Source organism: Cellulomonas sp. SG140, assembly GCF_025770785.1.
In the GTDB taxonomy this organism is placed as follows: Bacteria; Actinomycetota; Actinomycetes; order Actinomycetales; family Cellulomonadaceae; genus Cellulomonas.
Map to the genome: position 1 here is coordinate 230686 of NZ_JANZLA010000006.1, position 45423 is coordinate 276108.

General features: G+C 74.2%; 41 protein-coding genes, 2 tRNA genes, 1 pseudogene and 1 riboswitch (1 of these 45 only partly in view). Of the genes and pseudogenes, 18 read left to right on the forward strand and 26 right to left on the reverse strand.

The genetic code is table 11. The features are described from left to right. Nucleotides 1-625 carry the beginning of a bifunctional UDP-N-acetylglucosamine diphosphorylase/glucosamine-1-phosphate N-acetyltransferase GlmU gene (glmU, locus tag N0B34_RS12910; protein ID WP_263731802.1) on the reverse strand. 896 nt of this gene lie to the left of the window's left edge, so 625 of the gene's 1521 nt are visible here — the first part of the coding sequence; its start codon is at nucleotides 623-625; its stop codon lies beyond the left edge, outside the window. Nucleotides 626-783: 158 nt separating this feature from the next. Next, on the reverse strand, nucleotides 784-2166 hold the full coding sequence (locus tag N0B34_RS12915) for a PQQ-like beta-propeller repeat protein (protein WP_263731803.1): 1383 nt from the start codon (nucleotides 2164-2166) through the stop codon (nucleotides 784-786). Between the two features lie 74 nt (nucleotides 2167-2240). Here N0B34_RS12915 and N0B34_RS12920 point away from each other — a divergent pair, with 74 nt between their 5' ends. Next, complete coding sequence (locus N0B34_RS12920; RefSeq protein ID WP_263731804.1) at nucleotides 2241-3122, forward strand: PIG-L family deacetylase; 882 nt, start codon at nucleotides 2241-2243, stop codon at nucleotides 3120-3122. Here N0B34_RS12920 and N0B34_RS12925 read toward each other — a convergent pair. Next, a complete protein-coding gene (locus N0B34_RS12925; RefSeq protein ID WP_263731805.1) occupies nucleotides 3097-4440 on the reverse strand; it encodes a glycosyltransferase in 1344 nt (447 codons plus the stop codon). The genes N0B34_RS12920 and N0B34_RS12925 overlap by 26 nt on opposite strands. Before the next feature lie 224 nt (nucleotides 4441-4664). Further along, a riboswitch (TPP riboswitch) is annotated at nucleotides 4665-4773 on the forward strand. Here N0B34_RS12925 and N0B34_RS12930 point away from each other — a divergent pair. After that, complete coding sequence (locus N0B34_RS12930) at nucleotides 4766-6070, forward strand: MFS transporter (protein WP_263731806.1); 1305 nt, start codon at nucleotides 4766-4768, stop codon at nucleotides 6068-6070. (Overlaps the previous riboswitch by 8 nt.) Nucleotides 6071-6083: 13 nt before the next feature. On the opposite strand, the gene N0B34_RS12935 is transcribed toward N0B34_RS12930, so the two are convergent. Continuing rightward, nucleotides 6084-7274 (reverse strand): glycine C-acetyltransferase, encoded by a 1191-nt coding sequence (locus N0B34_RS12935; RefSeq protein ID WP_263731807.1) that lies wholly within the window; start codon nucleotides 7272-7274, stop codon nucleotides 6084-6086. Nucleotides 7275-7277: 3 nt separating this feature from the next. Then, nucleotides 7278-8309: an L-threonine 3-dehydrogenase gene (gene tdh, locus N0B34_RS12940; protein ID WP_263731808.1), complete on the reverse strand. Its 1032-nt coding sequence runs from the start codon at nucleotides 8307-8309 to the stop codon at nucleotides 7278-7280. A gap of 243 nt (nucleotides 8310-8552) precedes the next feature. Between tdh and N0B34_RS12945 the strand changes: the two genes are divergently transcribed. Further along, nucleotides 8553-9389, forward strand: coding sequence for a hypothetical protein (locus N0B34_RS12945; protein WP_263731809.1), 837 nt, complete (start codon nucleotides 8553-8555; stop codon nucleotides 9387-9389). 3 nt (nucleotides 9390-9392) lie between these two features. Here N0B34_RS12945 and N0B34_RS12950 read toward each other — a convergent pair. Continuing rightward, nucleotides 9393-9464 (reverse strand) — tRNA-Gln (locus N0B34_RS12950). A 131-nt stretch (nucleotides 9465-9595) separates the two neighbouring features. On the opposite strand from N0B34_RS12950, the gene N0B34_RS12955 reads away from it, so the two are divergent. Both N0B34_RS12955 and N0B34_RS12960 read left to right on the forward strand, forming a co-directional pair. Beyond that, the gene (locus N0B34_RS12955; protein ID WP_412175746.1) at nucleotides 9596-10279 is read left to right on the forward strand and encodes a TetR/AcrR family transcriptional regulator; all 684 of its coding nucleotides are present in this window, start codon (nucleotides 9596-9598) and stop codon (nucleotides 10277-10279) included. A gap of 84 nt (nucleotides 10280-10363) precedes the next feature. Then, nucleotides 10364-10843, forward strand: coding sequence for a MarR family winged helix-turn-helix transcriptional regulator (locus tag N0B34_RS12960; RefSeq protein WP_263731856.1), 480 nt, complete (start codon nucleotides 10364-10366; stop codon nucleotides 10841-10843). Between the two features lie 49 nt (nucleotides 10844-10892). Here N0B34_RS12960 and N0B34_RS12965 read toward each other — a convergent pair whose 3' ends face one another. The 3 genes from N0B34_RS12965 to N0B34_RS12975 all read right to left on the reverse strand — a co-directional run bounded on the left by N0B34_RS12965 (nucleotide 10893) and on the right by N0B34_RS12975 (nucleotide 15112). Beyond that, nucleotides 10893-12701 (reverse strand): ABC-F family ATP-binding cassette domain-containing protein, encoded by a 1809-nt coding sequence (locus tag N0B34_RS12965; protein WP_263731810.1) that lies wholly within the window; start codon nucleotides 12699-12701, stop codon nucleotides 10893-10895. A gap of 81 nt (nucleotides 12702-12782) precedes the next feature. Further along, nucleotides 12783-13475, reverse strand: coding sequence for a response regulator (locus N0B34_RS12970; protein WP_263731811.1), 693 nt, complete (start codon nucleotides 13473-13475; stop codon nucleotides 12783-12785). Next, on the reverse strand, nucleotides 13472-15112 hold the full coding sequence (locus tag N0B34_RS12975; RefSeq protein ID WP_263731812.1) for a sensor histidine kinase: 1641 nt from the start codon (nucleotides 15110-15112) through the stop codon (nucleotides 13472-13474). Before N0B34_RS12975 ends, N0B34_RS12970 begins: the two co-directional genes overlap by 4 nt. Before the next feature lie 117 nt (nucleotides 15113-15229). Here N0B34_RS12975 and N0B34_RS12980 point away from each other — a divergent pair, with 117 nt between their 5' ends. Beyond that, nucleotides 15230-16663 carry a cation:dicarboxylate symporter family transporter gene (locus N0B34_RS12980; protein ID WP_263731813.1) on the forward strand — a complete coding sequence of 478 codons (1434 nt, stop codon included), beginning with the start codon at nucleotides 15230-15232 and terminating at the stop codon, nucleotides 16661-16663. A 72-nt stretch (nucleotides 16664-16735) separates the two neighbouring features. Here the strand turns inward: N0B34_RS12980 and N0B34_RS12985 are convergent, their stop codons facing one another. The 9 genes from N0B34_RS12985 to N0B34_RS13025 form a co-directional block, all read right to left on the reverse strand. Then, nucleotides 16736-17674: a 4-(cytidine 5'-diphospho)-2-C-methyl-D-erythritol kinase gene (locus tag N0B34_RS12985; RefSeq protein ID WP_263731814.1), complete on the reverse strand. Its 939-nt coding sequence runs from the start codon at nucleotides 17672-17674 to the stop codon at nucleotides 16736-16738. Beyond that, the gene (locus tag N0B34_RS12990; RefSeq protein ID WP_263731815.1) at nucleotides 17671-18660 is read right to left on the reverse strand and encodes a ribosomal RNA small subunit methyltransferase A; all 990 of its coding nucleotides are present in this window, start codon (nucleotides 18658-18660) and stop codon (nucleotides 17671-17673) included. The genes N0B34_RS12985 and N0B34_RS12990 overlap by 4 nt, the downstream gene beginning before the upstream one ends. Nucleotides 18661-18742: 82 nt before the next feature. Beyond that, nucleotides 18743-19993, reverse strand: coding sequence for a resuscitation-promoting factor (locus N0B34_RS12995; protein ID WP_263731816.1), 1251 nt, complete (start codon nucleotides 19991-19993; stop codon nucleotides 18743-18745). A 349-nt stretch (nucleotides 19994-20342) separates the two neighbouring features. Further along, the gene (locus N0B34_RS13000; RefSeq protein WP_263731817.1) at nucleotides 20343-21536 is read right to left on the reverse strand and encodes a ubiquitin-like domain-containing protein; all 1194 of its coding nucleotides are present in this window, start codon (nucleotides 21534-21536) and stop codon (nucleotides 20343-20345) included. 172 nt (nucleotides 21537-21708) lie between these two features. Beyond that, the gene (locus N0B34_RS13005) at nucleotides 21709-22728 is read right to left on the reverse strand and encodes a TatD family hydrolase (protein WP_263731818.1); all 1020 of its coding nucleotides are present in this window, start codon (nucleotides 22726-22728) and stop codon (nucleotides 21709-21711) included. Next, entirely contained in the window at nucleotides 22728-24524 is a 1797-nt protein-coding gene (metG, locus tag N0B34_RS13010) for a methionine--tRNA ligase (RefSeq protein WP_263731819.1), read from the reverse strand. Before metG ends, N0B34_RS13005 begins: the two co-directional genes overlap by 1 nt. 101 nt (nucleotides 24525-24625) lie before the next feature. Next, nucleotides 24626-25213: a TM2 domain-containing protein gene (locus N0B34_RS13015; RefSeq protein WP_263731820.1), complete on the reverse strand. Its 588-nt coding sequence runs from the start codon at nucleotides 25211-25213 to the stop codon at nucleotides 24626-24628. Between the two features lie 108 nt (nucleotides 25214-25321). Further along, nucleotides 25322-26500: an MFS transporter gene (locus N0B34_RS13020; RefSeq protein ID WP_263731821.1), complete on the reverse strand. Its 1179-nt coding sequence runs from the start codon at nucleotides 26498-26500 to the stop codon at nucleotides 25322-25324. A gap of 30 nt (nucleotides 26501-26530) precedes the next feature. Next, nucleotides 26531-28504, reverse strand: coding sequence for an alpha-amylase family protein (locus N0B34_RS13025; protein ID WP_263731822.1), 1974 nt, complete (start codon nucleotides 28502-28504; stop codon nucleotides 26531-26533). A 146-nt stretch (nucleotides 28505-28650) separates the two neighbouring features. On the opposite strand from N0B34_RS13025, the gene N0B34_RS13030 reads away from it, so the two are divergent. Further along, the gene (locus N0B34_RS13030; RefSeq protein ID WP_263731823.1) at nucleotides 28651-29247 is read left to right on the forward strand and encodes an isochorismatase family protein; all 597 of its coding nucleotides are present in this window, start codon (nucleotides 28651-28653) and stop codon (nucleotides 29245-29247) included. Between the two features lie 10 nt (nucleotides 29248-29257). Here N0B34_RS13030 and rsmI read toward each other — a convergent pair whose 3' ends face one another. Beyond that, nucleotides 29258-30133: a 16S rRNA (cytidine(1402)-2'-O)-methyltransferase gene (gene rsmI, locus N0B34_RS13035; protein ID WP_263731824.1), complete on the reverse strand. Its 876-nt coding sequence runs from the start codon at nucleotides 30131-30133 to the stop codon at nucleotides 29258-29260. A 44-nt stretch (nucleotides 30134-30177) separates the two neighbouring features. Between rsmI and N0B34_RS13040 the strand changes: the two genes are divergently transcribed. Beyond that, the gene (locus N0B34_RS13040; protein WP_263731825.1) at nucleotides 30178-32016 is read left to right on the forward strand and encodes a dolichyl-phosphate-mannose--protein mannosyltransferase; all 1839 of its coding nucleotides are present in this window, start codon (nucleotides 30178-30180) and stop codon (nucleotides 32014-32016) included. 63 nt (nucleotides 32017-32079) lie between these two features. On the opposite strand, the gene N0B34_RS13045 is transcribed toward N0B34_RS13040, so the two are convergent. Then, nucleotides 32080-33603, reverse strand: coding sequence for a beta-N-acetylhexosaminidase (locus N0B34_RS13045; protein WP_263731826.1), 1524 nt, complete (start codon nucleotides 33601-33603; stop codon nucleotides 32080-32082). 218 nt (nucleotides 33604-33821) lie between these two features. On the opposite strand from N0B34_RS13045, the gene N0B34_RS13050 reads away from it, so the two are divergent. Then, a complete protein-coding gene (locus N0B34_RS13050; protein WP_263731827.1) occupies nucleotides 33822-34208 on the forward strand; it encodes a DUF1304 domain-containing protein in 387 nt (128 codons plus the stop codon). A gap of 107 nt (nucleotides 34209-34315) precedes the next feature. Beyond that, nucleotides 34316-34972, forward strand: a complete 657-nt coding sequence (locus tag N0B34_RS13055; protein WP_263731828.1) for a DsbA family protein — start codon at nucleotides 34316-34318, stop codon at nucleotides 34970-34972. A gap of 303 nt (nucleotides 34973-35275) precedes the next feature. Here the strand turns inward: N0B34_RS13055 and N0B34_RS13060 are convergent, their stop codons facing one another. After that, a complete protein-coding gene (locus N0B34_RS13060) occupies nucleotides 35276-36763 on the reverse strand; it encodes an HNH endonuclease signature motif containing protein (RefSeq protein WP_263731829.1) in 1488 nt (495 codons plus the stop codon). A 393-nt stretch (nucleotides 36764-37156) separates the two neighbouring features. Between N0B34_RS13060 and N0B34_RS13065 the strand changes: the two genes are divergently transcribed. The 3 genes from N0B34_RS13065 (at nucleotide 37157) to N0B34_RS13075 (ending at nucleotide 38460) form a co-directional block, all read left to right on the forward strand. Beyond that, on the forward strand, nucleotides 37157-37426 hold the full coding sequence (locus N0B34_RS13065) for a GlsB/YeaQ/YmgE family stress response membrane protein (protein WP_263731830.1): 270 nt from the start codon (nucleotides 37157-37159) through the stop codon (nucleotides 37424-37426). Between the two features lie 226 nt (nucleotides 37427-37652). Then, the gene (locus N0B34_RS13070; RefSeq protein ID WP_263731831.1) at nucleotides 37653-37847 is read left to right on the forward strand and encodes a hypothetical protein; all 195 of its coding nucleotides are present in this window, start codon (nucleotides 37653-37655) and stop codon (nucleotides 37845-37847) included. 130 nt (nucleotides 37848-37977) lie between these two features. After that, nucleotides 37978-38460, forward strand: coding sequence for a hypothetical protein (locus N0B34_RS13075; RefSeq protein WP_263731832.1), 483 nt, complete (start codon nucleotides 37978-37980; stop codon nucleotides 38458-38460). 91 nt (nucleotides 38461-38551) lie between these two features. On the opposite strand, the gene N0B34_RS13080 is transcribed toward N0B34_RS13075, so the two are convergent. Next, nucleotides 38552-40210 (reverse strand): alkaline phosphatase family protein, encoded by a 1659-nt coding sequence (locus N0B34_RS13080; protein ID WP_263731833.1) that lies wholly within the window; start codon nucleotides 40208-40210, stop codon nucleotides 38552-38554. 121 nt (nucleotides 40211-40331) lie between these two features. Then, the gene (locus N0B34_RS13085; protein ID WP_263731834.1) at nucleotides 40332-40538 is read right to left on the reverse strand and encodes a PLDc N-terminal domain-containing protein; all 207 of its coding nucleotides are present in this window, start codon (nucleotides 40536-40538) and stop codon (nucleotides 40332-40334) included. A 139-nt stretch (nucleotides 40539-40677) separates the two neighbouring features. Between N0B34_RS13085 and N0B34_RS13090 the strand changes: the two genes are divergently transcribed. Both N0B34_RS13090 and N0B34_RS13095 read left to right on the forward strand, forming a co-directional pair. Further along, complete coding sequence (locus N0B34_RS13090) at nucleotides 40678-41559, forward strand: oxidoreductase (RefSeq protein WP_263731835.1); 882 nt, start codon at nucleotides 40678-40680, stop codon at nucleotides 41557-41559. Nucleotides 41560-41604: 45 nt separating this feature from the next. After that, nucleotides 41605-41979 (forward strand): cupin domain-containing protein, encoded by a 375-nt coding sequence (locus N0B34_RS13095; protein WP_263731836.1) that lies wholly within the window; start codon nucleotides 41605-41607, stop codon nucleotides 41977-41979. A 33-nt stretch (nucleotides 41980-42012) separates the two neighbouring features. On the opposite strand, the gene N0B34_RS13100 is transcribed toward N0B34_RS13095, so the two are convergent. Further along, the gene (locus N0B34_RS13100; protein WP_263731837.1) at nucleotides 42013-42681 is read right to left on the reverse strand and encodes a trimeric intracellular cation channel family protein; all 669 of its coding nucleotides are present in this window, start codon (nucleotides 42679-42681) and stop codon (nucleotides 42013-42015) included. 43 nt (nucleotides 42682-42724) lie between these two features. Here N0B34_RS13100 and N0B34_RS13105 point away from each other — a divergent pair, with 43 nt between their 5' ends. The 3 genes from N0B34_RS13105 (at nucleotide 42725) to N0B34_RS13115 (ending at nucleotide 44673) form a co-directional block, all read left to right on the forward strand. Next, entirely contained in the window at nucleotides 42725-42958 is a 234-nt protein-coding gene (locus N0B34_RS13105; protein ID WP_263731838.1) for a hypothetical protein, read from the forward strand. A 119-nt stretch (nucleotides 42959-43077) separates the two neighbouring features. Then, nucleotides 43078-44016, forward strand: coding sequence for a MerR family transcriptional regulator (locus tag N0B34_RS13110; protein ID WP_263731839.1), 939 nt, complete (start codon nucleotides 43078-43080; stop codon nucleotides 44014-44016). Nucleotides 44017-44106: 90 nt separating this feature from the next. Continuing rightward, nucleotides 44107-44673 carry a GNAT family N-acetyltransferase gene (locus tag N0B34_RS13115; RefSeq protein WP_263731840.1) on the forward strand — a complete coding sequence of 189 codons (567 nt, stop codon included), beginning with the start codon at nucleotides 44107-44109 and terminating at the stop codon, nucleotides 44671-44673. A gap of 61 nt (nucleotides 44674-44734) precedes the next feature. Here the strand turns inward: N0B34_RS13115 and N0B34_RS13120 are convergent. Continuing rightward, a tRNA-Ala gene (locus tag N0B34_RS13120) sits at nucleotides 44735-44807 on the reverse strand. A 93-nt stretch (nucleotides 44808-44900) separates the two neighbouring features. Further along, nucleotides 44901-45423, reverse strand: a pseudogene (locus N0B34_RS13125) (hypothetical protein); the annotation flags it as partial.

Sequence of the window (45423 nt, forward strand, 5' to 3'; positions counted from 1 at the left end):
GGTACACCTCGCCGGCCGCGTTGTCCCGGCCGAGCCGGGTCAGCGCCGAGCGCAGCACCGCCGCGTCGAACACGTAGGTGGAGGTGTTGATCTCGCGGATCTCGCGCTGCTGGTCGTCGGCGTCCTTCTCCTCGACGACGCCCGCGACGTCACCGGTGCCCGGCTCGCGCAGCACGCGCCCGTAGCCCGTCGGGTCCGCCACCTCGGTGGTGAGCACCGTCACCGCGTCGGCGTCCTCGTGGTGCGCCAGCAGCAGCTGCTGCAGCGTGCCGGTGTCCAGCAACGGCACGTCGCCCGCCATCACCACGATCGAGCCGTCCACCTGCCGGGCCGCGTCGAGCGCCGCGAGCGCCACCTGGACCGCGCGGCCCGTGCCGGGGATCTCGTCCTGGTCGGCCACCAGCGCCTCGGGGTCGATCTGGGCGAGGTGCTCGACGACCGCCTCCCGCCCGTGCCGGACGACCACCACGACGCGCTCCGGCTCCAGCGCACGGGCGGTGGTCACCGCGTGACCGAGCATGGAGCGGCCGGCCAACGTGTGCAGCACCTTGGGGACGGCCGAGCGCATCCGGGTGCCCTCCCCCGCTGCGAGGACGACGACGGCTGCGGGGCGGGGGATCGTCACCTTCAGGGTGCTCCTCGCGGGCTTCTGCGGGATTCTGCCGGGCACGACGCGCGCCGGGCGGGCGGACCGTGCACCCGAGTCTACCGCCGCGGCACCGGCCGACCGGCCGTCTCGGACGGGTGCGGACCTCGTCGGACGCTCACCCCAGGGGCGACCGATCAGCCGATGACCACGATGTCCGAGCCGTCCTGGGCCAGCGCGAGGAGCAGCCCGTCGAACCCGAGGAGCCGCTGGTGGCCGGCCGGCAGGGGCGCACGCCACAGCACGGCACCCGTCCGCAGGTCGAGCGCCGCCACGTCCGTGCCGAGCGCGACGACCAGCACCCGGCCGTCCGTGACCGGCGGCAGCTGCTGGACCGGAAGGGCGGCCTGCCAGCGCACCGTCCCCGTCGACCCGTCGACCGCCGTCACACCCCCGTCCCGGGTGACGTACACGACGCCGCCCAGCACCAGGACGCCCGCCGGGGAGGCTCCCGGCAGCTGCCACAGCTGCCGGCCGGTCGAGCCGAAGGCCCGCAGCACGCCGCTCCGCAGGAGCGTGAGGCCGGGCAGGCTGCCGTCGTCGGACGCGATGCCCACCGGCTCGCCGTCGAGGCGCAGGTCGCGGTCGGGACCGACGACGAGCGTGCCCGCCGCGTCGGGCAGCACCAGCCGGCCGTCCGCCAGGGGCTGCGCACCCGCGTAGCCGCGCAGGTCGACGGAGCGGCGGACCTTCCCGTCGGCCCCGAGCAGGTCCAGGGCCGTGTCACCGGCGACCGCCACCAGGTCCCCGACCCGCACCACGCCGTGGCCGGTGCCGTCCTGCAGGACCGACGGCGCCGTGCGCCACCGCTCGGCGCCCGAGCTCGCGTCCACGCCCACCACCTGGTGCCGCGCGGAGGACACCAGGACCGCCAGCCCGCCGTGCAGGACGACACCGAGGTGCGAGAGGTCGGCGGCGACCGCATGGCTGGCCCGGACGGAGCCGTCGCGCGGGTCGACCACGACCAGATGGGCCTGCGTCGCCTGCGAGGTGCTGACCGAGGGCCCCGAGCTCATCACGACGGCGTCGGTGAGCAGGCACACGATGCGGGACGCGTCGTCCGGGACACGCTCGCAGGACCCCGTCGGCCGGAGCGCACCCCCCTTGGCGGTCCGGGCGGTGTCCGGTCCGATCACCGACCTGGTCCAGCGCGCGTGGCCGTCACGGCCGTCGAGCTCGACGACCCCGATGGAGCCGTCCGTCGCGAGGACGGGGCCGACGACCGTCCCGCGCCAGGCGACGCCCTGGCTGACCGACACGAACCGCGACGCGTCGAGCGACCAACGGACCGTCAGCGAACGGTCGACCGGCGCCACCACCTGCGTGCGGTCGGAGAGGCGGTCCCAGCCGGCTCGCGCCCAGGCGTCCGCGGCCCACTGGCCGGCGACCAGTGCGAGGACGACCGCGGCGGCGCCTGCGAGCAGCCAGAGCCGGGTGCGGCCCGAGGGCGGCCGGTGCCGCGGACCTGGCGTCGGCGCAGGCTCGTCGTCGAGCTCGATGGGCACCATCGCGGAGGGCACCAGCCGACGGTAACCAGCGGGATGCGCCACCGGGTGCCGATCGACGTGCGCGGGGTCCGTGGAGACGCACTGGCATGATCGGCGCCGTGGCGGCGAACGGCGGGCTGGTGGTCGTCTCGCCGCACCTGGACGACGCCGTCCTGTCCCTGGGCGCGCACCTCGCGGCGCGGGTCGCCGCCGGGGAGCACGTGGAGGTCTGGACGGCGTTCACGCAGGCCCCGGCGGCCGGTCAGGTGCCCCGTGGGCTGCGGCGGTTCGCCGACTACACCGCCCGGCTGGCGGAGGACGACCACGCGCTGGGTGTGCTCGGAGCGGGAGGTCGGCGGTTCGACCTGCCGGAGCGGGTGTGGCGGATGCCGCGGGCGCGCGGTCTGCGCGCCGCCTTCCGGACACCTGCCGACTCCTCCGGGTTCGAGCAGCTGGGCCACCTGGAGGACCTGGTCGCCGAGGCGCTCGCCCGTCCGGGGGTGCGCGTGCTGGCGCCGCTCGGGATCGGCCACCACGTCGACCACGTCGAGGTCGCGGTGGCGGCCCTCACCGCCGCCCTGCGCCTGCAGGCGACCGACCGGGTCGGCTTCTACGAGGACTTCTACGCGCTGGGCAACGGCGCGCGTCACCGGCACCCGGTCACCCGCGCGCACGCCGGTTCGCCGTGGCGCCGGCTGCGCGAGGCACCCGGGTGGGCGGGTCCGGCGGAGGGCGTGGTGCTCGCCGGGACCGCCGCGATCGGCGTCGGCCCGTCGCTCGACGTGTACGTGCGGGGGTGGACGTCGCTGGACTGGCAGTGCACGGTGCACCCGGTGGACCGCTGGTCGCAGGACCGCCAGCTGGCAGCGGTGGCGGAGTACCGCAGCCAGACGCCGGCCCTGGGCGGGATGCGCCAGCTGGGGCCGATGCTGCGCCGCGCGCACCGGCTGCGCGGCGGTGACGTCATCTGGTCGGTACGGCCTCGCTGACGGCGTCGACCGGAGGCCGCGCGGCCGCCGGGACGGTGCCGTCCCAGAGGTCCGCCGCCCCGAGGGTCACCGCGCCGTCCCAGCCGTCCGACGCGTCGGCGGGGCCTCGGGCGGCGCGGCGGATCACGTCGGCCAGCCGAGCGCACTGCTGACCCTCCCCGAGCTGCCGCGCACGCAGCTGCGCCGCGGCACCCAGGCGCTCGCGCAGCGCCCGGTCCCCCAACGTGCCCAGAGCCTGCGCGTAGGACGCCGGGTCGGGCGGCACGACGAGGGCCGACACACCGTCCTCGACGACGCCGTTCGCGGTGTCGGACACCAGCAGCGCCAGCCGCTCGTGGGCGGCCTCGTTGAGCACGTACGCCTGCGTGTCCACCACCGAGGGGAAGGCGAACACGTCGGCGTCGGCGTAGACACCCCCGAGCTCGCCGCGCGGGTACGGACCGATCACCGTGACCCGGTCGGCGATGCCGAGCCGCGCGGCCTCCACGGCCAGCCGCTCGCGCAGCGGCCCTCCGCCGACGAGCGCGAGGTGCACGTCGACGCCCTGGTCGACCGCTCGCCGCACGGCGTGCAGCAGCACCGGCAGGTTCTTCTCCGGGGCGAACCGCCCGACGTACAGCATCCGCAGGGCACCGGGACGCCAGACGAGCTCGGCGGGCACGGGGGCGGCGGGCAGCCGGTCGATCCCCGTCGGCAGGACCGTGACGCGGGCGTCGGGGCAGAGCGCCCCGTAGGTGGGCAGTCCCTTGCGGGACAGCAGCACCACCTCCCGCGCATCGGCGTGCAGCGCGGCGGTCGTGCGGTCCACCAGCCGGCCGGCCCGACGGTCGGGCTGGTCACCCGTCGCCGTCGGACGCCGCAGGAACGCCCGGCGGGCACGTGCGGACACGGTCAGCAGCAGCAGCGGCTTGACGCCTCCGGACCAGACCGCGCGCAGGGGGTTGTAGTAGGCCGTCGCGCCGGTGGTGTCCGTGGACACGACCATCACCAGGGGGATCGAGTAGAACGCCGCCAGGATGATCCCCAGCACGCCGACCCGGCCGAGGGTCGAGACCACGACGACGTCCGGACGGTCCTTGCGCGCCCGGAGCAGCTCGCCGAGCACCGAGTACCGCGCGTGGTGGTCGCCGGGGTACCCGACGTCGTGCAGGGAGCGGAAGATCACCTGCTCGTCGTCGCGCCGGTGACCCCCGATGCCGCCCGCCGGGGCGAACGTCCGGGGCTCGAGCCCCAGCAGCCGCAGCTCGCGCTGCCAGGACTCCACCATGTACGACGGACCGGCCGCCTGCCCGAGCGGCAGGTCGGCGAAGACCCACACCCTGACCACGTCCGTGAACCGCCCCTCGTGCCCTCGATGGTGTCGCACCGGCCATGCCACTCGGAACCGGGACGAGTATCGGGCACGGGGCTGGGTCCTGGTGCCGAACGCCATGCCGACATCGTGGCGGTGCCGGTGTGCGGAGGACCATCGGGTTCTCCCCCCATCGGACCCTGAGGTTCACCCGCAGGAACGGGGGCTCACCCCGGGCACCGCTACGCTTCCGCACGACACACGGGAGCCCCGGCAGGGGCTGAGAGGTAGCCGACGCCGCTACGACCGTCGAACCTGATCCCGGGTCATGCCGGCGGAGGAAGTGGGACTGATGGCATCTGCCCGTCCAGCCGTGGACAGCGACGCACGTCTCGAGTGGTCGGCCCCGGCCGACGGCGGCCGGCGTGCGGTGCGCGGGGGCGCGCTCGGCAACTACGTCGACCAGTTCGACATCATGCTGCCGGTCGTCACCATGACGCCGGTCGCGGACCAGGTGTTCGGTGCGCAGCACGTGGTCGCGGCGACCGGGTGGGTGTTCGTCGCGACGCTGCTCGGCCGGCCGCTCGGCGCCGTGGTGCTCGGCCCGCTCGCCGACCGCCTCGGCCGCACGGCGACCACCCAGGTGGCGCTCGCCGGCATCGCGCTGACCACGGCGCTGGTCGCCGTCGTGCCGGACCACCGCGTGCTCGGCGCGGGCACGATCGCCCTGGTCGTGCTGCTGCGGTTCCTCGGCGGCGTGTTCGTCGGGGGCGAGTACTCGGCGGCGATCCCGCTGGCGATGGAGTGGAGCGCACCGCGCCGCCGGGGTGCCCTGAGCGGGCTGGTGATGGCGATGTCGCCGTGGGCCAACGCCACCATCTCGGCGGTGGTGCTGCTGCTCACCTCGGTGCTGCCCCACGGGGCGTACGCCGCCTGGGGCTGGCGCGTGCCCTTCGTCGTCGGCGCCGTGCTGGCCGGCGCGCTCTGCCTCTACTACCGGTCACTGGTGCCCGAGTCCGACTCCTGGCGGGCGGCGGCGCCCCGCACCCGGCCGCTGCGCGAGGTCCTGGTGGGCAGCCACCGTCGCGCGCTGTGGCAGGTGTTCGTGCTGATGAGCGGGCTGTGGCTGCTGACCCAGATGGCGGTGCCGACCCTGACCGCCCAGCTGCGGGCCGGCGGGCACCTCGACGCGCGCCAGCTGTCGTTCACCCTGCTGGTGGCGACGGCGGGTTCGGCCGTCGCGATGCACCTCGCGGGCGACGCCTCGACGCGGCTGGGGCGCCGACGCTTCTTCCTCGGCTTCGCCGCCGTCGTGGTGGTCGCCGCGCCGCTGACCTGGGCCGGCGTGCTCGCCGCCCGGGGGCTGGTGGCCGTCGCCGTGCTGGGCCTGGTGCTGCAGGTGGTGACCGTGACCGGGTACGCCCCGGTCGGCGCCTACCTCGCCGAGCGGTTCCCCGCCGGCGTGCGGGCCAGCGGGTACGGCGTGGGGTACAGCCTCTCGCTGGTGGTGCCGGCCCTCTACCCGCTGTGGTTGCCCGTGCTGCAACGCACGGTCGGGGGCGCCGCCGTGCCCGCCGTTCTGGTGCTCGGCGGGCTGCTGCTGGGCGCCGCCGCGTGGTGGGGCCCGGAGCCGGACGTCGACGCGCCGCTGGCCTGAACGTCCGGCGGGGCTACCGCCGGGTCGACCGGACGGCGTCCCGCGCCTCCACGAACGCCTGCACGCACGTGGCGATGTCCTCCGGCGAGTGCGCGGCGGAGATCTGCACGCGGATCCGGGACCTGCCCATCGGCACCACCGGGTAGGAGAACGGGATCACGTACACGCCTCGCTCCAGGAGCGCGTCCGCGATGGCGACCGCCTCGTGGGCGTCCGGGAACATCACCGGGATGATGGCGTGCTCGCCCGGCAGCAGGTCGAACCCGGCGGCCTCCATCCGGTTCCGGAAGTCCGCCGCGTTGGCCCACAGCCGCGCGCGCTGGTCCGCACCGTCCGCCACCAGGTCCAGCGCGACCAGCGACGCGGCGACCACCGACGGCGGCACCGCGTTGGAGAACAGGTACGGCCGCGCCCGCTGCCGCAGCAGCTCCACGATCTCGGCGCGCGCGCTGATGTACCCGCCGGAGGCGCCGCCGAGCGCCTTGCCGAGCGTGCCTGAGACGATGTCGACCCGGTCCTGCACGCCGAACAGCTCCGGGGTGCCCGCGCCGGAGGGGCCGACGAAGCCGACGGCGTGCGAGTCGTCGACCATGACCAGCGCGTCGTACCGCTCGGCGAGGTCGCAGATGGCGTCGAGGGGCGCGAGGTAGCCGTCCATGGAGAACACGCCGTCCGTGACGACGAGGCGCCGGCGCGCGCCGCTCGCGGCCTGCAGCTGCGCCTCGAGGTCGGCCATGTCGCGGTTGCGGTACCGCAGGCGCTGCGCCTTGCACAGCCGGATGCCGTCGATGATCGACGCGTGGTTGAGCTCGTCGGAGATCACCGCGTCCTGCTCGCCGAGCAGCACCTCGAACACCCCGCCGTTGGCGTCGAAGCACGACGGGAAGAGGATCGTCGCCTCGGTGCTCAGGAAGTCGGAGATCTTCTGCTCCAGCGCGACGTGCTGGGTCTGCGTGCCGCAGATGAAGCGCACGCTCGCCATCCCGAAGCCCCACTCGTCGAGCGCGGCCTTCGCGGCATCGACCAGGCGGGGGTGGTCCGCGAACCCGAGGTAGTTGTTCGCGCAGAAGTTCAGGACGTCGCTGCCGGCCGAGCGCACGTGCGCCGCCTGCGGTGAGGCGAGCTGGCGCTCCGTCTTGTAGAGGCCTGCCTCCCTGATCTCCGCCAGGGTGTCCTCGAGCTGGCCGCGAACGCTGGAGTACATGGTCTAGTCCTCGTCCCAGTCGATGATGACCTTGCCGCGGTCGCCGCTGCGCGCGGCGGCGAACGCCTCCTGCCAGCGGGAGGCCGGGAAGCGGTCGGTGATCACGCCCGTGACGTCCAGGCCGGTGCTCACCATCGCGGTCATCGTGTACCAGGTCTCGAACATCTCGCGGCCGTAGATGCCCTTGATGGTGATCATGTGGGACACCACCTTCGCCCAGTCGACGGCGATGGGCCGGCTCGGCAGCCCGAGCAGAGCCACCCGGGCACCGTGGGTCAGGTTGTCCAGCATCTCGGGCAGCGCGTTGGCGTTCCCGCTCATCTCCAGGCCGATGTCGAAGCCCTCCTGCATGTGCAGGCGCTCCTGCGCGGAGGCGATCCGGTCGTGCGCGACGTTGACCGCCAGGTCGACGCCCATCGAGCGGGCCAGCTCGAGACGGGCCTCGTTGACGTCCGTCACCACGATGAACCGGGCGCCGACGTGGCGGGCGACCGCCGCAGCCATCAGGCCGATCGGCCCGGCGCCGGTGATCAGCACGTCCTCGCCGACCAGGGGGAACGACAGGGCGGTGTGCACGGCGTTGCCCAGCGGGTCGAAGATCGCGGCCAGGTCGGGGTCGATGTCGTCCGGGTGGTGCCAGACGTTGCTCTCCGGGACGACGACGTAGTCCGCGAACGCTCCGTCGCGGTTGACGCCGAGGCTCGAGACGCGGATGCACAGGTGCCGTCGACCCGCGCGGCAGTTGCGGCAGTGCCCGCACACGACGTGCCCCTCGGCGGAGACGAGGTCCCCGACCTTGACGGTGTGGACGTCGGCGCCCACCTCGACGACGTGACCGGAGAACTCGTGGCCGGGGACGAGCGGGGCGTCGATCGCCCCCGCGGCCCAGCTGTCCCACTCCTCGATGTGCAGGTCGGTGCCGCAGATGCCGGTGCGTCGCACCCGGATCTTCACGTCGGTGCGTCCGGGGGTCGGTTCGGGCCGTTCGGTCAGGATCAGACCGGGCGCCGCAGCACTCTTGTAGAGGGCTCTCATCGCGCGAACTCCAGCTGTGAGGTGTCCGGCCGTCGTGCCGGCAACGGGGGTGGCCCGTCGTCGCAGCGTACCGACGAGCCCCGACGGGCGGCCGCGCGACGCGACGCCCGGGCCGACGCCGGCGCCCTGCTCAGCGGGCACATCCGGGCATGATCGGATTCATTCGAACGGCCGATCATGTCCGTTCGCGTTGTGCGCCGATGACCACCTCATCGGAACCGCCCACGCCGACGTGGAGGACCCATGGCCCGACTGCCGAGCGCACGCCAGATCGCCCGCATGACGCCCCAGGAGATCGACGAGACCGCGACCCGCCTCGAGGCGCAGGTCGCCGAGCTGTCCTCCGAGCACGGTCGCACCGAGCAGATCTTCGGGCAGACCACGGGCGTCGCCGCCGCGTGGGCGGCTTCTGACTTCCAGATGCAGCTGCTGCAGGGCAGCCCCCGCGAGCAGGCGCGCAAGATCGACGAGGTGCGCGCCTGCATCGGCGAGCTGGACGCCGAGCACGACCGCCGCGGCGGCTGGACCCGCGTCTTCCTGACGGCGGCCGAGGAGCCCGCACTGGCCCATGCCAGCCTCACGTGCCCGGCCGCGGCGGGGCGCGAGCACGTCCGACTGCCCGAATGGTCGGGGCGGCCCGTCGCCGAGATCGCCGAGGCGGCAGGCGTGCGGGCGTGCCCCACCTGCTACCCCGGTGTGCCGTACCACTGGCGGGCCCGCGCGACCCGGATCCTCACGCCGGCCGAACGGGCCCGGTGGCAGGCGACCGGGGTGCGTCCCGTCGCGTCCACCGCATCGGCGACGCCGGCCTTCGCGGACGTGCAGGGCCGGCCCGTGCTGACGCTGGACGGGCAGGTGCTGCGCACCGTGGACGCCGCTGTCGACGAGTACGCCGGGGCCGCGGCCCAGCTCCGCTGGTACCGGGAGAACGGCCGCTCGGTCGCCGGGCTCGAGGTCCAGCAGGCGCTCTGCACCTACCTGCTGGAGGCCATCGCCGTCCATCGCGGCACCGAGATCGAGGTGCAGGAGCACCGGCTCGAGCGCCACGTCGAGGCGCGCCTTCGTCGCGACTGGGGCTGACGGCTCCGCCCCCAGGATTCGAACCTGGACCGCAAGGCTCCAAAGGCCTGCGTGCTGCCGTTACACCAGGGCGGACCGACGCGAACGTCGGTGGGCAAGTCTGCCAGCCGGTGGCCTGCCGCCGGGGCGCCGCCGCGGGTGCCGCCGGAGGGGGTTCGCCCGGCAAGCCCGCCCTCCGTACAGGTACCGGACGGCACAATGGCCCGATGGCCGCCGACAGCAGACGATCCGCGCGCTCGCGCATGACGGGCACGCAGCGGCGCGCGCAGCTGCTGGACGTGTCGCGGCACCTGTTCGCGGAGAAGGGCTTCGAGAACACGAGCGTCGAGGAGATCGCGGCGCGCGCCGAGGTGTCCAAGCCGGTGGTGTACGAGCACTTCGGCGGCAAGGAAGGCATCTACGCCGTCGTCGTCGACCGGGAGATGCAGGCGCTCCTCGCGGCGCTCACGGGTGCGCTGGAGGGCGGTGGGCACCCGCGCGTGCTCGTCGAGCGCACCGCCCTGGCGCTGCTGGGGTACATCGAGGAGTCCGAGGACGGGTTCCGCATCCTGGTCCGCGACTCCCCCGTCGCGCAGGCGACCGGCACGTTCTCGAGCCTGATCGGGGACATCGCCACGCAGGTGGAGCACCTGCTGGCCGACCAGTTCAAGCAGACCGGCCTCGACCCGCGCACGGCGCCGATGTACGCCCAGATGCTGGTCGGCATGGTCGCCCTGACCGGGCAGTGGTGGCTGGACGCGAGGAGCCCCAAGCGCACCGAGGTGGCGGCGCACCTGGTCAACCTCGCATGGAACGGCCTGCAGGGTCTGGAGCGACGGCCGCTGCTGTCCCGCACGCCGGCGCCGGTTCCCACGGCGCGGAGCCGCCGAGACTCTCTCGACGTCGAGTAATCTGCGGGCGTGCCCGACGCCGGCCCCCGCGACAACGCCCTCACGGGCACGGGCGCGGGCGGGACGGGGACCGCGGTCGACGAGGTGGACCGCATCGTCGCCGCCTGGCGTCGCGAGCGGCCCGACCTGGACGTCTCGCCCCTGACGGTCCTGTCCCGGATCAGCCGGCTCGCGCGGCACCTCGACCTCGCTCGGCGCAGCGCGTTCGCCCGGCACGGGCTCGAGACGTGGGCGTTCGACGTGCTGTCCGCCCTCCGCCGGGAGGGTGCACCGTTCCGGCTCTCCCCCGGCGCGCTGCTCACCCAGACGCTCGTCACCTCCGGCACCATGACGAACCGCATCGACCGGCTGGCCGAGCACGGTCTGGTGGAGCGGCTGCCGTCGCCCGACGACCGGCGCGGGGTGCTGGTGCAGCTGACACCGGCCGGCCTGCGGACGGTGGACGACGCGATGGCCGACCTGCTGGCGGTGGAGCGCGAGCTGTTGGGCGACCTGCCGGAACCGGACCGGGAGCGGCTGGCCGAGCTGCTGCGCACGGTGGTGGCACCGTTCGACGCCTCCTGAGCCCGGGGTCCTGAGCCGAGGCGCTCAGGCCGGGGTTCGGCGCGGGTCGTCAGCCGGCGGTCTCGGACGCCTCCAGCCAGGCGTTCTCCAGCTCGTCCTTCTCGTCGGCGAGCGCCCGCAGCTCCGCGTCGAGCGCCAGCACCGCCTGGTGGTCGGTCGCCTGGGCCGCGAGCTTCTCGTGCAGCTCGGTCTCCAGCACGGCGATGCGTGACAGCCGTCGTTCGATGCGGGCGAGCTCCTTGCGGGCCGCACGGATGTCCGCCTGGGACGGCGCGGCCGTGAGCGCGGGCTCGTCGTCCGTCCCGGCTGACGCCGCGGGTGTGGAGACCGCGTCACCGTTCTCGGCCGCCTCGATCGCCGCCCGGCGCAGGTGCAGGTACTCCTCCACCCCACCGGGTAGGTCCCGCACCGTGCCGTCGCCGAGCAGGGCGACCTGCCGGTCGCACACGCGCTCCAGCAGGTAGCGGTCGTGGCTGACGACGACGAGCGTCCCGGGGAAGCCGTCGAGCAGGTCCTCCAGCGCCGCCAGGGTGTCGGTGTCGAGGTCGTTGGTCGGCTCGTCGAGCAGCAGCACGTTCGGCTCGCCGACCAGCAGGCGCAGCAGCTGCAGGCGTCGGCGCTCGCCGCCGGACAGGTCGCGCACCAGCGTGCGGGCACGCTCGCGCGGGAAGCCGAGACGCTCCACCAGCTGGGCGGCGGTCAGCTCCTTGCCGCCGACGACGATCTGGCGGCGCTCGGACTCCACCACCTGCACCGCCGTGAGGTGCCCGATCGTGTCCAGGTCCTCGATGTCCTGGCGCAGCTCGACGGCACGGACGGTCTTCCCCCGGCGGATGCGCCCGCTGTCCGGGGCCACGCGGCCGGACAGCAGGCCAAGCAGCGTCGTCTTGCCCGCACCGTTCACGCCGACCACGCCGTACCGGTCGCCGGGACCCAGCCGCCACGTGACGTCGTCGAGGATGACGCGGTCGCCGAACGCCAGGGACACGTCCTCGACGTCCAGCACGTCCTTGCCGAGGCGGGCGGTCGCGGTGCGGGCCAGCTCGAGGCGGTCGCGGGGCGGCGGCTCGTCGGCGATCAGGACGGCGGCGGCGTCGAGCCGGAACTTCGGCTTGGACGTGCGAGCCGGTGCACCGCGACGCAGCCAGGCGAGCTCCTTGCGGAGCAGGTTGGCGCGCTTGGCCTCGACGGTCGCGGCGTTCTGGGCGCGTTCCGCACGGGCGAGGACGTAGGCGGCGTAGCCGCCGTCGTACGGGTCGACGACGCCGTCGTGCACCTCCCACGTGCGGGTGGTGACGGCGTCGAGGAACCAGCGGTCGTGGGTGACGACGACGAGCGCACCGGCCCCTCGTCCGAACCGCTGCACCAGGTGCTCGGCCAGCCACGCGACGCCCTCGACGTCGAGGTGGTTGGTCGGCTCGTCCAGCAGCAGCACCTCGTCGTCCCGCACCAGGAGGGCCGCGAGCGCCACGCGCCGACGCTGGCCGCCGGAGAGGGTGGCGACGTCCGCGTCGAGCGAGACGTCGGACAGCAGGCCGGCGTGCACCGAGCGGATGCGGGGGTCCGACGCCCAGCTGTGCACGTCGGCACCGCCGTGCACCGCGGCCAGGACCGTGCCGTGCTCCAGGTCGTCGCGCTGGTCGAGCATCGCCACGCGCACCCCGCCGGCACGGGTCACCCGGCCCTCGTCGGGCGTCCGCGTCCCGGCCAGCACGCGCAGCAGGGTGGACTTGCCGGCACCGTTGGGGCCGACGACGCCGATCCGCGCGCCGTCGTCCAGGCCGAGGGACACGCCGTCGAGCACCCGCCGGGTGCCGAGCGCGAGGGCGACGCGGTCGGCGCCGAGCAGATGAGCCACGGGGCGCCACGGTACCCGGGCGTCGCGCCCCGACCGATCCGGCCGATCCGACCCGGACCGGACTGGACCGGCCCGCGGCGCTCAGGCGCCGCCCACCCAGCGGTACTCGACCTCCGGGCGCCCGGCACTGCCGTACCGCGAACGCCGCACCACCAGACCCGTGTCGGCGAGGTGCTCGAGGTAGCGCCGCGCGGTGACGCGGGACGCACCGACCTGTCCGGCGACCTCGGCGGAGGAGCGGGCCTCGGCGGCCGACCGCAGCACCCCGACCACGGCGTCGAGGGACTCGCGGCTCATCCCCTTGGGCAGGCTCGACGGGTCGTGCCCACGCAGGGTGGCGATGATCCCGTCGACCTCGTGCTGCCCGCTCGCGACGTCGCCGACCAGGCGGCCGCGGTACGCCGCGTAGCGCTCGAGCTTGTCCCGCAGCGCCGCGAACGTGAACGGCTTCAGCAGGTACTGCACGACGCCCTGCGACACGGCCGCGCGCACCACCTCCAGGTCCCGGGCCGAGGTGACCGCGATGACGTCCGCGCGATGGCCTGCGCTCCGCATCGCCCGCACCACGTCGAGGCCGTCCAGGCCCGGCGGCAGGTGCAGGTCCAGCAGCACCAGGTCGATAGCGGAGCCGGCGGACGCCAGCAGCCGCAGCGCCGCGGCGCCGTCGTGCGCGAGGCCGCGGACCACGAAGCCGGGCACGCGTTCGACGTAGGTCCGGTGCGCCTCGGCTGCGACGGGCTCGTCCTCCACGATCAGCACGCCGATGTCGGTCATCGCGCCACCTCGACGGCGACGGGCAGCCGGACGGTGAACACGGCACCGGGGTACGGCGGCTCGCCGGTGCCGCGGACCTCGACCGTGCCGTTGTTCCGGCGGGCCGTCTGGCCGACGAGGGCGAGGCCCAGCCCGTGGCCCGCGAGCCGCTGGTCCGTCTTGGTGGACCAGCCGCGGGTGAACGCGCGGGCCGCCGTCTCGTCGCTGAGCCCCGGACCGGTGTCGCCGACCTGCAGCACCACGACGCTCTCGATGCCCCCCTCGGTCCGCGCGTCCTCCACCCAGCCGCTGAACCGCACCCGGCGCGGGCCGGGCGCCGAGGCCGCCGCATCGATCGCGTTGTCCAGCAGGTTGCCGACCACCGTGACCACGTCACGGGCCGGGAGCAGGCCTTCCGGCACCGAGGTCGCGGCGTCCACCTCGAGCTCGACACCGCGCTCGTTGGCCTCGGCCGCCTTGCCGAGCAGCAGGGCGGCCAGGACGGGCTCGCCGACGGCGCCGACGACCAGGTCGGTCAGCCGCTGCGCCGCGGCGAGCTCCACCGTGGCGAAGTCGAGCGCCTGGTCGGTGCGTCCCAGCTCGATCAGGCTGATCACGCTGTGCAGACGGTTCGCCGCCTCGTGCGCCTGCGAGCGCAGCGCCTCCGCCAGCCCCCGTGCCGAGTTCAGCTCGCCGGTCAGCGCCTGCAGGTCGGTGTGGTCGCGCAGGGTGATCACGGCACCGAGCTCACGGCCCTTCCAGCGGGCCGGCGCGCGGTTGACGACGAGGACCCGGTTGGCGGTCAGCTGGATCGCGTCCTCGACGGTGCTGGCACCCGTCAGCGAGGCCGCCATCGGCGCGGGCAGCCCGAGCTCGTCGAGGCGGCGGCCCTCCCAGTCGGGGCCGAGGTCGAGGAGCCGGCGCGCCTCGTCGTTCGCGAGGACGAGGCGGCCGTGCGGGTCGAGCAGGACGAGCCCCTCGCGCACCGCGTGCAGCACGGCGTCGTAGAACTCGTACATCCGACCGAGCTCGGCGGGCCCGAGGCCGTGGGTCTGACGACGGAGCCGGCGCGCCACCAGCACGGCGCCGAACGCCGCGAGGCTCAGCGCCACGGCACCGGCGCCCAGCAGCCGGGGCACCTGCTGCGCGAGGGCCCGCGAGACCGTGCCCCGGCTGACGCCGACGGAGACGAGCCCGACCACGGTGCCGGTGTCCGACCTGACCGGGACGACGGCACGCTCCGAGGGCCCCAGCGTGCCGGTGTAGGTCTCCAGGACGACGCCGCCGGCGAGCGCGGCGTCGATGTGGCCGATGAACGGCTGGCCGATCAGGCTGGGGTTCGGGTGCGAGTAGCGCGTCCGGTCCGTCCCCATCACCACGACGAAGTCCGTCGCGGTGTCGCGCCGGACCTGCTCGGCGAGCGGTTGCAGCACCGTCGACGGGTCGGGGGTCGCCAGCGCAGCCCGCACCTCGGGAGTCGCCGCGACGGCCCGGGCGACGGCGAGCACGCGGCTCCGGGTGGACTCCTGGCTGCTCTGCCGGGCCTGCAGGTAGGCCGCCGCGCCGCCAGCGAGCAGCACAACCGCCACGACCACCAGCTGCAGCGTGAACACCTGCCACGCCAGGCTCCACCGCCGAGGGTCCATGCGCCGTCGCATGCCCAAAGTGTGCGTCACGTGCGCAGCGCCAGCCGTAGACGCAATGAACGCAATCGTGACCCAGGTCACCATCCGTACGAGCCTCGGGGCACCAGACCCCAGCCCCGGAGGTTCATGATGACCAGCTCAGTCGCAGCGTCGCGACCGGCGCCCGACCCGACCAGCTCCGGTTCGCGCCGGCCCCGCGACAAGACGCACGTCCTCTACCTCGCCGTGATCGTCGCGGTGGCGCTCGGCATCGCCGTCGGCTTCGCGTTCCCGGGCAAGGACGGGTTCGCGGTCAAGCTGCAGCCGCTCGGCACCGGTTTCGTCAGCCTGATCAAGATGATGATCACCCCGATCATCTTCGTCACGATCGTCACGGGCATCGGCTCGGTCCGGAAGGCCGCCAGCGTCGGCAAGGTCGGCGGCCTCGCGCTCGGCTACTTCCTGGTGATGTCGACCTTCGCCCTGGCGATCGGGCTCGTCGTGGGCAACCTGGTCAAGCCCGGTGCCGGGCTCAACCTGACGCCCGCGGTCGCCAAGGCGGGACAGGCCCAGGCGGGCGCCGGGGGTGAGAGCACCACCCAGTTCCTGCTCGGCCTGATCCCCAAGACGCTGATCTCGGCGCTGACCGAGGGCCAGGTGCTGCAGACGCTCGTCGTGGCGCTGCTCGTGGGCTTCGCCGTGCAGTCGATGGGCGCGCGGGGCGTGCCGGTGCTGCACGCCTTCAGCAGCATCCAGAAGGTCGTCTTCAAGGTGCTGGCGATGATCATGTGGGTCGCGCCGGTCGGTGCGTTCGGCGCGATCGCCGCCGTTGTCGGTGCCACCGGCGTCAACGCCCTGGTCAGCCTCGGCAAGGTCATGCTCGGCTTCTACGTGACCTGCGCGCTGTTCGTGGTGATCGTGCTCGGCACGATCCTGCGCGTCGTCGCCGGCGTCTCGATCCTGCGGCTGCTGAAGTACCTCGGCCGGGAGTTCCTCATCATCGTCTCCACGTCCTCCTCGGAGAGCGCGCTGCCGCGGCTGATCGGCAAGATGGAGCACCTCGGCGTCTCCCGCCCCGTGGTCGGCGTCGTGGTGCCGACCGGCTACTCCTTCAACCTGGACGGCACGGCGATCTACCTGACGATGGCCTCGCTCTTCGTCGCGGAGGCACTGCACAAGCCGTTCGCCCTGGGCGAGCAGATCTCGCTCCTGGTGTTCATGATCATCGCGTCCAAGGGAGCCGCGGGCGTCTCCGGCGCGGGCCTGGCCACGCTCGCCGGTGGGTTGCAGTCCTACCGGCCGGACCTGGTCGACGGCGTCGGCATGATCGTCGGCATCGACCGGTTCATGAGCGAGGCCCGTGCGGTGACCAACTTCGCCGGCAACGCGGTCGCGACGGTCGTCGTCGGCAGCTGGACGGGTGAGTTCGACAGGGTGCAGGCCGAGCGGGTGCTCAGCGGTCGGGACCCGTTCGACGAGGCCGCGTTCTCCTCCGGCAGCGAGCTGGAGGGTGGCGCCTGGGACGAGCCCACGGCCGAGGCCCATGCCCCGGTGGCGCAGCCGGTGGCGGCCGCCAGCCTCTGACCGAGCGGGTGGCATCGAAGGACCGGCGCCGACCCCCGGCGCCGGTCCTTCGAACCGCCTGCTCGGAGCCGCCTACTCGGAGCCGACCACCCGGGCGCCCGGCACGGGGCCCATCGCCGTCAGCACCCGGTCGGCCACACCGGCGGCCGTGAACGCCGCCGCGATCACCAGCGCGTGCTGCCGGCTGCGGGCCAGCGCCGCCACCGTCGGGCCGGAGCCGGACACCACGACACCCAGCGCACCGGCGTCCTGCGCCACCGCGAGCGGCTCCGCCAGGTCCGGCGCGAGCTCCAGCGCCGCCGGCTCGAGGTCGTTGTGCAGCGCGGCGCCGAGCGCCGAGGGGTCGCCCGCCCGCAGCGCCTGCATCAGCGGCACGTCCGCCGCGGCGTCCGCGGCGTGCGGCACGCCGCGGTTGAGCTCGTCGAACGCCGCGAACACCTCGGGCGTCGACAGGCCGCGGTCGCGGACGGCGAACGCCCAGTGGAACTCCCCGCGGCTCATCGCCGGCGTGAGCAGGTGGCCGCGACCGGAGCCGACGGCGGTGTGGCCGGTCAGCACGAACGGCACGTCGGAGCCGAGCTGGGCCGCGAGGTCCAGCAGCTCGTCGCGACTCAGACCGGTGCCCCACAGGGCGTCGCACGCCACCAGGGCGGCGGCCGCATCGGCCGAGCCGCCCGCCATGCCGCCGGCCACCGGCACGCCCTTGACCAGGTGCAGGTGCACCCCGTCGGTCACGCCGACCCGCTCGGCGAGCAGCCGGGCCGCCTTCGCCGCGAGGTTCGAGCCGTCCGTCGGGACCGCCTCGGCCTGCAGCCCCGACGCCGTGATCACCATGCCGTCCGCCGGGACGGCGACGACCTCCTCGTACACGGAGACCGCCTGGAACACCGTGACGAGCGGGTGGTAGCCGGTGTGGTCCCGTGGTCCGACGCGGAGCGAGAGGTTGACCTTCCCCGGCGCCCGGACCCGGACCTCCCGCGAGGGCAGCGGGTCCACGGGGGTCAAGGTCACGTGCCCACTGTGCCAGGTCCGTCGGGTGCTGCCTCGACGAGCCGGGCGGCGATCCGAGCGAACCCGGCGATGTCGACGTCCTCGCCGCGCGCCGTCGGCGCCACCCCGGCGGCCGTCAGCACCACCTCGGCGGCGGACGACGAGCCCGCGAGGCCGGCGAGGGCGGACCGCAGCATCTTGCGGCGCTGGGCGAAGGCGGCGTCGACCACGGTGAAGACGGCGGAGCGGTCGACGGCGGCCGGCGGGGCGCCACGGCGGTCGAGGCGGACCAGTGCCGAGTCGACGTTGGGCACCGGCCAGAACACGGCGCGGCCGACCGTGGCGGTGCGCCGGGCGGTCGCATACCAGGCGACCTTGGCCGACGGGACGCCGTACGTGCGGCTCCCCGGCGGCGCCGCCAGCCTGTCGGCCACCTCCGCCTGCACCATCACCAGCGCCCGCTGCAGGCTGTCGAACCGTTCCAGGAACGTCAGCAGCACGGGCACCGACACGTTGTACGGCAGGTTGGCGACCAGGGCGGTCGGTGCCGGACCCGGCAGCTGCTCCACCCGCAGGGCGTCCGCGGTGACGACCGTGAGCCGGTCGCGGCCGGCGGCGTCGCGCAGGACGGTGACGGGCGCGTCCCCGTCCGCGGCCGGCCCCCGCTCCGCCACCGGCTCCGGGTCTGGCTCGGGCTCGGGCTCCACGAGGCTCAGCCCCGGCACGTGCCGCGCGACGGTGCTCGGCAGGAGCCGCGCCAGGACGGGGTCAATCTCGACGGCGACCACGTCGGCACCCGCCTCGAGCAGCCCGAGGGTCAGCGAGCCGAGGCCGGGACCCACCTCGACCACCCGCTCACCGGCGACCACGTCGGCCTGGCGCACGATCTTGCGGACGGTGCCGCCGTCGAGGACGAAGTTCTGTCCCAGCGTCTTGGTGGGACGCACACCGGCCTGGTCCGCCAGCTCACGGATCTCCGCTGGTCCGAGCAGGGGGCCGGTGTGCACGGCTGCGAGCCTAACCAGCCGCCGACAGCAGGCACGACGACGCCCGGGGCGCGCGTGGCACCCCGGGCGTCGTGGTCAACCGTCAGCTGAACAGGTTCTTGCCGCAGACGGGCCACTGACCGGCACCGGACCGGTCGTACAGCGCCTGGGCGCGCGCCGTCTGCTCGGCCGCCGACGCCTGGGACGGGAGGCCGGAGCCGCCCATCGCCTGCCACGTCGACACCGAGAACTGGTACAGCCCGTAGTACAGGCCGTTCGACGACACGGCGTCGACGCGACCGCCGGACTCGCACTGCGCCAGCGCGGCCCAGTTCAGCGAGCCGGACGTGGCGCTGGCCGCAGCCGGGGCCGACGCCGGCGCGGCGGGCGCGGGCTTCGGGGCCGCGACGGGCTTCGCCTTGGTGCCGACCGCCACGACCTCGTTCACCGGGGCGGTGGTCACGTCGTTCGAGACGTGCTCCCGCGCCGTCTCCACACCGTCGACGGTGGTCACGCGGTCGACGATCGTCCGCACCCCGACCACGCCGGCCGTGGTGACCGTCCGCTTGCCGGTGTACTGCGTCGGGTCGTCCACCGTGCTCGAGGTGAACGGCTCCTCGCTCGTCGTGGTCACGTCCTGCACGACCACCCGGTGCACCACCACCTGCACGCGACCGGCGTCGGTCCGCTTGACCTCCACCGTGTCGAGCGGGTTCAGGGTGACGCCGAGCTGCGTGAGCGCGTCGCCCACGGAGATCGAGGCGTCCTGCACCGGCCTGGTCGTACCGTCGACCACCACGTCGGCAGGGCCGTGCAGCGTCAGGTCCAGCGGCAGCTCGGGACGGCCGCCCTCCTGCGAGCGCGACGCCACCAGGCTGATCACGGCGCCGCGCGCGCTGAGGTCGGCCAGCGCCTCGTCGGCGGTCAGCGCGGTGGTCCACACCGTCTGCTGGGTGCCGTTCTCCGAGACGGTGATCTGGTGCGCGTGCCGGACGACCACCTGCTGGCCGTCGCCGAGGGCGCCGGTCGCGGACACGAGGTCCCGGTCGCCGACCGTGACGTGACGCGCCGCGAGGAGACCCTGCACGGATCCGGCGAACGTGGACACCTTCTGGACGTTGCCGTCGACGTCGAGGGTCACGGACTTGTGCGCCGAGGCGTAGGCCGTGCCACCTCCGCCGAGGACCACGAGACCGACCGTCGCTGCGACCACGGGGACGGTGCGCGCACGACGCCACCACCTCCGGTCCTTCGGGTCTGCTGCGTGGGCTGCGGCCAGCGGGGAGTCCGCGGACGGACCGGGGGTGAGGGTCGAGAACTGCACGTCGCTCCAGACGTCGAGGTGCCCGGGCACGGGTGCGGGGTGCGCCCGTGAGGGCGCCCGACGACGTGCAGGCAGGCTCGCCTCGCGGCGGGGCACTGCTGCGGGCCCCGCGGGGCCCTGCGTCGGTCCCGGACTCCGATCCGGCCGTCACGGCGGCCCCGTCAGGAGCCTCCGATCGCGCCGCGAGACCCAGCACATCGGGTTCTGTCTCGCAAGCGCGACACGTGACCGTAACCGAAGCGTGACGGATCTGCCAAGCCCTGCAGGGGCGGATGTGCCTCAGGTCACGTTCTTGGACGCGCGACCAGGAGGCTCGTCGCGGGCCGGTCGGACCGTGCCGTCGGGTCCGGTCCGGTGCCAGGACTGCGCACCAGCCGACTCAGTACCAGCCGGTGGACAGGCTGTGCGAGTAGGCCGCGCAGGGGGTGCCGTACCGCCCCGCGATGTAGTCCAGCCCCCAGGTGATCTGGGTCGCCGGGTTGGTCTGCCAGTCGGCGCCCGCGCTCGCCATCTTGGAGCCGGGCAGGGCCTGCGGGATGCCGTAGGCGCCGGATCCGCTGTTCTGCGCCGACACGTTCCAGTGGCTCTCGCGGTTCCACAGCGGGAGCAGGCAGGCGAACTGGTCCGCGCCCCAGCCGCGGGCGGCCGCGAGCTGCTGGCCGATGGCCTGCGCGCTGCCCGGGTCGACGGCGACCGCCGAGCTGCTGGGCAGCTGCATGGTGCCGACCCGGACCACCTGGGTCACCGGCTCCGTCGTCACGACGGAGGCGAGCGGCGTGCGGGAGACGACGACGCCGCCGACGACGTCCACCTGGTACGTCGTGGTGCGCACCCCGGCACGTCCTGCGGTCTGCACCTTGCGGGTCCCGGTCACCAGCGTGGGGTCCTGCACGTCCTGCTCGTCGAACGGCACCGCCTCGACGACCGTCTGACCGGCGCTCGCGGCGCGGTTCACCATCACCACGAGCCCGTCCACCGCGGCGGCGTCCAGCGGCACCGAGAGCTGGTCGCCCTCGTTCAGCACCAGGCCGATGTCCTTGAGCGCGTCGCGGACCGTGCCGGCGGTGGTGACGCCGTCGATCACCTGACCGTCGACCGCCAGGTGGATGGTCTTCTGGGTGGACACCCGCAGCGGCTCGCGGCCCAGGGTCGACGACCGGGACGCGGACAGCCGCACGCCCTCGTGCAGACCCATCGCGTCCACGGCCTCGCCGACGGTGAGCGCGGTGGTCCACACCTGCTGCTCCTGGCCGTCGATCTCGAGGTCGAGCGGGTGCCCGTGCCGCACCACGATCTGGGCGCCCTGCGCCACGGGCTCGTCGAGCGCCGGCGCCACCAGGTCCTTCTCGCCGACCGTCACGTGCTGCGCGCCGAGGATGTCGCCCACCGTGCGGCCGAACGCCTGCACCTGGGTCGAGGTCCCGTCCACGTCGACCGTCACCTGCTTGTGCAGCACGGCGAAGGCGGAGGTCGCACCGGCGACGAGCGCGAGGACCAGGCCCTGCGCCGCGAGCCGTGGCAGCCGTCCGGCGGCCCCGCGCGCTGTCGCGCGGTCCTCGCCGGGGTGACTCACACGGTGTCCTTACGTCGGGCGGACCGGGCGAGCGCGGTGCCGCAGCACCGCGCCCAGGCTCGGCTTCGTCTGGATGTCATCGGCACCCGCGACGCCCACCTGGAGCGCCGACCGAGCCGGACACGCGTCCGACCGTAACCGATCCGTGACGTGATTCGAAACCCCGCCCGCGTCACCACGAGCCGTAGACGGCCTCCGCCGTCGCGGCCAACCCGGCGCACAACGGACCGAGGTCCCTGCCCGTGGCCGTGGCCAGCGCACGGACGGTTCCCGGCAGCAGGTAGGGCGCGTTGGGGCGCCCGCGGTACGGCTGCACCGTGAGGTACGGCGCATCCGTCTCGACCAGCATCAGGCTGGTCGGCACCTCGCGCGCCGCAGCCCGCAGCTCCTCGTTGGCGGGGAACGAGACCGGTCCGGCGAAGGAGCAGTACCAGCCGTGCTCGACGGCGAGCCGGGCCAGCGCGGCATCGCCCGAGAAGCAGTGGAACACCGTGCGCTCCGGTGCGCCGTCCCGCAGCAGGACGTCCACCACCGCGTCGTGCGCGTCCCGGTCGTGGATCTGCAGGGCCAGGCCGAGCTCCTTGGCCAGCGCGACGTGGGCGCGGAACGCCTGCACCTGGACCTCCCGCCCGGCCGGTCCGGCGCGGAAGAAGTCCAGCCCCGTCTCGCCGATCGCGCGCACCCGAGGGTTGTCGTGGGCGATGCGCGCCACGGTCGCCAGGGCCTCGTCGAGAGGGACGTCGTGCCGCGCCTGCGGGTCCGGGTCGAGACCGTCCGGCGCCACCTCGCGGACGCCGGCGTGGAGCACCGCCTCGTTCGGGTGGATCGCCACCGCGCCGAGCAGCCGGGCCTCGGCACGCACCACGTCGTCGGTCCAGGCGACGGCGTCGAGGTCGCAGCCCACCTGCACCATGCGGGTCACGCCGACGGCCGCCGCGCGCTCGAGGTGTGCGTGGAGGTCGGGGACCACCGGCTCGGCCGGGTGATGGTGCTCGTGGGCGTGCTCGGGCCGGGGCTCGTGGGCGTGCTGGTGCCCGTGCTGCTCGTCAGGCCGCTGCTCGGGCGGCCGGTCCCAGCTGTCGGCGCGCACCTGGAGCACCGACTCCAGGTGCGTGTGGTTGTCCACGACCGGCACGGCCAGCGGCTCCGGCACCGGCGGCCAGCCGCGGTCCCGGTTCCGGTTGCGACCCATCAGGCGCCGCGCTGGGCGCGGGCGATCTCCTCCTCGACGATCGAGTCGTCGAGCTTGGTGAACACCGGCGTCGGCTTGCCGACGGGCGTGCCCGGCACCACCGGGCGGGACTGCCAGGCCGCGAGCGTCTCGCCGAGCCGGTAGTCGCCCGTGATCACCGGGTACTGCCGCGACTCGTCGTCCAGGTCGGTCACCTCGTCGATCCGCGGCTGCGGGGCCACCGTGCCGGTCCCGCCGAACGTCTCGTGCACCGCCTGCGCCGAGAACGGCAGGAACGGCGACAGGAGGGTGTTCAGGTCGGTGACCGCCTGCGTGGTGGTGTGCAGCACCGTGGCCAGCCGCTCGGGGTCCGTCTTCAGCTTCCACGGCTCGGTCTCCGAGACGTAGCGGTTGGCCTCCTGGACCACCCGCATCGTCTCCCCCAGCGCCGCACGGTGCCGGTGCGTCGCGATCAGCTCGCCGATGCGGCCGAACGCCTCGCTCGTCTGCGCCAGCAGCGCCTGGTCGACCGGCTGCAGCGCCCCCGGCGTCGGGATCGCCCCGAAGCTCTTGTTCACCATGCTCGCCGTGCGGTTCACCAGGTTGCCCCAGCCGGCGACCAGCTCGTCGTTGGTCCGCCGCTTGAACTCGGCCCACGTGAAGTCGACGTCCTGCGTCTCCGGGCCGGCGATCGACAGGTAGTACCGCAGCGCGTCCGGCTGGTAGCGGGACAGCATGTCGCGCACGTAGATCACCACGCCGCGCGAGCTGGAGAACTGCTGCCCGTCGACGTTCAGGTACTCGCTGGACACCACCTCGGTGGGCAGCTCCAGGTCGCCGTACACGCCCGGCGTCCCGCCGCGCGAGCCCTTCCCGGCGTAGCCGAGCAGCTCCGCCGGCCAGATCTGCGAGTGGAAGGTGATGTTGTCCTTGCCCATGAAGTAGGCCGACTGGGCCGCCGGGTCGGTCCACCAGCCGCGCCACGCCTCCGGGTCGCCCGTGCGGCGCGCCCACTCGATCGAGGCGGACAGGTACCCGATCACCGCGTCGAACCACACGTACAGCCGCTTGTTCGGGTTCTCCTCCCAGCCCGGCAGCGGCACCGGGATGCCCCAGTCGATGTCCCGCGTCATGGCGCGCGGCCGCACGTCGTCGAGCAGGTTGAGGGAGAACTTCAGGACGTTGGGACGCCACTCGGTGCGCGTGCGCAGCCAGTCCCCCAGCGCGTCGACGAACGCCGGCAGGTCGAGGAAGAAGTGGCTCGACTCGACGAACTGCGGCTTCTCGCCGTTGATGCGGCTGTGCGGGTTGATCAGGTCGATCGCGTCGAGCTGGTTGCCGCAGTTGTCGCACTGGTCGCCGCGCGCACCGTCGTAGCCGCAGATGGGGCAGGTGCCCTCGATGTAGCGGTCCGGCAGCGTGCGACCCGTGCTCGGGGAGACGGCGCCCAGCGTGGTGCGCTCCACCATGTAGCCGTTGCGGTGCACCGTGCGGAACATCTCCTGCACCACGGCGTAGTGGTTGCGGGTGGTGGTGCGGGTGAACAGGTCGTACGTCAGGCCGAGCGCCGTCAGGTCCTCGACGATGACGCGGTTGTACCGGTCCGCCAGCTCCTGCGGGGTCACGCCCTCCTGCTCGGCCTGCACCAGGATCGGCGTCCCGTGCTCGTCGGTGCCGGAGACCATCAGCACCTCGTGGCCCGCCATGCGCATGTAGCGGCTGTAGACGTCCGAGGGGACGCCGAACCCGGCGACATGTCCGATGTGGCGGGGGCCGTTCGCGTAGGGCCACGCGACGGCCGAGAGGATGCGGGCCATGGCGACGATCCTAGGTGGCGACGTGCGACGCCCCGGCGTCTGGCCGCAGGTGGGCCGGGCGCCGGGGCGCTTCAGAGAAGGGTCGGACGAGGTCGGGCGAGTCAGCCGTTCGTCGGGAGGTTGTGGAGCGACGCAGTCATCAGCGGGAGGAAGACGGCGAAGTTGAGCACGATGCCGACGAGCCAGAGGGCCACCGTGACGATCCACGCCATCTTCTTGTTCTCTTCGTAGCCCTGGAGCGGCAGCCCCTGAGCGTCCTTCTGGTTGCCGGTGAGCGTGATGATCAGGTCGACCAGCGCCCAGACGCCGAACCCGCCACCGGTGATCAGCTTGAGGATGCCCGTGCCGATCTTGCCGAGGTAGAAGCGGTCGACACCGAGACCGCCGAGCAGGGCCGAGAGCAGCCAGGTCGCCACGAACGACTTCGAGGACGTGGCCGGGTAGCCCGCACCGTAGGCCGTCGGCGCGTAGGTCGCCTGACCGTAGGCCGGCTGGCTGAAGCGCGGGTCGGCGTAGGCCGGCGCCTGGCCGTACGCCGGCTGCTGGCCGTAGGCCGGCTGCTCGCCGTACGCCGGGGGCTGGCCGTAGGCCGGGGGCTGGCCGTAGGCCGGCTGACCACCGGTCGGCGGCGTGTAGGGGGACGTGGACGTGGGAACCTGCTCGCCGGGAGCGGTGTGGTCGTTGGACACGGCGCCACGCTAGTGGGGGGAAGGGTGCCCTGATCAGGGTTTGTGCGGGCGATATCCGTCGTGTCCGCCGATCGGGCGGCACAGCTCGGCGGGAGCCGGTGCAGCAGGTCAGCCCCGGTGTCGCCGACCCATGACGAGCGACTGCAGCGCCACGAGCCCGGCGAGGGTGCTGAGCGCCACGGGCAGCCCCGCCGCCGTCGCCACCGCGCCGACCAGCAGCGGACCGCCGGCGTCCCCCAGCTCGCGTCCCACCTCCGCCGAGCCCAGCGTGCGACCCAGCGACCCCTCGGGAGCCGAGGCGGCGAGTCGGGCGAAGGCGAGCGGCGTCACCAGGCCGATGCCGGTGCCGACCAGCGCCGCCGAGGCGAACAGCGCCACGGGGTGCCGCACCCACGCCAGCAGCAGCACGCCCGCGGCGATCGTCAGCAGCCCGGCGACGGTGCCCACCCGCTCCCCGAGCCGGCCGGCGTCGTGCCGCCGCCCGACCCACGGCTGGCTGACCGACGAGGCGACGGCGAGCACGGTGACGGCCACCATCGCGACGCCCGCCGACAGGCCGATCTCCCTGCCGACCAGCGGGAGGAACCCGACCGCGACGCCCAGCGTGCCGGTGGTGACGGCGAGGGACGCGGTGGGCTGGACGAAGCCCGGCCGGGTCAGCTGGTGCGCCAGGTCCCGGAGCGTGGAACGCGGGCGCGGCGTCGGCGGCAGGGCCGGCAGCGCGACGGCCACCCAGACCAGCACGGCCGCCGCCAGGGCGGTCAGCGCCAGGAAGAGGGCCGGCAGCCCGCCGACGGCGATCAGTCCGGCGCCGAGCACCGGTCCCAACGCGTAGCCGAGGCCCTTCCACGACCCGTAGGAGCCGAACGCGCGACCGAGCGACCGGGAGCCACCGAGGCGTGCGACCCCGGCGGAGGACGCCGGGGAGAACGCCGACGCGGCAGCGCCCTGCAGCAGGCGGGCGACCGCCAGGCCGGCCGTGGTGTGCCAGACGAACCCGAGCGCCGAGGCAGCGGCGAACAGGGCCAGGCCGCCGACGATCACCGGCTTCGCGCCGATCCGGTCGCTCCACGTGCCGAAGACGGGTTTGAGCACCACCTCGGCCACGTCGTACAGGGCCAGCAGCACGCCCAGCGAGACGAAGGAGAGGCCGAGGTGCTGCGCCTGTGCGCCGAAGCCGGCCGCGATGCCGTGGGCGCCGAACGCCGTCGTGAAGCCCGCCGCCCACAGCGCCGGGACCGCTCCGCGGCGGGCGCCGGCACCCGCATCTGGCTCCGCCGCTGGCACGCGTCGGACGCTAGCAGCGCGGCACGTGCCTCACGCCCGCACCACCCACCGCACCTGCAACGGCGCCAGCCACACGTTGTCGTCGCTCTGCGGGTGCACCACGTCGCCCGTGAGCGCGTCCGGAGCGCCGTCGAGCCCCAGATCCTTGAGCCGCCGTCCGGGGAACGGGCGCCAGCTGGTCGTCACGTTCACCAGCTCCAGCAGCGGCCCGAGGGGGTGCTCGCGCAGCACCGCCAGCACGCCGGGGTCGTCCGGCTCGAGCACCTGCGCCGGCACCGACGCGTGCAGGTGCGGCAGCGCGGCGCGGACGGACGCGAGGTGCGCCAGCCCCTCGAACACGCGCTGCTCCACGGCGCCCGTCTGGTGCCGCCGGGCGCGGGCGGCGGGATCCAGACGCGGCCGCCCGGCCCACCGGTTGTCGTCGGCGTGCCCCGGTTCGAGGTCCCACGCGGGGTCGTTCGGCTGCCCCAGCTCGTCACCGGACCACAGCACCGGGATGCCGCCCCAGCCCATCACCACGGCGTGCGCGAGCAGCAGCCGCGCGACGGCCGCGTCGACGGCCTGCGCGTCCCCGCGCTCCCTCGCGTCCTCCAGCCCGACCAGGCTCGCCGCCGTGCCGCTGATCCGGCGGTCGCCGGTGGCGGGGTTCGCCTGGAACACCAGCCCGCGGGCCGGTGACTGCCAGAACCGGCCCGAGTACCAGTCGGACAGGAAGGCCCGGTGGGCGAACCCGGAGAGGCCGACGGCGGCCGCGTCCGCGTCGTCGATCGCCCAGCCGATGTCGTCGTGGCAGCGCACGTAGGTGATCCAGGCGGTGGTGGTCGGCACCGGCGGCAGGACGCGCAGCGCGTGGGCGGCCAGGCGCACGTCCTGCGCTGCGAGCATCGACCACACCTGCACCATCAGGCCGTTGTGGTACGCCAGGTCGCTCACGCGGCCGTGGTGGGCGCCACGGCCCAGGTAGTGCACCAGGTCGGCGGGCCCGACGATCGCCTCGGCCTTGAAGACGACCGCCGGGCAGGCGATCCGGGCCACGGCGCGCAGTGCCTGGGTCAGCGCGTGCACCTCCGGCTGGTTCTGGCACGAGGTGCCCAGCCGCTTCCAGGTGAACGCGATGGCGTCGAGCCGCAGCACGTCGACACCCTCGTTCGCCAGGGACAGCACGAGGTCGGCGTACTCGGCGAACACCTGAGGGTTGGCCCAGTTCACGTCCCACTGGAAGGTGTTGAACGTCGTCCACACCCACGCCGACAGCTCGTCGTCCCACGTGAAGCTGCCGGGGGCGAAGTCGGGGAACACCTCCGGCAGCGTGCGCTCGTAGGCGTCCGGCATCGTCCGGTCGTCGTACACGTAGAAGTAGTCGCGGTAGCGCTGCTCGCCGGCCCGGGCCCGCACCGCCCACTCGTGCTCCCGGGCGACGTGGTTGAGCACCAGGTCGAGCACCAGGCTGATGCCCCGCTCGTGCAGCGCTCCGGCGAGCGCGCGCAGGTCCGCCATGGTGCCGAGGTCGGGTCGCAGCGAGCGGTAGTCCGCCACCGCGTAGCCGCCGTCGTTGTCACCGTCCCGGGGGCGCAGCACGGGCATCAGGTGCAGGTACGTCACCCCGAGCTCGGCGAGGTAGTCGATGCCGTCCCGGACGCCGGCCAGGTCGCCGGCGAAGCGGTCGGCGTAGCAGGCGTACCCCACCGTGGCGGGGTCCTGGAACCAGTCGGGGCGCAGCGTGCGCGCCTCGTCCCGACGGCGCAGGTCAGGGTCCCGCTGCACCGCCGCGGTCGCCGCCATCGCGATCAGCCGGACGGCCAGCTCCTCCCCCGGCGCGCCCGGGTAGACCTCCGCCAGACCGGCCGCCAGGTCCGGGTACCAGCGTTCCAGGCGCAGCTCGAACGTCTGCCTCAGCGCGGGGTCAGCCCCGCTCAGCGCCTGCTGCGCGGCGGTGCGCACGGCCGCCGGCAGGGTGGCTCCGCGTCCCGTGCGCGGTGCCGAGAGCTCCGTGCGGGTGTCCATGGCAGCCTCCGCCCCGGCACGGCGCGCCGCGGCCGGGGTGGCGGCGGCGCTGGCGTGCCCGACGAGACGCATCCTGCCGTCTCGCAGGCCGGGTGCGCACCGGCCGGGTGTCTACTGGAGCGGACCAGCACCCGAGGAGGCCCGCCGTGCCCGATCCCGACGTCACCACGACCCGACGCGCGCTGCTGGTGGTCGACGTCCAGCCGACGTTCTGCGAGGGCGGCGCCCTCCCGGTGGCCGGCGGCAACGCGACGGCCGAGGCCATCGCCCGCTTCGCGGCGTCGCACCGGGACCGGTACGCGCTGGTGGTCACCACCCAGGACTGGCACATCAAGCCGAGGCACCACTTCTCGGACACCCCCGACTTCGTCGACACCTGGCCGCCCCACGGCGTCGCGGGCACCGCGGAGGCGGAGCTGCACCCGGCGCTGGCCGGTCTGCAGCCCGACGCGAGCGTGCGCAAGGGCGCCTACGCGGCCGCGTACTCGGGCTTCGAGGGGGTCGACGAGGACGGGCGGACACTGGCGAAGATCCTGCGCGACGCCCGCATCACCGACGTCGACGTGGTCGGCATCGCCGAGTCGCACTGCGTGCGGGCGACGACGCTCGACGCCCTGGACCTCGGGTTGAGGGCACGCGTGCTGACCGACCTGACGGTGCCGGTCACGGCCGAGCTCGGTGCGGCGGCGCGGACGGAGATGGCCCAGGCCGGCGCGGAGCTGGTGCCGAGCGTGCAGGTGTGAGCCGGGTCGCTCAGCGTGACCGCGCCGCGAGGGCCGCGGCGTACAGGTCGCGACGACCGACACCCGCCGCCGCCGCGACGTCGGACACGGCGTCCTTGAGCCGTTCCCCGGCGTCGGACCGGGCGAGCACCTCGGCCACCAGCTCCGCGGTGGTGGCCACGGCGCGCACCGGAGCCCCGCCGACGACCACGACGACCTCGCCGCGCACCTGACCCTCCGCGGCCCAGGCCGCGAGCGCACCGAGCTCGTCCCGGCGCACCTCCTCGTAGGTCTTGGTCAGCTCGCGGCACACCGCGGCCGGCCGGTCCGCACCGAACGCCTCCGCCATCGCGGCGAGCACCTCGGCCACGCGGTGCGGCGCCTCGAAGAAGACCATCGTGCGGCGCTCGTCGGCCAGCGCCGCCAGCGCCCGGGTCCGCTCCCCCGGCTTGCGCGGCGGGAATCCCTCGAACGTGAACCGGTCGGTCGGCAGCGCGGACAGCGCCAGCGCCGTCAGCACCGCGCTCGGCCCGGGCGCGACGGTGACCGGTAGACCGGCGGCGACGGCGGCGTTCACCAGGCGGAAGCCGGGGTCGGACACCGACGGCATGCCGGCGTCCGAGACCATCAGCACCGTCCCGCCGCCCGCCACCACCTCGAGCAGCTCGTCCGCGCGGCTCTGCTCGTTGTGCTCGTGATGGCTGACCAGCCGGCCCCCGATGTGCACGCCGAGCCGGGCGGCGAGGTCGCGGGTCCGTCGGGTGTCCTCCGCGGCCACCACGTCCGCCTCCGCCAGCAGCCGGCGCAGCCGGGGTGACGCGTCCTCGCTGTTGCCGATCGGGGTGGCGGCGAGCACGAGGCCGCCACCTGCGCGGCGGCTCGCTGCGGGGGCGTCCGGATCGCTCACGCGCCCAGGGTCCCACGCCCAGCACCGCCCCCTACGATGACCGCGTGCCGACCACCGGACGTGACGAGGCGGGCACCCCCGCCCACGGGACCAGGGCGGTCACGCCCGACGACGCACCGGCGACGCCGCTGCCCGCGCACCAGCCGGAGGCGCCCGACGTCGCCGTGGCGAGTGCTGCCGCGCACCACGGACGGCACGCGTCCGGCACGGCGGACGAGGCTGGGAACGCCCGGGACGCGGCGGCCGGCGCGGTGGCGGACGCCGCGGTCGGAGAGAGGGACGCCGACGAGGAGCCGACGCTCCTGCGCCTGCAGCGCCGGCTGTTCTCCGACGCGGCCCTGGCGCTCGACGCCACACGCCGGGCACGGCTGCTCGGCTGGCTGCTGCCCCTCGCCGTCACGGCGTTCGGCGGCATCATCCGGTTCTGGCGTCTCGCCGTGCCGCACAACCTCGTGTTCGACGAGACGTACTACGTCAAGGAGGCCTACTCGCTGCTGGTCCGCGGGTACGAGGCCTCGTGGGGTCAGGACCCGAACCCCCGCTTCGAGGCCGGCGACGTCTCGATGCTCCAGGTGGACCCCGAGTACGTGGTGCACCCGCCGGTCGGCAAGTGGATGATCGGGCTCGGCATCCAGCTGGGCGGCGGCGTGACCAGCTCGTTCGCGTGGCGGCTGTCGGTGGCGGTGTGCGGCACGCTGGCGATCCTGATGATCGCCCGGATCGGGCGGCGGCTGTTCGCGTCCACGGCTCTCGGCACGCTGGCCGGGCTGTTCCTGGCGGTGGACGGGCAGGCGATCGTGCACTCCCGGGTCAGCCTGCTGGACCCGTTCCTCATGTTCTTCTGCCTCGCGGCCTTCGGCTTCCTGCTGCTCGACCGTGACCAGGCCCGGCACCGGCTGGCCGTTCGGGCCGCGGCGGTGCTCGACTCGGGCGGCCAGCTCGGGGACGGGCCCGGGCTCGGGATCCGGTGGTGGCGCCTGGCGGCGGCAGTGTCGCTCGGGCTGGCGATCGGCACCAAGTGGTCCGGCATGTACTTCCTGGCGCTGTTCGGGTTGATGTCCGTCGCGTGGGACATGAGCGCGCGCCGAGCCGTGGGGGTCCGGCACTGGGTGCGGGCCGGCATCGTGCGCGACGGCGTGGTGGCGGGCTTCTCGATGGTGCTGATCGCGGCGGCGGTGTACCTGGCCAGCTGGACCGGCTGGTTCCTGTCGAAGGACGGCTGGGGCCGGCAGTGGGCCGCCGAGAACCCGGGCCAGGGGGTGCAGTGGCTGCCGCCGGCGCTGCGCAGCCTCTGGAAGTACCACCAGGACATGTGGCACTTCCACGTGACGCTCGAGACGCCGCACGCCTACCAGGCGAACCCGCTCGGCTGGATCGTGCAGTGGCGCGCCACGTCGTACTTCTACCCGACGGACATCTCAGGGCTGCAGGGCAGCGCCGCCCTGCACGCGTGCGGTGCCAAGGCCTGCTCCCAGGCGATCACGGCGCTCGGCAACCCGCTGATCTGGTGGGGCGGGGCGGCCGCGGCGCTCGTCGCCGTCTTCTGGCTGATCCGGTTCCGAGACTGGCGGGCCGGGGCCGTGCTCTCCGGCATCGTCGCCGGCTGGTTCCCGTGGTTCATGTACATGCACCGCACGATCTTCACGTTCTACTCGGTGGCGTTCGTGCCGTGGGTGGTGCTGACGCTCGTCTACCTGCTCGGGCTGCTGATCGGACCGCAGACCCCCGGTGAGGAGCGCAGCAGGTCGCTCGCCATCGTGTGGGTGTCCGCGTTCGCCACGCTGGTGGTGGCGGTCGGGGCGTTCTTCTACCCGGTGTGGACCGCGTGGGTGATCCCCTACGACCAGTGGCACCTGCGGATGTGGCTGCAGAGCTGGGTGTAGCGAGCGCGTCGTCGCACCGGCTCGTCAGCGCGCCTCCTCGGCGCGCCTCGTCACGGGACCTCGTCAGCGCTGCCAGTCGACCTGCGGGGACGGGTACCAGCTGAGCCCCGCGGCGTCCCACCGGGCGCCGAGAGCGGCCACCCGGGTGCGGAAGTCCTCCCAGTCGCGCCGGTCCGCGGCCGACCACGCGACCTCCGCCACCGCCGCCAGCCGGGGCAGCAGCATGGTGGTCAGGTCGTCGAGCGTGCGCAGCGTCTCGGTCCACACCGCCGCCTCCACGCCGAGCAGCGCCTCGGCGGGCAGGCCGGGCAGGAGGGTCGCCGGCTCCCAGTCGTAGGAGTCGCGCAGCTCCACGTGGCCCGCCCACTCCAGGCCCAGCGGGTAGCCGGGGTGGTACTTCATGTCGAGGTACGTCCGGTCGCCGGGCGACAGCAGCAGGCGGGCGCCGGCCGCTCCGGCGGCGACGAACGGTGCCGGGTCGGCGTGCACGTCCCAGTACTGCACCACGGTGCCGGGCTCGAGCGGGGTCGTGGCGATCTCCTGCCAGCCGACCACCTGCTTGCCGGCCGCCCGGACGGCCGCTGCGGCGGTGCCGACCAGGGTGGCGTACTCGTCGGGCGCCATGCCCTGCACCTCGTCGCCCCCGATGTGGACGTACGGACCGGGGGTCATGGCGGCGATGTCGCCGAACACGTCGTGCAGGAACGCTCCGGTGGCGGGCAGTGCCGCCGTGAGGCGGCTGAAGCCCACCTCGATGCCGAGGTACTCGTCGGTGGGTCGCCCCGACGGGGACAGGTCGCCGTAGGCGTGCAGCGCCGCGTTGACGTGCCCGGGTACGTCGAGCTCCGGGACGACGGCGATGCCACGTGCGACGGCGTACGCCACCAGACGGGCGTAGTCCTCGGCGGTGTAGTGGCCGCCCGGGTCGCCGCCGACCGAGGCGCCCGAAGACCGGCGGACCAGCTCCGGCCGCGACGGCAGGTCGATGCGCCACGCCTGGTCGTCCGTCAGGTGCAGGTGCAGCACGTTGAGCTTGTGGTCGGCCATCAGGTCGACGACCACCTCGAGGTCCCCGACGCGGACGAAGTGCCGGGCCACGTCGATGGACAGGCCCCGCCAGGCGAACCGCGGTGCGTCCAGGACCAGCACCGCGGGCAACACCTGGGCACCGGCCGTCGTCCGGGTGAGCAGCTGGGCCAGCGTGGTGATCGCGTGACCCAGACCGGCCGGGGTGCGGGCGTCGACCTCGACACCGTCCGGGCGCACGCGGAGGCGGTACGCCTCGTCGCCGACCGGCAGCTCGTCGCCGGTGGGCAGCCTCTCGGCGGCGGGCTGCCCGTCGTCGTCGGCCAGGTCGTCGCCGGCCAGGTCGTCGCCGTCGCGGCCGAGGAGGCGCAGCCGCAGCACCGGCGTGTCCGGAGCCGCGGCGGCCTGCACGGACCCGCCGACCAGGGCGGCCAGGCGCTGTGCGGCGTGCCGGGCGGCGGCGTCCGGGGCCACCACGGCGATGCCCGGGAGCAGCACGAACGGCTCGTCGGGCAGCTGCTGCAGCCGGAGCGGACGGGGGACGACGGCGGGTCCGGTCACGTGCCGCACGCTACCGACGAGGGACACCCCGCATGCCGCAGCCGCGCGGCGGCGCCCGTCCTGGTACCGCGACGGTCCTGGCGCCGTGCCGGACGTGTGGCCGTGCCGGACCTGTGGCCGTGCCGGTCCCCGCCGGGTGTCGGTGAGACCGAGCGGACCGGTCCGATAGATTGTGGACCGATCGGTTCACAAACAACGGAAGCACGGAGGCGGTCGTCATGCTGGTCGTCGGGCTCGTCCTCTGCTCGCTCGCGGCGCTGGTGCACGTGTACGTCTTCGTGCTCGAGTCCCTCGTCTGGACCGGACCGCGGGCGCGGGCCACGTTCGGCACCACGCCCGAGGACGCGGCGACCACCCGGCCGCTCGCGTTCAACCAGGGCTTCTACAACCTGTTCCTCGTGGTGGAGATCGCGCTCGGCGTGGTGCTGGTCGCCGCCGGTCACACCGCCGTGGGGGCGACGCTGGTGCTGGTCGGCGCCGGGTCGATGGTCGCCGCCGGGCTGGTGCTGCTGCTGTCCGACCGTTCCAAGGCCCGCGCCGCGCTCGTCCAGCTGGTCCCACCGCTGCTCGGGATCGCCGCGCTCGTCATCGGCCTCGTCGCCTGACCCAGGCCCCCGCCCGGCCGGCTGCTCGGCCGACTCCGGGGCCGCCGCGGACGGGCATGCGGAGCCAGTGGGAATAGCGCCCGGCCGGCGACAGGTTGGCGTCAGTCGTGAGCGAACCCCTGACGATCGACATCTGGTCCGACGTCGCCTGCCCGTGGTGCTACATCGGCAAGCGGCACCTCGAGCAGGGGCTGGCCGCCCTCGGCGCCGACGCCCCGGACGTGCGGATCGAGTACCACTCGTTCGAGCTCGCGCCCGACACGCCGGTGGACTTCGCCGGTTCGGAGGTCGACTTCCTCGTCGGGGCCAAGGGTCTGCCGCGCCAGCAGGTGCTCGCGATGCTGGACCGGGTGACCGGCGTCGCGGCGGAGGCCGGGCTCACGTACGACTTCGACCGGCTGCAGCACACCAGGACGCTCAAGGCGCACGAGCTGCTGCACTTCGCCAAGGCGCACGGCCGGCAGCTGGAGCTCGAGGAGCTGCTGTTCCGCGCGTACTTCACCGAGGGCGTGCACGTGGGTCGGCTCGACGAGCTGCTGCGCCTGGCCGAGGAGGCCGGGCTGGACGGCTCCGCGGCCCGGGAGGCCCTGGAGTCCGGTCGGTACGCCGACGACGTCCAGGAGGACATCGACCGTGCCCGGCAGCTCGGGATCACCGGTGTGCCCTTCTTCGTGCTCGACGGGAAGTACGGGGTGTCCGGCGCCCAGCCCGCCGAGGTGTTCGCGCAGGCGCTGAGCCAGGTCGCGGCGGAGCGCGCGGCGTGAGCGGCGGGTCGGAGCGGCCCGCCGCGGCCCCCGAGACCTCGGCGTCGTCGCTGCTCGGCAGCGGAGCCGGGCTCGTGATGATCCAGACGGACGGGCCCGCGTTGGTGTGTGCCGACGGTGTGTGTGCACCGGCCGATGCCGTGCAGCTTCTCGCGGCTGGGGCGCAAGCCCCGACGGACGTCCAGCTGTCCGACTCCGCTCGATAGCAGCGCGGGCGGCGCGCAGCGACTCAGCGCCGCACGGCAGGGTGACGCACCGACCCAGGGCAGGGCCGCGCCCACAGCGTCGCCCGAGGCCGCTGCGTCAGAACGGCGGCGTGTCGGGGTAGCCGGTGGTGTGGCCGCCGGGTGGTCCGCCCTTGCCGGGTGGTGAGTCGATGCCGGCTGGTGAGTCGATGCCGGGTGGTGGGTCGATGCCGGGTGGTCGTGCCGCTCCCGGTGCGGGTGGCGGCCACAGGGTGGTGGCAGGACGGGTGGCGTAGTGCCGCCCGGTGGGCGAGTGCCAGTCCAGGGTGCCGTCGGGATGGTGGGTGACCCGCCAGCCGGCCTGGTGCTTGAGGTGGTGGTGCTTGCGGCACAGGCACGCCAGGTTGGTCAGGTCCGTGGTGCCGGCATGGGCCCAGGCGGTCGAGTGGTCGATGTCGCAGCGTGCGGCGCGACGCCGGCAGCCGGGGAACCGGCAGGTGGCATCGCGCAGCTGCACGGCGCGGCGCAGGTCGGCCGGGACGGTGTACTGCTGGCGGCCGACGGACAGCACGGCCCCGGTCTCGGGGTGGGTCAGCACCCGGGTGAACGTCGGGGCGTTGGCGCACAGCGCGCGGGCGGTGTCGAGGTCGACGGGTCCGAACCCGTCCAGCTCGGCCGGCTCGTCACCGTGGCCGAGCAGGGTCAGCACCGGCACGGTCAGCACCACCTGCGGCACGATCCCCCGCACCCACGACGGCACGCCCGTGCTGGTGGGCACCTCGCACGGGGCGTCGTCACTACCCGGCGCGCCGTGGACCCCGGACAATGCATCTGCTGGGAGCTCACCGTCGCCGGGCCGGTGGTCGGCGATGTCGGGGGTCAGAAGCAGGTCGCACAGCACGTCGGCGCGCAGCTGGGGCAGCGTGCGTGACTCGTCGGGTCCGGTGACGGCCGCGGCCAGGTCGTCGATGCGGTGCAGCACCCCCATCGCGGCGGCGGCCGGCAGCAGGGCGGTCAACCAGCACAGGTCCTCATCGGCCGGGCTGACGTCGACGAACCGGTCACCGGCCACCCGGACACGCTCCTCACGCGTGCGCGGTGCGTGCCGGGCCCGCCAACGGTGAGCCGCCGCCCGCAGCTGCGGGGCCGTCACCTCGATGGCCCGTCCGGCCAACGCCGCGTCCGCCGCAGCGAGGACCTCGCGGTCCTCGATCCCGTGGAACACGTCCAGCACGGCGCCCACGTGAGCGGCGGACAGCTGCCCGGACAGGTGCGCGGCGTGCAACCGGGGAAACGCGGCCAGCATGGTGATCCGGGTCAGCCGGCGCGCCAACGTGCCCTCCGGGACGCGCAAGGAGGCAGCCAGCTCGGCCAGCATCCCGCGCGCACCCCACTCCCGCCGCCGGCCCGCGTCCCCCTCCCCGCAGCGAGCCGCCAGCTCGCCCGCCCCCCACAGGTACGTCGCCGCCAGCCTGTCGTCGAACCGGGCGGCCGCCATCGTCGCGTCGCGCGCCTGATCCACCAGCGTCGCCAGCTCGAGACCGAGCGGGTCCGACCACTCGTCGACCAGGAGGTCACCGGACAGGAAGGCCACCGTCGCCGTCATCGACGGCCGGTCCCCACTCACCGTCCGCGCACCGGCACCACTCGCCGCCGCGTCCGTCGGCGCCGGCAGCGGCAACGGCGCGACGTCGCGTCCGCGTCCCACCGCCACCAGCTCCATGACCCCATCCCACCACCGACCACTGACACGACCGGCCGCGGGGAAACGGCCCCTGACCTGCACCGACATCCACAAGCGACGTACCTGTGGGCGGCTCGGCTCGCCATCGCAGCCCTCGCCGCGCCGGCCTCCGTCATGCGGCCAACGCCCGCCACCGTGCCGCGCCTGCCCGACCACAGCCCACCCCACGAGCCATCGCTCGACAGGCGGAGCGGGCCGCCCTGACCTACTTTCGAGGCCGAGGGGCACGCCCCTCACGACCCTTAGGAGACGACAGTGACTGCGACCGGCATCATCAGCGCGATCATCATCGGACTGATCATCGGAGCCCTCGGCCGCCTTCTCGTCCGCGGCCGTCAGCACATCTCGATCCTGGTGACGATCCTCGTCGGCATCGTCGCTGCCCTGATCGGCAGCTGGATCGCTTCCCTGCTGCACGTCAACAACACGCCGGGCATCGACTGGATCGAGCTGCTGATCCAGGTGGTGCTCGCCGCGATCGGCGTCTCGCTGGTCTCGGGTGGCGCCGGTCGTCGTCGCATCTGACGGCCCGCAACAGCGCACAGCACGCACCCCCGGGCCTGGCCGGGACCACGACGGCGGCTGCCTCCTTCGGGCAGCCGCCGTCGTGCTGCATCCGGCGATGCCGCGTCCGACGACGAGGGCGTCGCCGCCCGGCACCTCTCCGCTCGCGGGCGCGCCGCCGTATCTACCGAGGCACCCCGTGCTCCTCACCGATCGAGCACCACGGCGACCGACAGGGGAATCCGCGATGGACGAGCTCGACCTCGACAACGTGCGGGTGGACGTGACCGACCAGGACATCGCCACCGCCCGCAACCTCTGGGTCGCCGCGCGTGACGGCGACGCCGACGACGCGCGCGTCGACCTCCTGTTCCAGGACCTGTTCCGGCTGATCAGCGCCCAGGCGCAGCAGATCGCCGACGACTTCCGCGCCGCGCACTGACGGCGGCCGCCCCCGGCCCGCTGCCCACCCGACGGCGTGGCACGAGCCCGACCAGCACTCCCCGCCGCTCACAGCGGCGCCACAGCCGTCCGACAGCGAGGCGTCGGCCTGCGGGCGCATCGTCGTCGTCGTGACCACAGCGACCCTCCCCCCGACCGCCGCCGGCGTCGAGCGGGCGGAGCCCCGCCGAGCGGCCCACACCCCCGCCGTCACGCTCGTCACGCTCGCCAGCGCCGTCGCCCTGGTCCCGTGGATCGTGCACCTGGCCCGGTCCCTGCCCGCCAGCTACGTGCTGACCGGCTGGAGCAGCGCGTGGGTGGGCTTCGACGTCGTGCTCACCACCGTGCTCGCAGCAACCGGCCTCCTGGCCCGGCGTCGCGACCCGTTGTGGCCGGCCGCGGCGTTCGCCTCCGCCGCCCTGCTGGTCGCGGACGCCTGGTTCGACGTGATGACGTCCGGCACCGGCGGGCTGCTGGTCCCCGTGCTGTCGGCCGCACTGCTCGAGCTGCCGCTCGCGGCGCTCCTCGTCGACCACGCCGTCCGTGCCACGCGGGCGGCCACCGTCCCGGCGCCGCGCGCCACGTCCCGGGAGGGAGCCGCCACCGAGGGCTGACCGCGAGCGGGCCGGGGAGGGCCGGCACCGCCGCACGCACGGAGGGGCCCGCCGGATCTGCGCCCGGCGGGCCCCTCCTCGTGCACACCGCTCAGCCGCGGGCGCCCTCCACGCCCGGCAGCACCGCGGTGTGCTCGGCCCGCACGGCCTGCAGCGCGTCCGGGTCGAGCCCGAGCAGCGTCAGGATGGTCGGCGCGATCTGCGTCGTCTCCACCGGTGCCGCGCTGGTGCCGTGCCGGGTGGCGGTCCCGGACACCACGAGCGGCACGTGCCGGTCCTGCGCGTCGGCGCCGCCGTGCTCGGCGATCTTGCCCTTGCCGCCGGTGTAGACGACGCCGTGCTGCACGATGCCGACGACGTCCGGGTGGTTGGCCTCGGAGACGGCGACCCCGTAGAACGCCGCGGCGTCCGTCCCGGCGTAGACGCTGGTCAGGCCGGACGACGAGACGGTCCGAGCCGCGCCCGTGATCGTGTTGCCCGCCGCGGTGTGGCTGGTCAGGTACGCCTTGACGAAGTCCGTCGCAGCCGCCGACCGGTCGGACAGCCACAGCTGCATGATGTCGTCGTCCGTGGAGAAGACCACCAGGTCACCGGCGCCGGGGTGGGCCGCCGTCCACGCCGCGTTGATGCCGTCGATGATCGCGCCGTCCGGCACGCGGGTCAGCGCCGCCGGGTCGGTGGGCGACTGCCCGTGCTTGGCGGACAGGATCACCGTGGTGCTGCCCTTCAGCCCCGCCCGGTCGATCTCGTGCGTGAACGACCCGACCGACGCGTCGACGAAGTCGAGCGCCTTGCTCAGCAGCGGCCCGGGCGTCACGCCGTCGGCCAGGTAGCCGCCGGCCAGCCCGTCGGACTTCGGGAGCTTCTGCGCCGTCGAGACGCTCTGGAAGTTCATGCCGAAGACGGCAGGCGCCCCGACCTTCGTCGTGCGGGCGTGGTCGTAGCCGTCGATCTCGTTGAGCACGGCCTGCACCTTGTAGCCGTCGTACTGCTGCGTCGCGGCGTTGTCCTTGGTCCAGTCGGCGCCCGCCGCGTAGCCCGTGGCGTCGCTGTTGATCTCCGGGGTGAACAGGTCGTCCACACCCTTGCCGGACGGGCCGTTGAGGATCTCGTACGCCGGGTGCTTGTCCGACCAGGCGGTCCGCAACCCCGCCTGCTTCGCGACCTCGAACACCGTGTTCACCTTGAGGTACTGGTGCGGGTACACCGGCGTGCAGGTCGTCGGGTCCACCGGCAGCGTCGCCGGGTCGAGCAGGGTGGCCGGCGTGCCCGTCATCGACAGGATGCTGCCCGGCAGGCCGGTCATGCCCTGACCGGCGTCCAGCGCGCTCTGGTTCCGGTCGGCAGCCTCGGTGTACGAGACCTCCGCGCCCGGTGCCACGCCGGTGCAGCTGGTGGTGCCCGCGGGCAGCAGCGCCCGGTTCCAGGTGTCGTCGTAGTACACGCCGGTCGTCTTCGGGTTGCCGCCCGTCACCTGGCCGACCATGCCCGGGAAGGAGTCCGACGGCACCGGCGTGCTGGCCTGCGTGTAGCTGGTCCCGCTGTGCACCAGGCGCGCGAGCGCCGAACCGGGGTGCTGACGCACGTACCAGTCCAGGTCGCTCTGGTGCAGCCCGTCCACGCTGAGCAGCAGCACGTGCTGCTGCGGCGCGCGGCCCCCGCGGGTCGGTTCCGCGCTGGCGGCAGAGGCGCTGACCGCGAGCGCCACCACCGCGAGCGCGGTGGCCCCGCCGATCGTCGTCCGGTTCATCCCTGCTCCATCCCTCGAAGGACGCACGGCCACAGGCCGCACCGGCACAGCGAATGCCGGGGAGGAGACGAGCCGGTGAGCGTCAGCCGAACGTCCGGCGAACGCAACCTGTGGACGTGCCTCAGCGCGGGCGTCGCGCCGCAGGCCGGCCGACGGCGAACCAGGCGACGGCGGCGACCACGCTTCCGAGCACCAGCAGCACCAGCCACACGGAGCGGGAAAACGTGGCGACGTCACGTTCCGGCGTGCGGCTGAAGTCGACCAGGGCGTAGACCCAGAACGCGAGCGCGGCGAGCACGACGAGCGTCGGCACCCACGAACCGGTCACCCGTCCATGCTAGGAGCGCGGCCCGGTCCCGTGACCGTGGGTCTGCCGGTCCCCGGATGGCCGAGGCCCTGGTGCCTCGGGCGCTGCGGACGGACGGTGGTGCTGCTCGCCGCAACCGGCGGACGAGCAGGAAGGCACCATGTCCCTGACCTCACCCACCCCGCAGCAGCTGCCCGGCGGCACCTTTCGTGCCGGTGACCTCGAGCTCACCCGTGTCGGCTACGGCGCCATGCAGCTGGCGGGCCCCGGCGTCTCCGGCCCGCCGCGCGACCGCGACGAGGCCCTCGCCGTGCTGCGCACCGCCGTCGAGCTCGGCATCCGCCACATCGACACCGCGGACTTCTACGGCCCGTTCGTCACCAACGAGCTGATCCGCGAGGCGCTCTCGCCCTACCCGGACGACCTGCACATCGTCACCAAGGTCGGCGCCGTACGCGACGACGACGGTGGCTGGAACCTGGCCCGCACGCCGGACGACCTCCGTGCCCAGGTGCGCGACAACCTGCGCCACCTCGGGCTCGACGTGCTCGACGTGGTCAACCTGCGCGTCGGCACCCCGGAGGGCCCCGAGGCGGGCTCGCTGACCGAGCAGGTGGAGACGATGGCCGAGCTGGTGCAGCAGGGTCTGGTCCGCCACGTCGGGCTCAGCAACGTCACCGCCGAGCAGCTCGCGCAGGCGCAGGAGATCGTGCCGGTGGTCTGCGTCCAGAACCTGTACAACCTCGCGCAGCGGCAGGACGACGAGCTGGTCGACCTGACCGCACGCCTGGGCGTCGCCTTCGTGCCGTTCTTCCCGCTCGGCGGCTTCACGCCGCTGCAGTCCACCGCGCTGCAGGAGGTGGCCGCGCGGCTGGAGGCGACCCCCATGGCGGTCGCGCTCGCCTGGCTGCTGCAGCGGTCGCCCAACATCCTGCTGATCCCCGGCACCTCGACGGTGGCGCACCTGCGCGAGAACGTGGCGGCCGCCGCCCTGCAGCTCCCGCTCGACGAGCTGGCGGTGCTCGACGCCATCGCGGGGTGAGGGCGCCCGGTGCGCCCGTCGGCCACCGCTGGCACGCTGGCGGTCATGAGCCCTGCGAGCACCGCCATCGACCTGGAGCACAAGCTCTCCCTGATCAGCGACCTCTGGTCGCCCAAGGTCGTCGCTCGCATGAACGACGACGAGGTCAAGCTGGTCAAGATGCACGGCGAGTTCGTCTGGCACCGGCACGACGAGACGGACGAGCTGTTCCTGGTGCTGCGCGGCCACCTGCGGATCCAGCTCCGCGACGGCGGGGTGGACCTCGGACCCGGTCAGCTGTACGTGGTGCCGCGCGGGGTTGAGCACTGCCCGGTGGCCGACGAGGAGACCCACGCCCTGCTGCTCGAGCCGCGCGGCGTGGTGAACACCGGCGACGCCGGAGGTGAGCTGACGGCCCCGTACGACGACTCGTTGCTGTGACGGCGGGTGCGGCGGCGTGACCGGGACAACCGGTCAGCGCCGCACCCGCCGGCGCAGCGGCCGGCCGCTGCGGTCGAACAGCACCCCGTGCGGCAGCATCCAGCCGCGCCACCGCGAGACCAGCACGCCGACGGCGGCCACCACCGTCGCCGCCACGAGCCCGACCACCGGACGGCCCAGGCCCTGGACCCCGACCATCACCGCGGATCCCACCAGCGCCCACGTCGCGTAGAGGGTGTTCCCGCCGAAGATCGCCGGCACGCGGGACAGCGCGATGTCGCGGATCGCACCGCCGCCGACGGCCGTGACCGTGCCGAGCAGGATCGCGGGGAGCCAGCTCAGACCGCTCAGCAGCGTCTTCTGCGCACCTACCGCCGACCACGCGCCCAGCGCCAGCGCGTCGACCACCGGGAACACCCGGTCCCAGGTGCGTCCCTCGAACCGGACCGCGAAGGCCACGCCCGCCGCCACCAGGGCCGTCACCAGGTACGAGTAGTCGGTCAGCGCGACCGGCGGACCTTTCTGCAGCAGCACGTCGCGCAGCAGGCCGCCGCCGAGGCCGGACAGGATGGCCAGCACGGCGAACCCGACCGGGTCCAGGTTGTGCCGCCGCGCCACGGCGCCACCGAGGAGCGCGTTGGCCGCCACACCGAGCAGGTCGACAGCCCGCAGCACCTCTGCCACCGTCCCGGCGCCCGTCACGGACCACACGGTAGCCGTCGCCGCGGACGCTACCGTCGTGCGCATGGGCCCCGAACCGAAGCCGCCGCCGTGCTCCTGGTGCCACTGGCCGGTCCGCCTGGTCCCCGCGCCGCCGGGCACCCCCGAGGCGACGCCGGCAGCCCCCGACGCGCAGGTGCGTCAGCCCGCGTCCTCGGCAGCCGACGACGACACCACCGCCGTGGAGCCGCCACGCGTCCGCCAGTGCACCAACCCCTGGTGCCCCACGCGCCGGGCCGGGTTCGGCGTCGCCCCCTGAGCCAGCAGCTCGGCGTGCGCCGCCAGACTCGCAGACGGTGCCCTGCACACGAGCACCCCGACCGACGGTGAGCACCGAGGGCTTGAGCCTCCCGCAGGGGGAGACCGCAAGGTAGGGACATGGACGGCGACAGGCTCTACTCCATCGGCGAGCTCGCCCGGCGGACCGGTCTCACGGTCAAGACGGTGCGGTTCTACTCCGACCGCGGGATCGTGCCGCCGACGGACCGCAGCGCGGCCGGCTACCGCCGGTACGACGACGGCGCCCTCGCGCGCCTGGAGCTCGTGCGGACGCTGCGAGAGCTGGGCCTGGACCTGCCCACGATCCACAGGGTCGTCGACCGCGAGCTCTCCCTGGCCGAGGTGGCCGCGACCCACGCCGAGGCCCTGGCGGTGCAGGTCCGAGTGCTGCGCCTCCGGCACGCGGTGCTCAGCGCTGTGGCGGAGCGCCGACTGGGTCCTCAGGACGCCGAGGCGCTGCAGCAGCTGGCCCGGCTCTCCGAGGCGGAGCGGCGAGACCTGGTCGGCGGCTTCCTCGACGCGGTCTTCGACGGTGTGGGCGCCGACCCCGCGTTCGCGGGAGTCAGGCGCTCGATGACCCCCCGCCTGCCCGACGACCCCGACGTCCAGCAGGCCCGCGCCTGGGTCGAGCTGGCCGGGCTGGCCTCGGACCCCGGCTTCCGCGCCGACCTGCGACGCATCGCTGAGGACCTCGCTGCGGACCGGGCACTCGCGGGTACCACGGTCCCGCGCCGCGACGTGGCCGCAACGGTGCGGGACCTGGTCGCCCCGGCCCTCGCAGCAGGCGTCGACCCGACCTCGGCACGTGCGGACCCGACCGTCGCGGCGCTCACGGCGCAGTGCGCGCAGCTCTGCGGCCGCCCCGACGACGCCGACCTGCGCCGTCGGTTGCTCCATCGGCTGGAGACCGTGAACGACCCCCGCCGGGACCGGTACGTCGAGCTCCTCGCCGTCGTCAACGGCTGGCGGGCTCCGGAGGCGCTCGCCCCTGCGCTCGACTGGTCCGTCGCGGCGCTGCGCGCGCGGGTGCAGCGGTAGGGCGTGGCGAACGGTTCGGGGCCCGGCCGAGCGCCGCTGCGGACCGCCGCCGTGGACGACGCAGTCGTGATCCGTGCGTACGATCCGCCGGTGACCGACCCCGTCGTGCTCCGCGTGGATGCGACGTCCTCCGCTCCGGCCCTGGTCCTGCGCCCCTGGTGCACGCGGGACGTCCCCGCGCTGGTCGAGGCGTACCGGGATCCCGCGCTGCGTCGCTGGACCCGCTCGTCGGTCGACGACGACGCCGGTGCGGCCCTGTGGGTCCGCACCCAGCAGCGAGGCTGGGCCGAGGGTGACCGGTTCGCCTTCGCCGTCCTCGAGGCGCAACCGGGCTCCGCCGCCGCGCAGCCGATCGGCCACGTGGTGGTCAAGGAGGTCGCCCACGGCAAGCCCTCCGCCGAGGTGGGCTACTGGACCGCCGCGCACGCTCGCGGTCGAGGAGTGGCCTCTCGTGCTCTCGATGCGCTCACCACCTGGGCCTTCGAGACCTTCGCGCCCGGTGGGCTGGAGCGGCTCGAGCTGCTGCACCAGGCGGACAACGTCGCCTCGTGCCGGGTCGCTCGCACGTGCGGCTACGGGCTCACCGGCGCCCTCCCCGCGACGCCGCCCGACTTCCCGCTCGACGGTCACGTGCACATGCGGAGCAGGTCCGCCTGAACGCCGAGAACCCCGCCTGACCGTCAGCTTGTCGCTGGTCAGACGGGGTTCCGCGTCGGGGTGGAGCTGAGGGGATTCGAACCCCTGACCTTCTCATTGCGAACGAGACGCGCTACCAACTGCGCCACAGCCCCTTGAAGCGGGCTACAGATTAGCACCCACCGCGCGGCGGACGAACACGGCCGTCGGGGTTCGCCGCTGAGCCCGCGACGCTCAGTACCGCGAGCTCACTCCCCCGCCGCGCGTCGCTTCGCCAGCACCGCGTTGAGGTCGATGCTGCCCGTCGTCTGCACCGGCGCCACGGGGGTGCGGATCTCCCCGTCGTCCGCCGCGGAGGCGGTCGCAGCCACCGCAGGCGCAGGCGCCTCCGCGGGGCGGACGGCGGTCGACGCCTCGACGTCACCGAGCGCCACCGGTTCCCGGCGCGGGGCCGCAGGCTTCATCGTGTAGGTCGGTCGCGGCACCGGGATGGGCTGCCACCGGTCGTCGGACGCGTCCGCGCTCTGCGACGCGGGCTGCGGCGCGACCGTGGGCACGGCACCGGTCGCATGCCGCACAGACCTGCCCCGCTCCCCGCGGTCCTCCACGATCGTGGAGAACATCTGGGTCGAGGTGTCCGACGGGTGCACCGCGCGGCCCGTGACCGCGGGCTGCTCGGCGGTGCTGCGCGCCGTCCGGACCGGCGCGGCGGGCGCGGCGGTCGCCGTCGCGGCCTGCGCCCCGGTCGTCGCTCCCGCTCGGCGCGCCGCG

Coding starts and splice junctions, on each gene's coding strand:
- N0B34_RS13070 (WP_263731831.1), top strand. CDS start 37,653: ATGGACGAGCTCGACCTCGACAACGTGCGGGTGGACGTGACCGACCAG.
- N0B34_RS12930 (WP_263731806.1), top strand. CDS start 4,766: ATGGCATCTGCCCGTCCAGCCGTGGACAGCGACGCACGTCTCGAGTGG.
- N0B34_RS13095 (WP_263731836.1), top strand. CDS start 41,605: ATGAGCCCTGCGAGCACCGCCATCGACCTGGAGCACAAGCTCTCCCTG.
- N0B34_RS12935 (WP_263731807.1), bottom strand. CDS start 7,274: ATGTACTCCAGCGTTCGCGGCCAGCTCGAGGACACCCTGGCGGAGATC.
- N0B34_RS13005 (WP_263731818.1), bottom strand. CDS start 22,728: ATGGGTCGCAACCGGAACCGGGACCGCGGCTGGCCGCCGGTGCCGGAG.
- N0B34_RS12980 (WP_263731813.1), top strand. CDS start 15,230: ATGACCAGCTCAGTCGCAGCGTCGCGACCGGCGCCCGACCCGACCAGC.
- N0B34_RS13080 (WP_263731833.1), bottom strand. CDS start 40,210: ATGAACCGGACGACGATCGGCGGGGCCACCGCGCTCGCGGTGGTGGCG.
- N0B34_RS13050 (WP_263731827.1), top strand. CDS start 33,822: ATGCTGGTCGTCGGGCTCGTCCTCTGCTCGCTCGCGGCGCTGGTGCAC.
- N0B34_RS12975 (WP_263731812.1), bottom strand. CDS start 15,112: ATGCGACGGCGCATGGACCCTCGGCGGTGGAGCCTGGCGTGGCAGGTG.
- N0B34_RS13025 (WP_263731822.1), bottom strand. CDS start 28,504: ATGGACACCCGCACGGAGCTCTCGGCACCGCGCACGGGACGCGGAGCC.
- N0B34_RS12920 (WP_263731804.1), top strand. CDS start 2,241: ATGATCGGCGCCGTGGCGGCGAACGGCGGGCTGGTGGTCGTCTCGCCG.
- metG (WP_263731819.1), bottom strand. CDS start 24,524: ATGGCCCGCATCCTCTCGGCCGTCGCGTGGCCCTACGCGAACGGCCCC.
- N0B34_RS13110 (WP_263731839.1), top strand. CDS start 43,078: ATGGACGGCGACAGGCTCTACTCCATCGGCGAGCTCGCCCGGCGGACC.
- N0B34_RS12955 (WP_412175746.1), top strand. CDS start 9,596: ATGGCCGCCGACAGCAGACGATCCGCGCGCTCGCGCATGACGGGCACG.
- tdh (WP_263731808.1), bottom strand. CDS start 8,309: ATGAGAGCCCTCTACAAGAGTGCTGCGGCGCCCGGTCTGATCCTGACC.
- N0B34_RS13060 (WP_263731829.1), bottom strand. CDS start 36,763: ATGACGGCGACGGTGGCCTTCCTGTCCGGTGACCTCCTGGTCGACGAG.
- N0B34_RS12945 (WP_263731809.1), top strand. CDS start 8,553: ATGGCCCGACTGCCGAGCGCACGCCAGATCGCCCGCATGACGCCCCAG.
- N0B34_RS13090 (WP_263731835.1), top strand. CDS start 40,678: ATGTCCCTGACCTCACCCACCCCGCAGCAGCTGCCCGGCGGCACCTTT.
- N0B34_RS13105 (WP_263731838.1), top strand. CDS start 42,725: ATGGGCCCCGAACCGAAGCCGCCGCCGTGCTCCTGGTGCCACTGGCCG.
- N0B34_RS12970 (WP_263731811.1), bottom strand. CDS start 13,475: ATGACCGACATCGGCGTGCTGATCGTGGAGGACGAGCCCGTCGCAGCC.